The sequence below is a fragment of the Actinoplanes oryzae genome (assembly GCF_030757795.1).
Classification (GTDB): domain Bacteria; phylum Actinomycetota; class Actinomycetes; order Mycobacteriales; family Micromonosporaceae; genus Actinoplanes.
Genome location: NZ_JAUQWH010000047.1, coordinates 1 through 52522, shown reverse-complemented (window position 1 = coordinate 52522; position 52522 = coordinate 1). Strand labels below are relative to the sequence as shown.

General features: G+C 71.8%; 53 protein-coding genes. 39 read left to right on the top strand and 14 right to left on the bottom strand.

The window, feature by feature from the left end:
* Positions 1 to 172: 172 nt before the first annotated feature.
* The 6 genes from RBH18_RS17675 to RBH18_RS17650 all read left to right on the top strand — a co-directional run bounded on the left by RBH18_RS17675 (position 173) and on the right by RBH18_RS17650 (position 7079).
* Complete coding sequence (locus tag RBH18_RS17675) at positions 173 to 856, top strand: SDR family NAD(P)-dependent oxidoreductase (RefSeq protein WP_306209072.1); 684 nt, start codon at positions 173 to 175, stop codon at positions 854 to 856.
* Positions 857 to 954: 98 nt separating this feature from the next.
* Positions 955 to 1188 (top strand): hypothetical protein, encoded by a 234-nt coding sequence (locus RBH18_RS17670; RefSeq protein WP_306209069.1) that lies wholly within the window; start codon positions 955 to 957, stop codon positions 1186 to 1188.
* Positions 1189 to 1544: 356 nt separating this feature from the next.
* Positions 1545 to 3785, top strand: coding sequence for an exo-beta-d-1,3/1,6-glucosidase (locus RBH18_RS17665; RefSeq protein ID WP_306209067.1), 2241 nt, complete (start codon positions 1545 to 1547; stop codon positions 3783 to 3785).
* 9 nt (positions 3786 to 3794) lie between these two features.
* Positions 3795 to 4685: a phosphotransferase gene (locus tag RBH18_RS17660; RefSeq protein WP_306209065.1), complete on the top strand. Its 891-nt coding sequence runs from the start codon at positions 3795 to 3797 to the stop codon at positions 4683 to 4685.
* Complete coding sequence (locus RBH18_RS17655; RefSeq protein WP_306209063.1) at positions 4678 to 5979, top strand: ATP-dependent 6-phosphofructokinase; 1302 nt, start codon at positions 4678 to 4680, stop codon at positions 5977 to 5979. Before RBH18_RS17660 ends, RBH18_RS17655 begins: the two co-directional genes overlap by 8 nt.
* Before the next feature lie 278 nt (positions 5980 to 6257).
* Positions 6258 to 7079 carry an NHL repeat-containing protein gene (locus RBH18_RS17650; protein WP_306209061.1) on the top strand — a complete coding sequence of 274 codons (822 nt, stop codon included), beginning with the start codon at positions 6258 to 6260 and terminating at the stop codon, positions 7077 to 7079.
* 37 nt (positions 7080 to 7116) lie between these two features.
* Here the strand turns inward: RBH18_RS17650 and RBH18_RS17645 are convergent, their stop codons facing one another.
* Positions 7117 to 7839, bottom strand: a complete 723-nt coding sequence (locus RBH18_RS17645; RefSeq protein WP_306209059.1) for an SDR family oxidoreductase — start codon at positions 7837 to 7839, stop codon at positions 7117 to 7119.
* A gap of 72 nt (positions 7840 to 7911) precedes the next feature.
* Here RBH18_RS17645 and RBH18_RS17640 point away from each other — a divergent pair, with 72 nt between their 5' ends.
* The 9 genes from RBH18_RS17640 to argG are packed head-to-tail and all read left to right on the top strand — an operon-like array spanning position 7912 to position 16563.
* The gene (locus RBH18_RS17640) at positions 7912 to 8793 is read left to right on the top strand and encodes a LysR family transcriptional regulator (RefSeq protein ID WP_306209057.1); all 882 of its coding nucleotides are present in this window, start codon (positions 7912 to 7914) and stop codon (positions 8791 to 8793) included.
* A gap of 16 nt (positions 8794 to 8809) precedes the next feature.
* Complete coding sequence (argC, locus tag RBH18_RS17635) at positions 8810 to 9811, top strand: N-acetyl-gamma-glutamyl-phosphate reductase (RefSeq protein ID WP_306209055.1); 1002 nt, start codon at positions 8810 to 8812, stop codon at positions 9809 to 9811.
* Positions 9808 to 10980, top strand: coding sequence for a bifunctional glutamate N-acetyltransferase/amino-acid acetyltransferase ArgJ (gene argJ, locus RBH18_RS17630; protein ID WP_306209053.1), 1173 nt, complete (start codon positions 9808 to 9810; stop codon positions 10978 to 10980). The genes argC and argJ overlap by 4 nt, the downstream gene beginning before the upstream one ends.
* Positions 10977 to 11843, top strand: a complete 867-nt coding sequence (gene argB, locus RBH18_RS17625) for an acetylglutamate kinase (RefSeq protein ID WP_306209051.1) — start codon at positions 10977 to 10979, stop codon at positions 11841 to 11843. The genes argJ and argB overlap by 4 nt, the downstream gene beginning before the upstream one ends.
* Positions 11840 to 13000, top strand: coding sequence for an acetylornithine transaminase (locus RBH18_RS17620; protein ID WP_306209049.1), 1161 nt, complete (start codon positions 11840 to 11842; stop codon positions 12998 to 13000). Before argB ends, RBH18_RS17620 begins: the two co-directional genes overlap by 4 nt.
* A complete protein-coding gene (argF, locus tag RBH18_RS17615) occupies positions 12997 to 13926 on the top strand; it encodes an ornithine carbamoyltransferase (protein WP_306209047.1) in 930 nt (309 codons plus the stop codon). The genes RBH18_RS17620 and argF overlap by 4 nt, the downstream gene beginning before the upstream one ends.
* Positions 13923 to 14426: an arginine repressor gene (locus tag RBH18_RS17610; protein WP_306209045.1), complete on the top strand. Its 504-nt coding sequence runs from the start codon at positions 13923 to 13925 to the stop codon at positions 14424 to 14426. The genes argF and RBH18_RS17610 overlap by 4 nt, the downstream gene beginning before the upstream one ends.
* Complete coding sequence (locus RBH18_RS17605) at positions 14423 to 15319, top strand: hypothetical protein (protein WP_306209043.1); 897 nt, start codon at positions 14423 to 14425, stop codon at positions 15317 to 15319. The genes RBH18_RS17610 and RBH18_RS17605 overlap by 4 nt, the downstream gene beginning before the upstream one ends.
* The gene (gene argG / locus RBH18_RS17600; RefSeq protein WP_306209042.1) at positions 15319 to 16563 is read left to right on the top strand and encodes an argininosuccinate synthase; all 1245 of its coding nucleotides are present in this window, start codon (positions 15319 to 15321) and stop codon (positions 16561 to 16563) included. Before RBH18_RS17605 ends, argG begins: the two co-directional genes overlap by 1 nt.
* 2 nt (positions 16564 to 16565) lie before the next feature.
* Here the strand turns inward: argG and dapE are convergent, their stop codons facing one another.
* A complete protein-coding gene (dapE, locus tag RBH18_RS17595) occupies positions 16566 to 17633 on the bottom strand; it encodes a succinyl-diaminopimelate desuccinylase (protein WP_306209040.1) in 1068 nt (355 codons plus the stop codon).
* Here dapE and argH point away from each other — a divergent pair.
* Both argH and RBH18_RS17585 read left to right on the top strand, forming a co-directional pair.
* Entirely contained in the window at positions 17616 to 19097 is a 1482-nt protein-coding gene (gene argH / locus RBH18_RS17590; RefSeq protein WP_306209038.1) for an argininosuccinate lyase, read from the top strand. The genes dapE and argH overlap by 18 nt on opposite strands.
* A 59-nt stretch (positions 19098 to 19156) precedes the next feature.
* Positions 19157 to 19594: a hypothetical protein gene (locus tag RBH18_RS17585; protein ID WP_306209036.1), complete on the top strand. Its 438-nt coding sequence runs from the start codon at positions 19157 to 19159 to the stop codon at positions 19592 to 19594.
* Positions 19595 to 19602: 8 nt separating this feature from the next.
* Here RBH18_RS17585 and RBH18_RS17580 read toward each other — a convergent pair whose 3' ends face one another.
* Positions 19603 to 23280, bottom strand: coding sequence for a tetratricopeptide repeat protein (locus RBH18_RS17580; protein ID WP_306209034.1), 3678 nt, complete (start codon positions 23278 to 23280; stop codon positions 19603 to 19605).
* A gap of 349 nt (positions 23281 to 23629) precedes the next feature.
* On the opposite strand from RBH18_RS17580, the gene RBH18_RS17575 reads away from it, so the two are divergent.
* The 10 genes from RBH18_RS17575 to RBH18_RS17530 are packed head-to-tail and all read left to right on the top strand — an operon-like array spanning position 23630 to position 33746.
* Positions 23630 to 24760: a LuxR C-terminal-related transcriptional regulator gene (locus tag RBH18_RS17575; RefSeq protein ID WP_306209032.1), complete on the top strand. Its 1131-nt coding sequence runs from the start codon at positions 23630 to 23632 to the stop codon at positions 24758 to 24760.
* Positions 24761 to 24795: 35 nt separating this feature from the next.
* Complete coding sequence (locus tag RBH18_RS17570) at positions 24796 to 25833, top strand: hypothetical protein (RefSeq protein WP_306209030.1); 1038 nt, start codon at positions 24796 to 24798, stop codon at positions 25831 to 25833.
* A 29-nt stretch (positions 25834 to 25862) separates the two neighbouring features.
* Positions 25863 to 26462 carry a hypothetical protein gene (locus tag RBH18_RS17565; RefSeq protein ID WP_306209028.1) on the top strand — a complete coding sequence of 200 codons (600 nt, stop codon included), beginning with the start codon at positions 25863 to 25865 and terminating at the stop codon, positions 26460 to 26462.
* The gene (locus RBH18_RS17560; protein ID WP_306209026.1) at positions 26459 to 27751 is read left to right on the top strand and encodes a hypothetical protein; all 1293 of its coding nucleotides are present in this window, start codon (positions 26459 to 26461) and stop codon (positions 27749 to 27751) included. The genes RBH18_RS17565 and RBH18_RS17560 overlap by 4 nt, the downstream gene beginning before the upstream one ends.
* A 16-nt stretch (positions 27752 to 27767) precedes the next feature.
* A complete protein-coding gene (locus tag RBH18_RS17555; protein ID WP_306209024.1) occupies positions 27768 to 29195 on the top strand; it encodes a hypothetical protein in 1428 nt (475 codons plus the stop codon).
* 15 nt (positions 29196 to 29210) lie between these two features.
* Entirely contained in the window at positions 29211 to 30332 is a 1122-nt protein-coding gene (locus tag RBH18_RS17550; protein ID WP_306209022.1) for a hypothetical protein, read from the top strand.
* On the top strand, positions 30332 to 31033 hold the full coding sequence (locus RBH18_RS17545) for a trypsin-like serine peptidase (RefSeq protein WP_306209020.1): 702 nt from the start codon (positions 30332 to 30334) through the stop codon (positions 31031 to 31033). The genes RBH18_RS17550 and RBH18_RS17545 overlap by 1 nt, the downstream gene beginning before the upstream one ends.
* The gene (locus RBH18_RS17540; RefSeq protein ID WP_306209018.1) at positions 31018 to 32250 is read left to right on the top strand and encodes a M20/M25/M40 family metallo-hydrolase; all 1233 of its coding nucleotides are present in this window, start codon (positions 31018 to 31020) and stop codon (positions 32248 to 32250) included. The genes RBH18_RS17545 and RBH18_RS17540 overlap by 16 nt, the downstream gene beginning before the upstream one ends.
* A 60-nt stretch (positions 32251 to 32310) precedes the next feature.
* On the top strand, positions 32311 to 33240 hold the full coding sequence (locus RBH18_RS17535; RefSeq protein WP_306209017.1) for a ParA family protein: 930 nt from the start codon (positions 32311 to 32313) through the stop codon (positions 33238 to 33240).
* Positions 33237 to 33746 carry a hypothetical protein gene (locus RBH18_RS17530; RefSeq protein ID WP_306209015.1) on the top strand — a complete coding sequence of 170 codons (510 nt, stop codon included), beginning with the start codon at positions 33237 to 33239 and terminating at the stop codon, positions 33744 to 33746. Before RBH18_RS17535 ends, RBH18_RS17530 begins: the two co-directional genes overlap by 4 nt.
* 9 nt (positions 33747 to 33755) lie before the next feature.
* Here the strand turns inward: RBH18_RS17530 and RBH18_RS17525 are convergent, their stop codons facing one another.
* Positions 33756 to 33887 carry a hypothetical protein gene (locus RBH18_RS17525; RefSeq protein ID WP_306209014.1) on the bottom strand — a complete coding sequence of 44 codons (132 nt, stop codon included), beginning with the start codon at positions 33885 to 33887 and terminating at the stop codon, positions 33756 to 33758.
* A 67-nt stretch (positions 33888 to 33954) separates the two neighbouring features.
* The gene (locus RBH18_RS17520; RefSeq protein ID WP_306209012.1) at positions 33955 to 34845 is read right to left on the bottom strand and encodes a sulfite exporter TauE/SafE family protein; all 891 of its coding nucleotides are present in this window, start codon (positions 34843 to 34845) and stop codon (positions 33955 to 33957) included.
* Positions 34846 to 35146: 301 nt separating this feature from the next.
* Here RBH18_RS17520 and RBH18_RS17515 point away from each other — a divergent pair, with 301 nt between their 5' ends.
* Positions 35147 to 36097 (top strand): LysR family transcriptional regulator, encoded by a 951-nt coding sequence (locus RBH18_RS17515; RefSeq protein WP_306209010.1) that lies wholly within the window; start codon positions 35147 to 35149, stop codon positions 36095 to 36097.
* On the opposite strand, the gene arfA is transcribed toward RBH18_RS17515, so the two are convergent.
* Genes arfA through RBH18_RS17495 form a run of 4 tightly spaced genes read right to left on the bottom strand, consistent with a single transcriptional unit; the run spans position 36090 to position 40696 of the window.
* Complete coding sequence (gene arfA / locus RBH18_RS17510) at positions 36090 to 37571, bottom strand: arabinosylfuranosidase ArfA (RefSeq protein ID WP_306209008.1); 1482 nt, start codon at positions 37569 to 37571, stop codon at positions 36090 to 36092. The two genes, RBH18_RS17515 and arfA, sit on opposite strands and share 8 nt — an antisense overlap.
* Positions 37572 to 37573: 2 nt before the next feature.
* A complete protein-coding gene (locus RBH18_RS17505) occupies positions 37574 to 38434 on the bottom strand; it encodes a carbohydrate ABC transporter permease (protein ID WP_306209006.1) in 861 nt (286 codons plus the stop codon).
* A 2-nt stretch (positions 38435 to 38436) separates the two neighbouring features.
* Entirely contained in the window at positions 38437 to 39369 is a 933-nt protein-coding gene (locus RBH18_RS17500) for a carbohydrate ABC transporter permease (RefSeq protein WP_306209003.1), read from the bottom strand.
* 22 nt (positions 39370 to 39391) lie between these two features.
* Entirely contained in the window at positions 39392 to 40696 is a 1305-nt protein-coding gene (locus RBH18_RS17495) for an extracellular solute-binding protein (RefSeq protein WP_306209001.1), read from the bottom strand.
* A 97-nt stretch (positions 40697 to 40793) separates the two neighbouring features.
* Between RBH18_RS17495 and RBH18_RS17490 the strand changes: the two genes are divergently transcribed.
* Genes RBH18_RS17490 through RBH18_RS17480 form a run of 3 tightly spaced genes read left to right on the top strand, consistent with a single transcriptional unit; the run spans position 40794 to position 42867 of the window.
* Positions 40794 to 41558 (top strand): histidine phosphatase family protein, encoded by a 765-nt coding sequence (locus RBH18_RS17490; protein WP_306208999.1) that lies wholly within the window; start codon positions 40794 to 40796, stop codon positions 41556 to 41558.
* Entirely contained in the window at positions 41542 to 42408 is an 867-nt protein-coding gene (locus RBH18_RS17485) for an NAD(P)H-hydrate dehydratase (protein WP_306208997.1), read from the top strand. The genes RBH18_RS17490 and RBH18_RS17485 overlap by 17 nt, the downstream gene beginning before the upstream one ends.
* 45 nt (positions 42409 to 42453) lie before the next feature.
* Positions 42454 to 42867: a CBS domain-containing protein gene (locus RBH18_RS17480; RefSeq protein WP_306208995.1), complete on the top strand. Its 414-nt coding sequence runs from the start codon at positions 42454 to 42456 to the stop codon at positions 42865 to 42867.
* Positions 42868 to 43109: 242 nt separating this feature from the next.
* Here RBH18_RS17480 and RBH18_RS17475 read toward each other — a convergent pair whose 3' ends face one another.
* The gene (locus RBH18_RS17475; protein WP_306208993.1) at positions 43110 to 43595 is read right to left on the bottom strand and encodes a hypothetical protein; all 486 of its coding nucleotides are present in this window, start codon (positions 43593 to 43595) and stop codon (positions 43110 to 43112) included.
* 111 nt (positions 43596 to 43706) lie between these two features.
* On the opposite strand from RBH18_RS17475, the gene RBH18_RS17470 reads away from it, so the two are divergent.
* Entirely contained in the window at positions 43707 to 44306 is a 600-nt protein-coding gene (locus tag RBH18_RS17470) for a dihydrofolate reductase family protein (RefSeq protein WP_306208991.1), read from the top strand.
* Here the strand turns inward: RBH18_RS17470 and RBH18_RS17465 are convergent.
* The 3 genes from RBH18_RS17465 to RBH18_RS17455 form a co-directional block, all read right to left on the bottom strand.
* The gene (locus tag RBH18_RS17465) at positions 44254 to 44859 is read right to left on the bottom strand and encodes a DNA-3-methyladenine glycosylase (RefSeq protein WP_372338931.1); all 606 of its coding nucleotides are present in this window, start codon (positions 44857 to 44859) and stop codon (positions 44254 to 44256) included. The genes RBH18_RS17470 and RBH18_RS17465 overlap by 53 nt on opposite strands.
* A 162-nt stretch (positions 44860 to 45021) precedes the next feature.
* On the bottom strand, positions 45022 to 45837 hold the full coding sequence (locus RBH18_RS17460) for a CAP domain-containing protein (RefSeq protein ID WP_306208989.1): 816 nt from the start codon (positions 45835 to 45837) through the stop codon (positions 45022 to 45024).
* Between the two features lie 104 nt (positions 45838 to 45941).
* Complete coding sequence (locus tag RBH18_RS17455) at positions 45942 to 46184, bottom strand: hypothetical protein (RefSeq protein ID WP_306208987.1); 243 nt, start codon at positions 46182 to 46184, stop codon at positions 45942 to 45944.
* 160 nt (positions 46185 to 46344) lie between these two features.
* Here RBH18_RS17455 and RBH18_RS17450 point away from each other — a divergent pair, with 160 nt between their 5' ends.
* Genes RBH18_RS17450 through RBH18_RS17425 form a run of 6 tightly spaced genes read left to right on the top strand, consistent with a single transcriptional unit; the run spans position 46345 to position 50409 of the window.
* Positions 46345 to 47223, top strand: coding sequence for a helix-turn-helix domain-containing protein (locus RBH18_RS17450; protein WP_306208985.1), 879 nt, complete (start codon positions 46345 to 46347; stop codon positions 47221 to 47223).
* On the top strand, positions 47216 to 47407 hold the full coding sequence (locus RBH18_RS17445; protein WP_306208983.1) for a DUF397 domain-containing protein: 192 nt from the start codon (positions 47216 to 47218) through the stop codon (positions 47405 to 47407). Before RBH18_RS17450 ends, RBH18_RS17445 begins: the two co-directional genes overlap by 8 nt.
* Before the next feature lie 9 nt (positions 47408 to 47416).
* Positions 47417 to 48613, top strand: coding sequence for a hypothetical protein (locus RBH18_RS17440; protein WP_306208982.1), 1197 nt, complete (start codon positions 47417 to 47419; stop codon positions 48611 to 48613).
* Positions 48614 to 48630: 17 nt separating this feature from the next.
* Entirely contained in the window at positions 48631 to 49119 is a 489-nt protein-coding gene (locus RBH18_RS17435) for a type II toxin-antitoxin system PemK/MazF family toxin (protein WP_306208980.1), read from the top strand.
* 38 nt (positions 49120 to 49157) lie between these two features.
* Positions 49158 to 49748, top strand: a complete 591-nt coding sequence (locus tag RBH18_RS17430; protein WP_306208978.1) for a hypothetical protein — start codon at positions 49158 to 49160, stop codon at positions 49746 to 49748.
* 13 nt (positions 49749 to 49761) lie between these two features.
* On the top strand, positions 49762 to 50409 hold the full coding sequence (locus tag RBH18_RS17425; RefSeq protein WP_306208976.1) for an adenylate kinase family protein: 648 nt from the start codon (positions 49762 to 49764) through the stop codon (positions 50407 to 50409).
* On the opposite strand, the gene RBH18_RS17420 is transcribed toward RBH18_RS17425, so the two are convergent.
* Positions 50397 to 51095 carry a polyphosphate kinase 2 family protein gene (locus tag RBH18_RS17420; RefSeq protein WP_306208974.1) on the bottom strand — a complete coding sequence of 233 codons (699 nt, stop codon included), beginning with the start codon at positions 51093 to 51095 and terminating at the stop codon, positions 50397 to 50399. The genes RBH18_RS17425 and RBH18_RS17420 overlap by 13 nt on opposite strands.
* A gap of 62 nt (positions 51096 to 51157) precedes the next feature.
* Between RBH18_RS17420 and tyrS the strand changes: the two genes are divergently transcribed.
* Positions 51158 to 52396, top strand: coding sequence for a tyrosine--tRNA ligase (gene tyrS, locus RBH18_RS17415; protein ID WP_306209073.1), 1239 nt, complete (start codon positions 51158 to 51160; stop codon positions 52394 to 52396).
* Positions 52397 to 52522: the final 126 nt, after the last annotated feature.

Below are 52522 nucleotides of genomic sequence, written 5' to 3'. Positions count from 1 at the left end.
CAGCACGGGCTCCGTGCTCGTGACGCTGTCGACGGTCCAGAGCGGGGGCGCGCTGGCGATCAACATCCATGCCCCCATCATGGCCCGCCCCGCGACCGGTGTGCCTGGTACGGAGAGTCCCAGGAAGTTCCGACGGCTGCCTGGCCGGCCCGGGAAGGCGCAGCGTGGAGCCATGACAACGACATTGATCACCGGGGCGAACAAGAGCCTCGGCTTCGAGACCGCCCGCCGGCTTGTCGCCGCCGGCCACACCGTGTACGTCGGATCGCGCGACGAGGCTCGCGGGCGCGCCGCCGCGACGGAGATCGGGGCGCGGCTGCTGGTCATCGACGTGTCCAGCGACGAGTCCGTGGCCCGGGCGGCGGCGCAGCTGACCGAGCTGGACGTGCTCGTCAACAACGCGGGGATCCGGGGCGCGCTCAAGTCGCCGGGGGAGCTGACGGCCGGCGACATGCGGAACGTGTTCGAGACGAACGTGTTCGGCGTGGTCCGGACCCTGCACGCGTTCCTGCCGCTGCTGGAGAAGTCGGCCGCGCCGGTGGTCGTGAACGTGAGCAGCGGCCTTGGATCGCACACGCTGGCGACGGATCCGGACAGCATCGCGTCGAAGTTCACGCCGGTCCTCTACGGGTCGTCGAAGGCGGCGCTGAACATGCTGACCGTGCAGTTCGCCAAGGCGTACCCGGGCATGCGGATCAACGCGGTGGACCCGGGCTACACGGCGACGGACTTCAACGACCACACCGGTACGCAGACGGTCGCCGAGGGCGCCGAGATCATCGTGCGGATGGCGCAGGTCGCCGCCGACGGCCCGACGGGCAGCTTCACCGACCGCCACGGCACCGTGCCCTGGTGACCGAGCCGGTCCTCGCGGCGCCGGGTGGTGGTGACCGAGCCGACCCCGCGGTGCCGAGCGCTGGTGACGGGACGGCCGGTCGGGGTATGACTGCGGCCATGGCTGACAAGGACCTGACTTCGATCCGCGAGACCGCCCTGGCGTACGCCGAGGCCGTCCGCACCACGCAGCGCTTCTTCGACCGGGTCGAGGACCTGGAGGACCCGGCCGTGCAGGCCGAGTACGTGACGCTGCTCCAGCGCGAGAAGGAGGCCCGCGACGCCCGCCTCGACGCCATCGACGCGGCCGGCATCGAAGCCCCCAGCGTCGACGGCAGCGACGCCGTCGGCTGAGACCGCCCCCAGCGTCGACGGCAGCGACGCCGTCGGCTGAGACCGCCCCCAGCGTCGACGGCAGCGACGCCGTCGGCTGAGACCGCCCCCGCGCCGGCAGAAGCGACGCCGTCGGCCGGGTAAGCGCAAGGCGCCGGCGAAGCGCGCGGCCGGACGGGCGGACGGCCGCCGCCGGCGGCGGCGGAGCGGCGGCCGAAACGCCGACGACAGGAAAATATCGGCGCGGATCGGCGGGAAACCCCCGATCCGCGCCGGTTCCGGTACCAACTGACCGAAGATCCGACCCCGGCGAGGGCCGTAACCGGTTCCGGGCTGTGCAAGACTTCCGGACGTTCCCCCAGAACGCGAGGAGTGCCGTGACACCGATCGATGCTTACCGTGACCCTTCGCTCAGCGTCGATCAGCGGGTCGAGGATCTTCTGGGCCGGATGACGCTGGCCGAGAAGGCCGGCCAGATGCTGCAGCTCGACGCGCGCCGCGACCTCAAGGACGCCGTCACGGGCAAGCTCGCCGGCTCGATCCTGCACGCGTCGCCGGAGCGGATGCTGGAGGCGATCGACCTGGCCGCCCGCACCCGGCTGGGCATCCCGCTGATCACCGCCGAGGACTGCATCCACGGGCACGGCTTCTGGCCCGGGGCGACGGTCTTCCCGACGCAGCTCGCGCTGGCCGCCTCCTGGGATCCGGCGCTGGCCGAGCGGGTGGCGCGGGTCACGGCCGTGGAGGTGTCGGCGACCGGGATCCACTGGACGTTCTCCCCGGTGCTGTGCATCACGCGCGACCTGCGGTGGGGCCGGGTGGACGAGACGTTCGGCGAGGACCCGTACCTGATCGGGGAGTTCGGCGCCGCGATGATCCGCGGCTATCAGGGCGCGGGGCTGACCGACCCGACCGCGATCCTGGCGACCGCCAAGCATTTCGCCGGCTATTCGGAGACGCAGGGCGGGCGGGACGCCAGCGAGGCCGATCTGAGCCCGCGCAAGCTGCGCTCGTGGTTCCTGCCGCCGTTCGAGCGGGCCGCCAAGGAGGGCTGCCGGGTGTTCATGCTCGGCTACCAGTCGATCGACGGCGTGCCCATCACGGCGAACAAGTGGCTGCTCAACGACGTGCTCAAGGACGAGTGGGGCTTCACCGGCACGCTGGTCACCGACTGGGACAACGTCGGGCGCATGGTGTGGGAGCAGAAGGTCTGCGCCGACGACGTGGAGGCCGCCACGGTTTCCGTACGCTCCGGGAACGACCTGATCATGACCACCCCCGGCTTCTTCGAGGGGGTGCAGGCCGCGGTCGCGCGCGGCCTGCTGAGCGAGGCCGAGGTCGACGCCGCCGTACGCCGGATCCTGCGCGTCAAGTTCGAGCTCGGCCTGTTCGAGGACCCGCGGGCCCCGGACGCCGCCCGGCAGGCGGCCGTCATCGGGCATCCCGACCACGCCGCCCTCAACCTCGAGGTCGCGCGGCGCTCGCTGGTGCTGCTGCGCAACGACGGCACGCTGCCGCTGGGCGCCGAGCCGACGACCGTCGCGATCATCGGGCCGAACGCCGACGACCCGCAGTCGCAGCTCGGCGACTGGGCGGGCGCGTCCGGGCAGGTCGACTGGATGCCGGACGGCCAGCCGCGCGAGCTGATCGAGACGGTGCTGGACGGCTTCCGCGCGGTCGCCCCGGAGGGCTGGACGATCACCACCGCGCGCGGCGCCGACATCGAGCGGCTCGTGCCCGACCCGGCCGGCGAGTTCTATCCCGACGGGCAGCCGCGCCCGCCGATCTCGCGGCCGGCGCAGGCCGATCCCGCGCTGATCGCCGAGGCGGTCGAGACGGCCCGGGCCGCCGACTACGCGGTGGTCGTGCTCGGCGACACGGTCGCGCTGACCGGCGAGAGCAGATCGACCGCGACCCTGGAGCTGCAGGGCGGTCAGGTCGCGCTCCTCGAGGCGCTCGCCGCGACGGGTACGCCCACCGTGGTCGTCCTGATCAACTCCAAGCCCCTGGTCCTGCCGCCCGCCGCCCTGAACGCCGCCGCGATCGTGCAGGCCTTCAACCCCGGCATGCGGGGCGGCCGGGCGATCGCCGAGTTGCTGCTCGGCCTGATCGAGCCCAGCGGGCGCATGCCCCTGTCGGCCGCGCGGCACGCCGGTCAGCAGCCGATCTACTACAACCAGATCCGGGGCCAGCACGGCAACCGCTACGCCGACCTGACACAGGATCCGCTTTTCGCGTTCGGCGAGGGGCTGAGCTACACCACGATCGAGTATTCGGACCTGACCGTGCACACCCCGTCGGTCACCCCGGACGGCGTCGTCCGGGCGTCGGTCACCCTGGCCAACACGGGTACGCGTCCCGCGCTCGAGACCGTCCAGGCGTACGTCAGCGATCTGGTGACGAGCGTCACGTGGGCCTCGCGTGAGCTGAAGGCGTACAGGCAGGTCCAGGTTCCGCCGGGGGAGCGGGTGACCGTGGAGATCGAGGTGGCCGCGGCCGACTGCACGCTCGTGACGGCCGACGGGCGGCGGGTCGTCGAGGCGGGTGACTTCGACCTGCTCGTGGGCCCGGACTCGCGGCGCAAAAACCTCCTGCGCGCGGGCTTCCACATCTCGTAGGGTCGCGGCGTGCTGACGCCACCGGACTCCCTGCCCCCGGCCCTGCTGGCCGAGCGGTTCGGGCTGCACTCGCTGGAGTACGTGCCGGTCGGCTGGGGCAGTCACCATTGGACCGGCGTGGACGCGGCCGGGGCGACCTGGTTCGTGACGGCCGACGCCTTGTCGCCCCGTTTGTCGGCGGCGTTGGAGGCCGCGGCGGCCGTGGGCCTCGACTTCGTGGTGGCCCCCGTGGCCGGTCCGGTCCGCATCAACGACCGCTGGTGTGCAGCCCTTTATCCGTATTTATCCGGGCAGAGCTTCGCCTTCGGCGACTGGCCGTCGAGCGAGCACCGCGACGCCGTGCGCGACATGCTGATCCGGCTGCACACCGCGCCCGTGCCCGCGGTCGCCGGCGTGGACGACCTCGCGATCACCCACCGGGACGCCCTCGCCGGGGGATTCGTCACAGCCGGGCCGTACACTGATCGGGCCGCGGCGCTCATCACGGACCACGCGGCAGTGATTCGTGCTTTGCTCGCGCGCTACGACGACCTCGTGGCCGGGGCGGACCGCAGCCGCGACGTGCTCACCCACGGTGAGCCGCACCCGGGCAACACCATGCGCACGGCCACCGGGTGGAAGCTGATCGACTGGGAGACCGCGCTGGTCGCCCCGCCCGAGCGCGACCTCTGGTTGCTGGGCGGTGAACACTCGGCGTGGAGTGCCGCCACCGGGATGACGGTGGTGCCGGCGATGTTGATTCTCTACCGGCTGCGATGGATCATCAACGACCTGTGCGTGGATCTGCACCGCTTCCGCCGGCCGCACGCCGGGACCGTCGAGGACGCCGAGTCATGGAAGCTGCTGCACCGGAACGTGGTCGCCGGCGTGCCGGCGGCCTTGGAGTTCACCGATGGCTGAGCTGGAAGTCAAGACACTCGGGGCCGGGCGCATCGACTCGCCGCTGGGGGCGCTGCTGCGCGACCGCTCCAGCAGTGCGCACTACGTCGACGAGAACGACCGCGTCCTGCTCGACGACACCCTCTCGCTGCTGCGGGCGCACGGCGAGGGCGAGCCGCCGTCGTTCGAGCCGGGCGGGCCCCGCCGCAAGATCTTCTTCGACCCGTCGAAGATCCGGGTGGGCATCGTCACGTGCGGCGGCCTCTGCCCCGGCCTCAACGACGTGATCCGCGGCCTGGTGCTCAGCCTGACCAACCAGTACGGCGTGACGCGCATCATCGGCTTCCGCAACGGCTACCAGGGCCTGGTGCCCCGGCACGGGCGCAGCATCGTCGAGCTGACCCCGGAGTCCGTGGAGTACATCAACGAGCACGGCGGCACGATCCTGGGCACCTCCCGCGGCAACCAGGACCCCGACGAGATCGTCGACTGCCTCGAGCAGCTCGGCGTCAACGTGCTCTTCGTCATCGGCGGCGACGGCTCGATGCGCGGCGCGCTGAAGATCGCGGAGGTCATCGAGGCCCGGGAGCGGCGCATCGCGGTGGTCGGCGTGCCGAAGACGATCGACAACGACATCCCGTACATCGGGCAGTCCTTCGGTTTTCAGACAGCCTTCGGCAAGGCCGCCGAGTCGCTGCGCGCGGCCCACGTCGAGGCCGCCGGGCAGCCGGGCGGCATCGGGCTCGTGCAGCTGATGGGCCGGCACAGCGGCTTCATCGCCAGCTATGCCGCGCTGGCCAACAACGACGCCGACTTCGTCCTCATCCCCGAGGTGCCCGTCACCCTCGAGGGCTTCCTGCCCGCCCTGCGGCACCGGGTCAAGACCCGCGGCCACGCGCTGGTGGTGGTCGCCGAGGGCGCGGGCCAGGACCTCATGTCCGACGCCCAGGACCGCACCGACGCCTCGGGCAACCGCAAGCTCGCCGACTTCGGCCGCTTCCTGCGCGACCGCATCCAGGCCGACTTCGAGACCGCCGGCGACGAGGTCAACCTGAAGTACATCGACCCCAGCTACGCGATCCGCAGCGTGCCGGCCAACCCGTACGACAGCGTCTACTGCCTGCGCCTCGCCCAGGCCGCCGTGCACGCCGCCCTGGCCGGCCGCACCGAGATGGTGGTCGGCCAGTGGCGCGGCCGCTTCGTCCACGTCCCGATGCGCCTCGCCGTCTCCCGCCGCAACCAGGTCGACCCGGACGGCGACCTGTGGCTCTCGGTCCTCGAGGCCACCGGCCAGCCCCCGCTCTTCGGCGGCTGACCTGCCCGTCGAGCGGCCGCGCTCGATGGCCGGGAGAGCCTGGCCGCCTGCCCCGATCCTCCGCCGGGCGGCCAGGTAAATCGACTTTGCTGTATCTTTTCGTGGTGCCGCCACCGCCGCCCGGGGCAATTCTCTTTTACTCGCACTTTGTGGCAAACAAGGTGTATCGACAGTAGATGCTTTCGTGCCCATCGCGCCCCGGCGCTTGACGGGGTGCCGGGGCGCGAGAAACGTCGGAGGGCGCAGAATCATTTCGTCGGCGGGGGTGGGGAGGGAAAATGGCACAAGGTGTGTGGGAAATGCTGGACAACAATCCCGCGACACGGCAGACGGTGGCGGACGAGAAGGATCTGTATCAGCGGCACAACAGCGGTCGCGTCTTCCGGTTCACCGGCGTCCCGATCTCGGGTTGGGAGGAGCTGGACAACAATCCCGCCACCATCGACATCGTGGCCGACGGCGGTAATCTCTATCAGCGGCACAACAGCGGTCGTGTCTTCCGGTTCACCGGCGTCCCGATCACCGGCTGGGAGCTGCTGGACAACAATCCCGCCACCGTCGACATCGTGGCCGGGGGCGGGAACCTCTATCAGCGGCACAACAATGGCCGCATCTTCCGATTCACCGGCCCTGCGGTCGCGGGCTGGCAGGAGCTCGACCGCAACCCGGCCACCGTCGATATCGCGGCGTCCGGCGGGCTGCTGTATCAGCGGCACAACAATGGTCGTGTCTTCCGGTTCACCGGCACTCCGCTCACCGGCTGGGAGGAGTTGGACCGCAATCCGGCCACCGTCGACATCGTGGCCGACGGCGGGCTGCTGTATCAGCGGCACAACAATGGTCGTGTCTTCCGGTTCACCGGCGTCCCGATCTCCGGCTGGGAGGAGCTGGACCGCAATCCCGCCACCGTGCAGATCGCCGCGGGCGGCGGGAACCTCTTCCAGCGGCACAACAGCGGCCGTGTCTTCCGGTTCACCGGCGTCCCGATCACCGGCTGGGAGGAGCTGGACCACAATGCCGCCACCGTCGACATCGTCGCGGCCGGTGGGCAGCTCTATCAGCGGCACAACACGGGCGCCGTCTTCCGGTTCGTCGGCTGACCCCAGTGCCGTGCGCGGTCCCGCCGCCGGCGCAGTCTCAGACGAGACCGCCGGCGGCGGCGATCGTGTCGCCGGTGACCCAGCGGGCGTCGTCGCTTGCGAGGAAGGCGACGACGTCCGCGATGTCCTCGGGCCGGCCGAGCCGCCCCAGGGGCGTGCGCCCGAGCAGCGCGTCGTTCGCCCGGAAGTCCGGCGACAGGCCGTCGGTGTCGGTCAGCCCGGGCAGCACGGAATTGACGGTGATCCCACGGCCGCCCAGTTCCTTGGCGAGCACGCGCCCGAAATACTCCGTCGCCGTCTTCCCGCCGCCGTAGGCGGCGACATGCGGATTCGCCTCGCGGGTGTGGCCGGTGGAGATGTTGATGATCCGGCCCCCGTCGCGGAGCATTCGCGCGGCCTGCTGCATGGCCAGGAATGTGCCGCGGACATTGACGGCCAGGATGGCGTCCAAGGTGTCCAGCGGCAGGTCGGCCACCGCGCCGAAGGCGCGCACCCCGGCGTTGTTCACCACGATGTCGAGCCCGCCGAAGGCGCGGACCGCCTCGTCGAACAGGCGGGTGATGTCCTGCGGCACGGCGATGTCCGCCCGCACGGCCACGGCCCTGCCGCCGGTCCGCTCGATCGTGGCGACGACCTCCTTCGCGGCGTCCTCATTGCGCTGGTAATTGACGACCACGGCCGCGCCGTCGCGGCTGAGGCGCAGGGCGATCGCCCGGCCGATCCCCCGGGAGGACGCGGTGATCAAGGCTGCTTTCTCCATGCCTGAAACGATAGGAACGGCCGGGCGCAACTGTCCAATATGACCCTATTATGGCGGTGATAACGTTTCGTTATGGACATCTCCCTCAAGGGGCTGCGGTGCTTTGTGGCGGTCGCCGAGGAGCGCCATTTCGGGCGTGCCGCCGATCGGCTCGGGCTCGCGCAGCCCGCGGTCTCCCAGCAGCTGCAGCGGCTCGAGGCGGCGCTGGACATGACGCTGGTGCGGCGCGACGGCCGGGGCGTCGCGCTCACCGAGGCCGGGGCCGCCTTCCTGCCGCACGCGCGCGACACCCTGGAGTCCAGCCGGCTGGCGATCCGGGCCGGCGAGGCGGCGATCCGCGGGGAGGTGGGCCCGGTCACGATCGGCGTGACCCCGGGCGTCCCGTCCCATCGCCTCGCGGTGCTGATGCGGCGCGTCGCCGCCGCGCGGCCCGGCGTCCGGCTGCGGGTGCGCGAGACCCGGATCGAGGACGCCTGCGCGCAGCTGGCCGAGGGGACGATGCAGGTCGCGGTGACCAGCGGGTTCACCCCACCGGCGGTGCGCGCGCCGATCGAGGTGGCCGAGCTCGCCGCCGAGCCGCTCGCCGTGGCTCTGCACCGCGATCATCCGCTGGCGGCGCGCGAGAGCGTGCGGCTGACCGAGCTCGCCGGGGAGAGCTTCACCACCATCGCCCGGGACGCGGTGCGCGAGCAGCCCTTCGGCATCCACGGCATGTGTGAGCGCACGGGCTTCCGGGCACGCAAGTTCGCGGAGGTCGACGACGTGACCACGCTGCTGGCAATGGTCGCCACCGGGCTGAGCGCGGGAGCGCTGCCCCTGAGCATGGCGCGTTACGCGCCCCCGGACGTGGCCTTCGTGCCGCTGGCGGACCAGGAGCCGCTGCGCACGATGGTGCTCCACGACCGGCGGGCGCTTGCCCCGGCGTGGCATGACGTTATACGGTTCTCTGCATAGTCATGCGGAGGTAAGTATGGGAATCCGGGTCGCGGTCGCCGGGGCGAGTGGATATGCGGGGGGCGAGCTGCTCAGGCTCGTCGCCGGGCATCCCGAGCTCGATCTCGTCGCCGCCACGGCGCACTCACAGGCGGGCACGCCCGTCGCCGCCGTCCATCCTCAGCTCGCCGGGCTCGACCTGACGCTCGGGGCGACCGACGCGGCGACGCTGGGCGACGCCGATCTGGTGTTCCTGGCGCTGCCGCACGGGCAGTCGGCGGCGCTGGCCGCGCAGCTGCCCGGCGGGGTGAAGATCGTCGACCTGGGCGCCGACTTCCGCCTGCGCGACGCCGCGCTGTGGGAGCGCTACTACGGGGGAGCGCACGCCGGCACCTGGACCTACGGCCTGCCCGAGCTGCCGGGGCAGCGGGAGCTGATCGCCGCGAGCGACCGGGTGGCCAACACCGGGTGCTACGCCGCGACCATCAGCCTCGCGCTGGCGCCGCTCATCGCCGCCGGCGTGGCCGACCCGGCCGACGTCGTGGTGGTCGCCTCGTCGGGCACCTCGGGCGCCGGGCGCAGCGCGAAGGTCAGCCTGCTCGGCAGCGAGGTCATGGGCGACCTGAGCCCCTACAAGGTCGGCGCCCACCAGCACGTGCCGGAGATCAAGCAGGCGACCGGCGCCGACTCGCTGTCGATGACGCCCGTGCTGGCGCCGATGCCCCGCGGCATCCTGGCCACGGTGACGGCGAAGCCGGTCGGCCGGACGCACCCGCGGGAGGTGCTCGAAGCGGCTTACCAGAATGAGCCCTTCGTCCACGTGCTGGCGGAGAACCAGTGGCCGCACACGGCGGCGACGCTCGGGTCCAACTCGTGTCACCTGCAGGCGACCGTGGACGTCGACTCCGGCCGGATCGTCGTGGTCAGCGCCCTCGACAACCTGGGCAAGGGCGCCGCGAGCCAGGCCGTGCAGAACGCCAACCTCATGCTCGGGCTGCCCGAGACCCTGGGCCTGAGCGTCTTCGGGGTGGCGCCGTGACCGTCACCTCCCCGAAGGGTTTCCGGGCCGCCGGCGTCGCGGCCGGGCTCAAGGCCAGCGGCAACGCCGACGTGGCCGTGGTCGTCAACGACGGCCCCGACTCCACCGTGGCCGGCGTCTTCACCGGCAACCGGGTGAAGGCGGCGCCGGTGCTGTGGAGCCAGCAGGTGCTCAAGGGCGGCGTGGTCCGCGCGGTCGTCCTCAACTCCGGCGGCGCCAACGCGTGCACGGGCACACAGGGCTTCCGGGACACGCATGCCACCGCCGAGCATGTGGCCGCGACCTTCCGGGGCCTGGCCAAGCCGGTGCTGATGGGCGCCGGCGACGTGGCGGTCTGCTCGACCGGGCTGATCGGCGAGCGGCTGCCGATGGACAAGCTCCTGCCCGGCGTCACCGCGGCGATCAAGGGCCTCGACGGCCAGGGCGGCAGCCGGGCCGCCGAGGCGATCATGACCACGGACACCGTCGCCAAGAACGTGCATGTCGCCGGGGACGGCTGGTCCGTCGGCGGCATGGCCAAGGGCGCCGGCATGCTCGCCCCCGCCCTCGCCACCATGCTGGTCGTCCTCACCACCGACGCCGTGGCCGGATCCGAGGCGCTGAACGAGGCGCTGCGCGAGGCGACGCGGGTCACCTTCGACCGGATCGACGCCGACGGCTGCATGTCCACGAACGACACCGTGCTGCTGCTGGCCAGCGGCGCCTCGGACGTGCAGCCGACGCAGGAGGAGCTGACGGCCGCGGTCACCGCCGCGTGTCACGACCTGGCGCAGCAGCTCATCGCGGACGCCGAGGGCGCCACCAAGCACATCGCGATCGAGGTGCTCGGCGCGGCCAGCGAGGCGGACGCGGTGGAGGTCGGCCGCACGGTCGCCGGCAACAACCTGGTCAAGACGGCCTTCTTCGGCAACGACCCGAACTGGGGCCGGATCCTCGCCGCGGTCGGCACCACGAAGGCCGCCTTCGAGCCCGACCGCATCGACGTCGCGATCAACGGCGTGTGGATCTGCCGGAACGGCGCCGCCGCCGAGGACCGGTCCAAGGTCAACTTGTCCGAACGGGACGTGCGGGTCCAGATCCATCTCCACGAGGGCGAGATGGACGCCACCATCTGGACCACCGACCTGAGCCACGCCTACGTCCACGAGAACTCGGCCTACAGCACATGAGCCCGGAAGACAAAGCAGAGGTCCTGATCGAGGCCCTGCCGTGGCTGGAGCGGTACCACGGCAGCACGATCGTGATCAAGTACGGCGGCAACGCCATGATCAATCCCGAGCTGCAGCGGAAGTTCGCCGCCGACATGGTGTTCCTGCGCTACGCCGGCATCCGCCCGGTCGTGGTGCACGGCGGCGGCCCGCAGATCTCGGCGATGCTCACCAAGCTGGGCATCGAGAGCGAGTTCCGCGGCGGCCTGCGCGTCACCACCCCCGAGGCCATGGACGTGGTCCGCATGGTGCTGGTCGGCCAGGTCGGCCGCGAGCTGGTCGGGCTGATCAACCAGCACGGCCCGTTCGCCGTCGGACTGTCCGGCGAGGACGCGGGCCTGTTCACCGCCGTCCGCCGGCACGCGGTCGTCGACGGCGAGCCGGTCGACATCGGTCAGGTCGGTGACGTGGCCGAGGTGCGCACGGCGGCGGTCGACGACCTGATCGCCGCGGGCCGCATCCCGGTGGTGGCGACGGTCGCCCCGGACCGGGACGGCGTAGTGCACAACGTCAACGCCGACACCGCCGCCGCCGCGCTGGCCGTCGCGCTGCGAGCGAGGAAACTCGTCGTCCTCACCGATGTCCCCGGTCTCTACACCGACTGGCCGGACACGAGCTCGCTGACCAAGCGCATCGACGCCGGCGCCCTGGAAAAGCTGCTCCCCGGCCTCGAGGCCGGCATGGTGCCCAAGATGGAGGCGTGCCTGCGCGCCGTGCAGGGCGGCATCCCCGCCGCGCACGTGGTCGACGGCCGCGTTCCCCACTCGACCCTGCTCGAAGTCTTCACCCCGGAAGGAATCGGAACGATGGTGGTGCCGTCATGACCGGCAGTCTCGTCGAGCGCTGGTCGCAGTCGATGATGAACAACTACGGCGGCCCGGCGATCGGCCTGGTGAGCGGCGCGGGCGCGGTGCTGACCGCCGAGGACGGCAAGCAGTACGTCGACCTGCTCGGCGGCATCGCCGTCAACGCCCTGGGCCACGCCCACCCGGCGGTCGTGCAGGCGGTGACGCAGCAGGTGAGCACGCTCGGGCACATCTCCAACCTGTACGTCGCCGAGCCCACCGTCGCCCTCGCCGAGCTGCTGCTGGCCCTCGCCGGCCGCCCCGGCAAGGTGATCTTCAGCAACTCGGGCGCCGAGGCGAACGAGGCCGCGTTCAAGCTGTCCCGGCTCACCGGCCGCACGCACATCGTCGCCACCCAGGGCGGCTTCCACGGCCGCACGATGGGCGCGCTCGCGCTGACCGGCCAGCCCTCGAAGCAGGACCCGTTCCGGCCGCTGCCCGGTGACGTGACGCATGTCCCCTATGGCAGCACCAGCGCCTTGGACGCGGCCGTCACCCCGGAGACGGCCATGGTCATCCTGGAGCCGATCCAGGGGGAGATGGGCGTGGTCGTCCCGCCGCCGGGCTATCTGGCCGCGGCTCGCGAGATCTGCACCAGGAACGGCGCGCTGCTCGTGCTCGACGAGATCCAGACCGGCATCGGCCGTACGGGACACTGGTTCCACCACCAGAGCGAGGGCATCGAGCCGGACGTCGTCACCCTGGCCAAGGGGCTCGGCGGCGGCCTGCCGCTGGGGGCGACCCTCGCGTTCGGCAAGGCGGCCGGCCTGTTCACGCCGGGGTCGCACGGCAGCACCTTCGCCGGCAACCCGATCAGCTGCGCCGCCGGTCTGGCCGTCATCCGTACGATCGCGGGGGAGGGGCTGCTCGACCACGTCAAGCGGGTCGGCGAGCTGATCCGCCGCGGCGTCGAGGGCCTCAACCACCCGGTCGTCACCGGGGTCCGCGGCGCGGGCCTGCTGCTCGGCATCACGCTCGGCGAGCCGATCGCCAAGGACCTCGCCGCGAAGCTGGCCGACGCCGGCTTCCTCGTCAACCCGATCCAGCCCGACGTGATCCGGCTGGCGCCGCCCCTCATCATCAGCACCGAGCAGGCCGAGGCGTTCCTGGCCGCGTTCCAGGAGGTTCTCCCGTGACCAGGCACTTTCTCCGCGACGACGACCTCAGCCCGGCCGAGCAGCACGAGGTGCTCGAGCTGGCCGCCGCGATGAAGGCGGACCGGTTCGCGCGCCGGCCGCTCGCGGGCCCGAAGTCGGTCGCGGTGTTCTTCGACAAGGCCAGCCTGCGCACCCGGTTGTCGTTCGAGGCCGGCATCGCCGAGCTGGGCGGCAACCCGATCATCGTGGACACCCAGGCGACCCACTTCGGGCGCGGCGAGTCGCTGCAGGACGCGGGCCGGGTCGTGTCCCGCTACGCGGCGGCCATGGTCTTCCGCACCCACGGCGACGACCGGCTCGCCGACCTGTCGCGGGACGTGCACGTGCCGGTGATCAACGCGCTCACCGACGGCTTCCACCCGTGCCAGCTGCTCGCCGACCTGCAGACGATCCGCGAGCGGCTGGGTGCCACGCAGGGCCGCACCCTCACGTACGTGGGGGATGCCGCGAACAACATGGCCCACTCCTCCCTGCTGGCGGGCGCCACGGCGGGCATGCACGTGCGCGTCGCCGCTCCGGAGGGCTTCGACCCCGACCCGGCCGTCGTCGCGCGCGCCACCGAGATCGCCGCGAGCACCGGCGGCTCGGTCGCCGTGCTGCGCGACCCGGTCGAGGCCGCCTCGAAGACCGACGTGCTCGCCACGGACGCCTGGACGTCGATGGGCCAGGAGAACGACGGCAAGGACCGGCGTACGCCCTTCTGGCCGTACCAGATCAACCAGGAGCTGCTCGCCCACGCGGCGCCGGGCGCTATCGTGCTGCACTGCCTGCCCGCGCACCGCGGCGAGGAGATCACCGACGAGGTGCTCGACGGCCCGCAGAGCGCGGTGTTCGATCAGGCCGAGAACCGCCTGCACGCGCAGAAGGCGCTGCTGGCCTGGCTCCTGGAGGTCAACCAGGCATGACTGGACCCGGGACGCGTGCAGCGCGGCACGCGCGGATCGTCGACCTGGTACGGGACAAGGCCGTCCGCTCGCAGACGGAGCTCGCCGAGCTCCTCGCGCTGGACGGCGTCCAGGTGACCCAGGCGACGCTGTCGCGCGACCTCGAGGAGCTGCGCGCCGTCAAGACCGGCGGCGTGTACGTGATCCCCGAGGACGGCCTGCGCCCGCTGCGTCCCGTGGAACAGGCCCCGGCCCGCCTCGTCCGCCTGCTGCGCGAGCTGCTCAACTCGGTGGACGTCAGCGGCAACCTCGTGGTGCTGCGCGTCCCGCCGGGCGCCGCGCAGTTCCTGGCCAGCGCGCTCGACCGCTCCGGGCTGCCGGACGTGGTCGGCACCATCGCCGGCGACGACACCATCCTGGTCGTGGCCCGCGAGCCCGCCACCGACACCGGGTCCGGCGCCCGCCTCGCCGACAAGCTCACGGCGTGGAGCCGTACGGACAACGAAGGGACCCTGCCGTGATCGCGCAGCAGCCCGCCGTCGAGGCCTTCTTCCCCGGCTTCACGGACAACATGAAGAAGCTCCAGGCGCACGGCGTCGAGTTCTACCTCGCCTCCAACGACACCCTGCGCCCGCACCTCAACGAGGCGCCGTACGGGCACAAGCTGAACTGGCTCGACTTCACCGAGACGACCGGCTCCAAGGGCTGGGACACCAACGAGTTCCTCAACCTGTTCAACGTGATCAACGGCATCGCGTTCGGCGACCGGGGCATCCCGATGCCGCAGTGGGTGATGATCGACCTCATTCTCATGCCGTCGGCGGCCGTCATCGCCGCGCTGCCCCAGTCGTTGTTCACCGCGACGCTGGAGACCAGCGCGTTCGACGAGGAGACGAAGAAGCACCTGCGTGCCGTGTTCGAGAAGGCTCAGGCCAGCGGCTACAGCGGGCCGATCCCGATCGGTGGCTACTGCGCGAACCCCAGCGCGGCCACCGGCACCTGGGTCGGCTGGTCGCTGTGGTCCGTCATGACCAACGTCGGCCTCGGCCGCGCGCTCAAGGCCCTGGCGCTCAGCGTCTACCAGGCGAAGAAGCTCGACGGCGTGACCCAGTACGACAACACGGCCCTGCGCGTGCACACCCGCTTCGGCCGGCTGCAGATCATGGTCGCGACCGTGCCGTTCCACACCTCGCCCGGCTCGTTTGTCTACGAGAACGACTTCACCGCCGACCCCGTCCAGAGCCAGCCGGAGCCGACGTTCCTGCTGGACCCGTTCGACTACGAGCGCCAGCGCGCCATGCAGAAGAGCATCGAGGCGCGGGAGTCGCGCTTCTACGTGCTGCCCCCCGGCCACCTCGTGCAGGACGGGACCTCGTACGTCCCGATCCTCGAAGTCCCGATCGAAGGAATCTGATGTCCAAGCGCAAGATCGTCCTCGCGTTCTCCGGCGGCCTCGACACGTCGTACGCCCTCGTCTCCCTGCGCGAGCAGGGCTGGGAGGTGCTGACCGCCAACATCGACACCGGCGGCCTGCACAGCGGCGAGGCCGACGTGGTGCGCAAGCGCGCGGAGGAGCTGGGCGCGGCCGAGCACTTCGTCATCGACGCGCGCGAGGAGCTCTACTCGCGCGTGATCACGTACGCGGTCAAGGCCAACTATCTGCGCAACGGCGCGTACCCCTCGTGTGTCGGCGCCGAGCGGCTCGTGCAGGCGGAGAAGGTCGTGCAGGCGGCCCTCGACCACGGCGCGGACGCGGTGGCGCACGGCTCGACCGGAGCCGGGGCGGACCACGTGCGCTACGACTCGGTGATCCGCGCGCTGGCGCCGCAGATGGAGATCATCACGCCGATCCGCGACGAGCGGCTGACCCGCGAGTTCGAGCGGGACTTCCTGCTGCAGCACGGCTTCCACACGCCGGACAAGGTCACCACGTACTCGATCAACGAGGGCCTGATCGGCACGTCGATCGGCGGCAAGGAGACGTACGGGTCCTGGGACTACCTGCCCGAGGACGCCTGGACCTACACGAAGTCGATCGACGACGCCCCGGCGTCGGGCATCGAGTTGATCCTGGAGTTCGTGAAGGGCGAGGTCGTCTCGGCGACCACCCCGGACGGCGTGCCGATCGAGGGCACGGGCGGCGACGCCCCGAACTACGCGATCCTGCGCTCGCTCAACACCCTCGCGGCGGAACACGGCGTCGGCCGCGGCATCCACATGGGCTCGACGATGGTCGGCAACCTGGCCCGGGTCGGCTTCGAGGCGCCCGGCATGCTGACGCTGATCGCCGCGCACCGCGAGCTGGAGAAGCTGGTGCTCAGCAACCGCCAGCAGGCGACGAAGCTGCAGCTCGGCAACACCTACGGCGACCTGCTGCACGAGGCCGTCTACTACGACCCGATCCTCGACGACTTCCGCGCGTTCCTCGACTCGAGCCAGCAGCGCGTCACCGGCCACGTCCGGGTCAAGCTGGTCAAGGGCAACATCATCCCGCTGGGCAGCCGCAGCCCGTACAGCCTCTTGGACGCGGCCACCCGCCAGGGCGTCGTCTACGGCTACGGCTCGTCGCTGTGGACCGGCGAGCAGGCCCGCGCCTTCGCCCACATGTACGCCATCCCCGGCGCGATTGCGAAAAACGCGGGCCCCCAGGACAAGTGAGCTCAGGACAGCCAGGCGGTCAGGACGCGCTCGCATTCGCGGATCTCGGCGACCGGCACGTACTCCTCGTCGGTGTGAGCGAGGAGCGGGTCGCCGGGCGCGTAGTTGACGGCCGGGATGCCGAGCTCCGCGAACCGGGCGACGTCGGTCCACCCGTACTTGGCGGCGGGTTCCTTGCCCACGACGGCCAGGAACTCCGCCGCGGCCGGCTGGTCCAGACCGGGGCGGGCGCCCGGGGCCTGGTCGCGGATCTCCAGCTCGTAACCCGCGAAGACCTCCTGCAGGTACGCGTAGGCCTCGTCGATGCTGCGGTCGGGGGCGAACCGGTGGTTGATGTCGATCACGCACTCGTCGGGCACCACGTTGCCGGCCACGCCGCCCTGGATGTTCACGGCGTTGAGGCCCTCGTGGTACTGCAGCCCGTCGACGACCGGCTTGCGCGGCTCGTACGCGTCAAGAATGGCCAGGATCTTCCCGGCCGCGTGGATCGCGTTGCTGCCGCGCCACGAGCGGGCCGTGTGGGCGCGCTTGCCCGTCAGGGTGATCCGCACGCGCATCGTGCCCTGGCAGCCGCCCTCGATGCTGGCGTTGGACGGCTCGCCCAGGATGGCGAAGTCACCGGCCAGCCACTCGGGGTGGTTGCGGACGAGCCGGCCGAGCCCGTTCTTGACCGAGGCGACCTCCTCGTTGTCGTAGAAGACGAACGTGAGATCGTGCTTCGGTTCGGGCACGGTGGCCGCGACGCGCAGCTGGGTGGCGAGGCCCGCCTTCATGTCGCAGGTGCCGCGCCCGTGCAGCAGCTGGGCGTCGCCCTCCCCGGTGAAGCGGGTGGGCAGGTTGTCCTTGATCGGCACGGTGTCCAGGTGCCCGGCGAGGACGATGCGCTTCTGCCGCCCGAGGCTCGTGCGGGCGACCACCGCGTCGCCGTCGCGCAGCACCTCGAGGTGACCCAGCTTGCGCAGCGCGGCCTCGACGGCGTCGGCCAGGGCGGCCTCCTCGCCGGAGACGGAGGGTGTGTCGCAGAGGGCACGGGTCAATGAGACAACATCATCATGCAGGTCGAGCGTCATGAGAGTGACCCTATCTATCTAAGGAGCAAGGCAGTGCCGGAGACCGAAGGTCCGACCAGGCTGTGGGGTGGCCGGTTCGCCGGTGGACCGGCCGACGCCCTCGCGCGGCTCAGCGTCAGTGTGCACTTCGACTGGCGGCTGGCCCCGTACGACATCGCCGCCTCCCGCGCCCACGCCCGCGTCCTCGCCGGGGCGGGTCTGCTCGACGCGGACGAGCTGGGCCAGATGCTGGCCGCCCTCGACGACCTCGAGTCGGCGTGCGCGGCGGGCGAGTTCCGCCCCACGATCGAGGACGAGGACGTGCACACCGCCCTCGAGCGCGGCCTGCTGGAGCGCCTCGGCACCCTGGGCGGCAAGCTGCGCGCCGGCCGCTCCCGCAACGACCAGGTCGCCACCGACCTGCGCCTCTACCTGCGCGACCACGCCCGCGGCGTCGCGGCCGCCGTGGTCGAGCTGGCCGACGCCCTCATGGACCAGGCCGGCCGCCACGTCGACACCCCGGCGCCGGGCCTGACCCACGTGCAGCACGCCCAGCCGGTCAGCTTCGGCCACTGGCTGCTCGCCCACGTCCAGCCCCTGCTCCGCGACCTGGAACGGCTGCGCGACTGGGACGAGCGCGCCGCCATCTCCCCGCTCGGCTCGGGCGCCCTGGCCGGCTCGTCGCTGCCGCTGGACCCGATGGCGGTCGCCAAGGAGCTCGGCTTCCACGCCCCGGTGCAGAACTCCATGGACGGCGTCGCCGACCGCGACTTCGCCGCCGAGTTCCTCTTCATCACGAGCCTGCTCGGCGTCCACCTGTCGCGCCTCGGCGAGGAGATCGTCCTCTGGACCTCCACCGAGTTCGGCTGGGTCATCCTCGACGACGCCTTCGCCACCGGCTCGTCGATCATGCCGCAGAAGAAGAACGCCGACATCGCCGAGCTGGCCCGCGGCAAGGCCGGCCGGCTCATCGGCGGCCTGGTCGCGGTGCTGACCATGCTCAAGGGCCTGCCGCTGACCTACGACCGCGACATGCAGGAGGACAAGGAGCCGGTCTTCGACGCGGTCGACACGCTGGAGATCCTCCTGCCCGCCCTGGCCGGCATGATCTCCACCATGACCGTCCGCGTGGACCGCCTCGCCGCCGCGGCCCCGGTCGGCTTCTCCCTGGCCACCGAGGTCGCCGACTGGCTGGTCCGCAAGGGCATCCCCTTCCGCGACGCCCACGAGATCACCGGCGCCCTGGTCGCCCTGTGCGCGGCCCGCGAGTGCGAGCTCGAGGACGTCACCGACGACGACCTCAAGGCCGTCAGCGAGCACCTCGACCCGTCGGTCCGCGAGGTCCTGTCGGTCCGCAGCGCCCTGGCCGCCCGCACGACCCCGGGCTCCACCGGCCCGGGCCCGGTCGCCGACCAGCTCCAGATCGCCTCCGACAAGCTCGACACCTGGCGCACCTGGGCCCAGGACCAGGTCGTCCCCCGCTGACCACATCTGCGCGAAAGGCGTCGCCCGCACGGGCGGCGCCCTTCACCCATCATGGGGAGGTGACTACCAAGCGCAAGATCGGGATCGCCGTCGCGTTGCTCGGCGGCGTGCTGTTCGTGTTCGCCGTCGTCCTGGTCGCGGCGCACTGGCTCGACAAGGCCGACCAATGGGCCAGTGTCACGGGTGCCCTGGTGGCGGTGACCACTCTGCCGCTCACGCTGTACGGATTCATTCTCGCGCGTCGTCAGGAGCGCCCTTCTGCCGCGACTCAGCAGGTCCGGGGCTCGACGGTGGGTGGCGATGTGACCCAGATCCAGGGCGTGCGCGGCAGCGTACGCATCTCCGGACGGAGCATGGGGTCGCCACCGCGAGCCGATGCCGTCGCCCCCGTGACCGAGCGCCCGGCCGGCGGTGGACAGCATGTCGAGGGAACCCGGGCAGGAGGCTCAGCGCAGCAGATCGGCGATGTCGAGGGCAGCGTGGAGCTCGACCGCTGACACCGCGCTCAGGCCGTGACCCGCACCCATCCCGCCACGGTGCGGTGGTCCGTCAACCGCCCCATCACTTCCAGGACTTCACTCCTCTCCTTCAGCGCCCCGGGATCCAAGGCGTAGGTGACGAAGAGCAGGAACCACTCGACCGGCGGATCGCTGTCGAAGGGCTCGGCCGCGAACGGTCGCGGCCAGCTCCCGGCGTCGACGACGAGGGAGCCGTCGATCACCCGCGCGCGAACGCCGGGAGCGGCCGGGATGCTGTGCAGGTCACCGGCTCGGGAGAGGCCGGCCTCGGCATATCCGATGTTCGGCCGCACCTGCCAGGTCCCGATCGGCGACCGGCAGAGCTCGACCTGCTCCAGACCGGGATTGACAATGACCGCCGGGACCCTGCCCGTCCGGCCGTGGGAAGCAGCGACGGGAACGACCATCGAGCGCGCGGTCCACGTGGTCACCGCCGCCGCACGGGACAGGCGGGTGACGTCCTGGTCGCCGGCGTCGCGCCACTCGGAGGCCCGGCATTGCGGGTGGTGCAGCGAGGCGGCCGCGCTGATCCCGAAGTCGTCCACGCACAGGGTCGACCGGCCGTCCTCCAACGGCCGGCCACAGGTCTGGCAATCAACGGGCTGCAAGCTGGCGGCAGCTTCCTGCAAGGTCTCGTTCCCCAACCGGTCGCGGACAGCTGTCGCGACGAGCAGCGATGGTCCGGAGCGCCGGCGTTCCACCTCGGCGAGCAGGGCAAAGCGTTCCCGCATCTCGGCGACGCCCGCCGCGAAGAGTCGCGGCTGTTCGGCAGCCAGCTCCTCGTAGATGCGGAGCGCCTCCGCCCGGCTTGCCTTGCTCTCCGAGGTCCGGTCAGCCATCAGAAGCGGTGCGCTGATCGCGGCGAGTGCATCGGCCAGTTGGCTCCGTTCAGCTCCAGGATTGTCCGCGGCCAGCTCCCGTCGGAGGATGACGGCTTCCTCGCCCAGGGGGATCGCCTCACCCATGCGGCCGGCTTGGGAAAAATTCATGCACTGGTTGGTCAACGCCTGGGCGAGAAAGGAGCGTTGCCCGGGAAGCTCTCGGTAGAGCGCGATCGCCTCAGCCGTAAGCCGAGTGGCATCCTCGATGCGGTCCCGGTCGCTCGCCAGCTTGCCACGATTCATCAGTGCCAAGGCCAACCACGGCTGTTGTCCCTCAGAAGATCCTGCGGGGAGGGCGCGCAGCAGACTGACGGCTTCACCGGAGGTCTCGAACGCTTCCTCGGTGCGGCCCAAAGCGCTCTGGATGGACGCGAGACTGATGCAGACCTTCGCCCGATCGGCTCGCAGCGCGGGGTTGTGCTCCACGGCCGGACGGCTCAGTACGTCAGCGGCTTCCTGACCGGCGGCTAACGCTTCGGAGAACCGCTTGAGCTGATAGAGCGCGCTGGCATAGTTGGTCAATGCTTGGCCCAGCAGTGCCGGCGCGTGTGGTGGATTGTGCTCCCGCAAGACCGCGACGGCTTCGCCGGCGAGCGCGACGCCCTCGGCAAAGCGGCCTCGTCGAAGGTGGGTGCTTGCCACGTTGTTCAACGAGCCGCCGAGGGCCACGGCGTAATTCACCGGGTCCACGGCTGCGAGCCGGCGTCGGATCTCGAGCAACTCGTCGTTGGTCCGGTCCGTCTCGTGATGACGACCGAGACTGAGGTAAACGGCCGCCACGTTGTTGAGGGCGATGGCGATTTCGGCGTCGTAGTCCGCTCGCGAATCATCGGCGGCGAGCCGGCGTAACAGACGAAGTGCGTCCTCCGTCACCGCCAGGCTTTCTTCGGACCTTCCCACATCCAGCAGCCGGCTACCCAGCGTCATCTCGTGAACGGCCAGATTGAGGGAGTCCTCGCCGAGCCCCCTGACCAGAGCGGCACCCTCCTCGACAATGGCGAGCGCCCGGTCCAGACGCCCGCTGTCCTCCAGCCGTGCCCCCAGCAGATTGAGGCATTTGGCGAGCAGCGACGTGTGCCCGTCGTCGTCAGCCGCGGCGCGCCGGGCGTGGGCGACGGCCTCCTCGGCCAGGCCGAGCGCTTCGGCATGCCGGCCGGCCCGGGCCAGAATCTCACTCTCGCTGATCAGCGTCTCGGCGAGGAAGGGACGCAGGTCCGGCCGCCCCTCGAAGTACCGCGCCGCGGCCCGGTACAACGGCAGGGCGTCGTCGTAGCGTCCGGCCCGGGACAACGCCTCGGCGTGACTGAACCTCAGCTCTGCCCGCTCCCAGTCATCCTTGGCCCGATCGAGCAGCGAAGGCGCGAGCACCGTGGCGATGGCGGCCAGCCCAGCCTCGAACCCCCGGAGCTTGGACTCGGCGATCAGCGCGCCCACCGTCCCCAGCACCTCATGATCGGGCTCGGGCACGGTGGCGAGCCGGACGAGCGCGGCCCCGCCGGCCGCCGCGGCGAGTTGCGGCTCCGCACGCAGCATCGGGAAGAGATGGTCGCGGGCGACGTGCGGCCAGCGGTGAGCGGTCTCGATCAGGACGGTCACCGCATTCGGGTTGAGAACCGATCGGGGTACCTCGGCCGACCATGCGTCGGTGAACGCCGTCGGCCGCCGGGCCCCCGGCAGGGTCAGCGCCAGGAAGTCCTCGCCGAGCCGGTCCGGGTGCAACGGCTCGAGGACGGTCCGGTCGAGTTCGGGCGGGTAGCAGGTGGTGTGATCGTCGAGGATCCGGCGCGCGTGCTCGTGGTCGCGGGCCAGGTCGGCGGCTATGAGGGCCTCGACGGCCTGTCGTGGCGGCAGGGCGCCGACGAAGGTCGCGGCGAACACGGTACGGCCCAGTGTGGCGGGATCGGTTCGCAGCCCGAGACCACTCCAGTAAGCCCTTTCCCGGTGCAGTAGGTACTCCGAGATGCCCGGGGCCGAGGTGGGGACACCGGTACGGGTGATCGTGGCGTCCACCGCCACCAAGGCGGCCATGTGCACGGCCAGGACGTGCGTGAAGTCGTTCCCAGCGAGTTCCGCCGGGGGCTCGATCAGGTCGGCGTCCCGGCCCAGCGCCCGGGCGAACGCGTCGCGGGCCTGGCGGAACTGGTCGTCGCGACCGGCCGGGCCGGACAGCGCGTCGAGCCGGATGTCCTCGGTTCCGGCATCGAAGCCGGTGCCGGCCACCGACCACCAGAAGCCCGCCGCGCGCGCCAGCAACAGGACACGCACGATCGCTCCGGTTCGCGCTGCGACGGATTGTAGGTGACGGACCAGCATTTCCAGGTCGCCGGCCGGCCAGCGGTCGGCGTAGTCGACGACGACCAGCAGCCCACGGCCCGCGGCGGGCAGCGGGACGGTGCTCGACCCCGGCTCCGCGCCGTGATCGGCCCGCCAGACCTGCCAGCCGGACTGCCGGGAGCGCCGGGCGAACTCGGCTGCGAGCCGGCTCTTGCCCTGACCGCCAGGTCCGTGCAGCAGGTGGATTGCCACCGGGTCCGGCCCGGCCAGCCATCCGGTCAGATGCCGCAGCACGTCGTCACGGCCCTGGAAGGGCACGACGGCGTAGCGCGCGTGCAGCAGGCGGCTCGGCTGGCGAACGGCCTGCTCCAGACTCAGCGTCGCGGAAGGGCCCGGAAACTCGGTGACCCGGTACGGCGCGCGGGACCGCTCGATGACGACGTCACCATCGGCCTGCACCTGGATGACGTCGCCGAACACGATGCTGTTCCTGACGCTCTGGCCCTTCATAGTCACCCATTGTGGACCAGGCGCGCGGGCGGCCCTCTGCGCCACCTCGGCCCCAGCACTTGCGGCCTCTGCACCTCTGCGTCGGCCGCCGCACCACCGTCCTTGCCGCTCAAACGGAGGGCAACGCTCGCTTCCTTTTCGGTGACCCCGTAGGGCCACGGCGGAAGGTGCTGTCCCTGGTGAATAGCCGGATCAGTGGCTCGGTGTCGGATCGCTGACATGGCCCCGGCGGGCCGTGGCCGCGACCGCGACCGCGTGTTGATGGTCGACCCGGACCCGCAGACCAACCTCACCTTCTCGTTCTTCACCGTCGAGGAGTGGAGAACCGAGCTGCGCGAGCGGCCTGCAGGTGCACGGTTACCTCGCCGAGGCGCTGCGGGCCGCCCCGGCCTTCCAGGGTTACGACTTGGTCCTGCTCGACTGCGCGCCGAACTTCGGCCTGGTCACCAAGACCGGGATCGTGGCGAGCGACTTCATCCTCGTGCCGGCGAAACCCGACTACCTGTCGACCATCGGCATCGGCTACCTCAAGGTGAGCGCCAGGCGGCTCGCTCAGCGATACAACGAGGCCGGGGCGGAACGGAACGGCGAGCGCATCGATCCGCGCTTCGCCGGCGTCTCCTTCGCGATGACCCAGGTCCGCTCGGAGCTGCCGGTGATCGCCCAGCGGAGCCCGATCGAGAACTTGCGGGCGGCCTGCTGCATGCGGGTGCTCGAGTCCTCCGTCCGCAGCAATCCGAGCTACTTCGCCGAGGCCGGCGAGAGTGGCGATCCTGCAGTCGCGCCGACCGCTGCCGCCACGCCGTCCGAAGGCGACCAAGGCCGACCTGATCGCGATCGCCGCCGCGGCCGGTCTCACTCTGCCCGCGAGCACGACCCAGGCCGCCACCGTCCGCAAGCTGGCCGACCACGTCATCGGCGCGCAGCGTCGAGATGCCGGCCTGGAGACCTGGTGATCCGCCCCTGCGACGGGATGCCGTCAGTCACCTTCCGTGCCTGGTCGGCCCGGTCTAGGTTGGATGCCCTACTGCACGCACCGGCGCGGACAGGAGGCATCATGACGCATGACGACCCCGAGGTCCGCGAGCTGGTACGCCGGCTCGTCGCCGCCCTGGCCCGCAATCCGCCGCCGGTGGCGACCGTGGCGCCGGGGGAGGCGTGGCTGCTCGATGTGACTGTGGACGGTGTGCGGTGCCGGTGCTCGCGGGCGGCCCTGCCCGCCTCGCTGAGCCCGCGCGAGCTCGAGATCACCCGGATGGTCGCGGCCGGGCAGACCAATCAGGCCATCGCCGACCACCTGGGCATCAGCGCGTGGACGGTGGCCACGCATCTGCGGCGGATCTTCTCGAAGCTGGGCGTCAACTCGCGGGCCGCGATGGTGGCCCGGCTGCTGGGCAGCGAGTCGCACGTTCGAGCGACGCACAGAGATGTCTCCCCCGAAGACGCGACTGTCCCCGAACGGGCGGACACGGTTTCCTGACCGGCGTAGGAATCCGCGCGAGGGAGGGTCCGGAGATGGCTACTGGCCAGCGCACGCTCTACGAGACCGAGGATGAGTTCGAGTACGAGGCGGAGTTCGAGGAGGAGGGCGAGGAGTTCCTCGGAACCATCGCGCGGGGCATCGGCGGGCTGCTCGGCGGCCAGGGCGAGGAGGAGGACGAGTTCGAGGACTACGCCGGGCCGGGCCAGGGCGAGTTCGAGGACGAGTTCGAGTTCGAGGACGAGGGGGAGTACGAGGGCGAGGACGAGGCGGAGGAGTTCTTCCGCCGGGCCCTGCGTTCCGCCGGCCGGTTCGTGCGCCGGGCCGCGCCGGTGCTGCGGCAGGTCGCCCGGGTCGCCGCCCCGATCGTCGGCGGTGCCGTCGGCGGGCCGCTGGGCGCCACCCTCGGGCGCGGCGTGGCCCAGCTGCTGCGCGAGGGCGAGTTCGAGGAGGAGTACGAGGACGAGTTCGAGGACGAGGGCGAGTCCGAGGACGAGTACGAGGAGATGGCCGCCACCCCGGCCCAGGCGCTTGCCGAGATGATGGCCGCCGTGGCCTCCCGCGCCGCCACCGAGGCCGAGGCGGAGGCGATGATCGGGGCCGCCACCGTGAACGCGCTGAGCCCCCGGGAGCGCGCCGAGCTGGAGCAGGTCATCGCGCCGCTGGTGCGCGGCTCCGCGGCCCTGACCCGGCTGCTGTGGCGGCGCCGCAACCTGCGCCCGGCGATCCGGATGGTGCCGTCGATCGTCCGGGGCACCGCCCGCGCCCTGTGCCGCCAGAGTGCCGCCGGCCGCCGGCCTACCCCGCGCCGGGCCGCGCAGGTCATGGCCGGTCAGACGCGTCGCGTGCTGGGCCGCCCCGCCGCCGCCCGCCGCGCCCTCGCCACCAACGCCCGGGGCACCGTGACCGCGGTGCGGCGGACCACTCCCGCCGTGGGCCGTCCGGCACCTGGTCAGCGCGGCTCGAACGGGCACAGCCCCGCCCGCCGCCAGCCGGGCCGCCGCGGTGGCCTGCCGCCGGCCGGTCGCCGCGGGGCGCCCGGACGGAGCCAGCAGCCCGCCCGCCGCTTCTGAGACGGCGGCCAACGGTGACCCTCCACTCCTTGAACGGCACGGCCGGCGCCGCGGACGGGACCGCCCCCGGCGAGACGGAGCAGTTCTTCCGCCGTCTCGCCGGGGCCGCGCGCCGGGATCCCGCCCCGCGCCCGCTGCGGGATCTGGCCGAGGCGGCGCACCGGCTGGTGCTGCGCCACGTGGTGCCGGGCCCGCCCGCCGCGCCGGAGCCGGCGGGGATGCGGTCGCGGTTGCCCAACGGCCGGTACGCGCCCACCGGCCCGGCCCCCGGCGACCTGCTGGAACACCTGGGGCACCTGGCCGCGGACGCCGCGTCGGAGGGCGAGGCCACCGCCGCGGGCGGGGCCATGGTGGGCGTGGCGGGCGCGCCGGGGAGCGTACCCGTGCTGGTGCCGGCGGTGACCGCCCTGGTCCGCGGCCTGCACTCCGACCCCGCGATCCGCCCCCTGCTCCGCCTGGTGCCCGCCCTGGTCGGCGAGGCGGCGTCCGACCGCAGCGACCCGGTCGTCGCCCTGGCCGCCGCGGCCCGCCGGCTGCTGGCCGATCCCGTCGCGTGCGTCGCCGCGTGGACCTCCTCGGCCACGGCCGACGCCCGCTTCCACGCCACGATCCGTCAGGAGCCGTCGTGAGCACTGCGGTCGCGGCAAGACCCGCACCGGCCGCCGCGGCGCTGCTGCCCGGCTGGCTCGCCACCCAGGCGGTCAACGTCGAACGGCACCTGACCGCGCTGCGCCCGTTCGGCGAGGAGGAGTTCGGCAGCGCCCCGGGCGCGCCCAGTGCCGGGCATGTCCGCGAGGTCAACCGGCTCATGGCCGAGCTGCGCGCGACCCTGACCACCGAGACGCGCGCCGCGGTCGAGGCGGTGCGGGCGGCGACCGGCGATCCGGCGACCCCGGCGCTGCACCGGGTGCTGCGGCACAAGGAACGCGCGCACGTGTGGGTCCGGGCCGTCGAGCGGGTGTGGGACTTCTACTTCGAGCTGTTCGGCCAGCGCCAGTCGCGGGTCGCGGACCGGCTGCACGCCTGTGACCGGATCGCGCTGGACTGCTACCAGACCGCGTACGTCAATCTGGGCACCGCGCGCTCGATCCCGGCGCCGGCGCCGTTCTCGTACATGCGGACCGGGTTCTCGCCGGCGACGTTCCGGCGCAACATCCCGCTGCGGCGCCTGGGCAGCCGGCTCAACCCGTTCCCGCTGATCCAGCTCCCGTACCACCGGCTGGTCAACCCGTGGACGCTCGGCGCCGTGCTGCACGAGGTCAGCCACAACCTGCAGAACGATCTCGGGCTCGCGCGGGCGATCCCGCAGCGGCTGGCGCGGGTGCTCGCGGAGGCCGGCGTGCCCGATCCCGTACGCGCGGTGTGGCTCCGCTGGCACCGGGAGACCTTCGCCGATCTGTGCGCGCTGCTGCTCGGCGGCCCGGCCGTGGTGGCCTCCCTGCTGGACGTGGTCGGCCGGGCGCCCGCCACGGTGGTCGCGTACAGCCGGACCGGGCCGCACCCGACCCCGTACCTGCGCCCGGGTCTGAGCATCGACCTGTTGCGCCGGATGGGTTTCGGGGCCCAGGCCGACCAGTACGCCCGGCTGTGGGCCCGGCTCTACCCCGGCGACCCGGGCGGCTCGATCCCGCCGGTCGTCCTGCGCGGCGCGCCGCGGGTCGTGCCGCTGGTCGTGGAGGCGATGTGCCTGACGCCGTACCCGTCGCTCGGTGGTCGTCGGCTGACGGAGGTGCTCCGCTTCGCGCCGAAGGAGCAGGCCATGGTCGACGAGGCGGCGCAACGCCTCGCGCGGGGCACCGATCCGGGCGTGATCCCGGAGCGCTTCCTGATCGGCGCCGCCCGCTCCGCGCTCGACCGGGGACTCGCCCCACCGGGGCGCATCACCACCGCGTTCTACCGCCAACTGGCCCGCCGCTGACCGCGAGGAGTACGTCATGACGACCGTCGAGCAGACCATCATCGAGGCCGCTTCCTTCCTGTCGCGCAACCAGAACGGCGGGAACGGCAAGAACGGGCAGGCCACCGGCGGGGCCGGCATCGTGGACGCGGCGATCGAGTCGGTGCTGGGCGCCAAGCCGGAGAACGGCCAGGACTTCCAGGCGCTGCTGGTCCGCGCGTTCGAGACGAAGGAGTACAACGGCCGCACCGAGTTCTCCTACCGCCGCCCGTCCACCGGCGGCCTGATCACGGCGAACGGGGGCGGGGCGTTGACCGGCGCGCAGGCCACGATCGTGGCGCGGGCCACGGCGTCGCGCGACGCGATCTACCGCAACCTCGATCCGCTGCAGCCGCTCGAGCTGGTGCCCGACGAGGACCAGATCCGCGACGTACGCGCCCTCGTGCACACCACCTTGGACCAGGTCCTCGCGGAGCTCGCCTACCCCGGCGGGCCCAACATCGACCGGGTCGACCAGCTGCTGTCGGAGTTCGCCGGGGAGGCCGCGGTGCTCGGCACGCCGCCCGTGGCCGTCACCGCCGACACCGCGGAGGGGCTGCTGGGCCGGCTGCGCGACGTCTTCGGGATGATCCGCGAGAACATCTCCAGCGTCCGCGACGAGCAGATCTTCACCACGTTATGCACGATCGTCAGCGACGGCGCCGCGCTGGTCTCCGGGTGGATCGCCGACCGCGTGTTCCTCGACCCGCTCGCCGGCGGCCGCCCGTTCCTGGGTACCCAGATCGTGCAGATCGAGCGCGGCCTGAGCGTCGTGGTCCGTGCCGTCGAGGAAACCCGGGACACCCTGGTACGCGCGGAAGTCGAGCGCGCCGAGACCGAACTGCCCGTCCTGTCCAACGGGCGCTCGGTCAGCCTCGGGTCGGTGCTCGACTGGGTGGAGGCGTTCGGGCGTACGGGCGCCGACCGGTTGCGCCTCGGCGGGCAGGACGGCATCGCCTCCTTCGCCGAGGAGGCCGACACGCTCGACGACGCCCTGGGCGACGTGATCGCCTCGCTGCCCGTGCCCCCGGCCGGCACCTTCACCCTCTCCGGGGTGGGCAGCACACCGGTTCGCTCCTCGCTGATCACGCTGCAGGACCGCGTGCGCGAGGTACGCATCCTCGCCCTGCGCCTGCTGCCGGACGTGGAGGTGCTCGACGTCCAGGTCGCGCTGCGCCGCTCGCCGCTGCAGGCCAATGGCACCCGGCTGTGGCCCGGGTTGCAGGACGCGCTGGTCATCACGGGTTCCGGCTTCAGCCCCGCGGCCGACGTCGTGCTCGTCGGCAAGAGCTCGCAGACCTTCTCGTCGGTCGTGCCGGCCGGCGACGAGGAGCTGCTCGTGCCGATCACGTCCGCGGGCGCCAAGGATCTCAAGGAGCTGACTGTGTCCCGTCCGGGCGGCACGCCCGTCAAGTTCGTACTCTGATCAGGAAGGTGTGACATGGCGACCGTTCGTGACACGGAACAGCTCCGGAGCCGGGCCGCGGCGCTGCGGGCACAGCTCACCGACCTGCTCGGCAGCCGGCTGAGCGCGGATCCGCGCCTCGCCGAGGACATCGACCGGCGGGTCAGCGCGCTGCTCGCCGGGGCCGGCAACGGCACGGCGCCACCGGCGGACAACGGGCTCGCCGCGCTCGTCGGCATCGGCGACGAGGCCGTGCCCGATCTGGCCTCCACGCGGCTCGCGGCGGGCGTCGACGAGTACGACGAGACGGTCGAGTCCGAGCGCCTGCTCGCGACCGCCGACCTGTACTACATCTACCAGCACGAGCGGCTCGGCGTGTTCCGCGTCGTGGCCATGCTGCAGAACCTGTTCGAGGCGGGGACGCTGCGGCTGTCGGGCGGCCCCGGGGCGTACGGGCTCTACCGCTTCGACCGGCGCGAGGTGCTGCGTTACACGCTGCGCGACCGGCACGCGGCCTACCAGCGGGCGTTCGGTTTTGGGAACGTGCCGCCCCCGGCCGGCGGGCGGCCCAACCGGCCCTTCCAGAGTCTGTTCGCGGGCTTCAACTACGAGGTGGCGGACTTCTTCCGGGACAAGCGGATCTCCGACGTGATCCGCGAGCGGGCCTTCGACCCGAGCTTCGGCAGCATCGCGGCCGTCCGCCGTTCCGGCCTGGACCTGCGCAACAACCTCAAGTACGCCTCGTACGGCCACATCAGCGTTCTGCGCGTCGAGGTGATGGCGCTGCTCGAGGAGGCCATGAACCTGCTGGCCGCCCCGGACATCCGCGAGCAGTTCGGCGCCCGTACCAACTGGGACGTCATCGAGGAGGTCCTCACCCGCTACATGCGCGAGCCGCTCACCACCTCGCTGCGTCAGCGCATGGCCGTCTCCGGGCGTGCGGTGCTGCGCTGGCTGGCCGAGTCGCACGTGCTGCAGACCGACCGCACCCGCTTCGAGGCGCTGCTGCTGGAGATCGCCGAGTTCGCGGAGGAGTGGGTGACCAGCTTTGAGGCCCTTTCCGGGGACCGCTACCGCCGGCGCCGGCCGCCCGCGCTGCCCTGGGACGCGCGGCGGCAACAGGCCCATGCCCTGCCGCAGCGGCAACCGGCCGGCTGATGCATCCCGCCCTGGAAGCGCTGGTCGAGTACGCCGTCTTCCCGCCGGACGCGCGCCGCCGGGTCACGCCGGCGACGAGTGAGCCCTTCCGGTACGTCTGCCACCTCATGACGATCTCGGCCGGGCCCGGTGGTGCGCAGCAGCGGCGGGTGGGCACGGGCACCTTGATCGCCCCGAACAAAGTGCTCACCGCGGCCCACCACGTCCGCAACGCGCAGTTCGTGAGCGTGGCTCCCGGCAAGGACGGCGCGAGCGAGCCGTTCGGGCATGCCATGGCGAGCCGGATCGACGTCCCGCGGGAGTTCGCCAGCGGCTCGGCCGTGGCGGCGTACGACTTCGCGGTCCTGACCCTGACGCGCGACCTGGGCGCGCAGCCGGGGCTGGGCCACTGGCGGCACGTCAGCACGCTGCCCGACCGCGTGCTGAGCGCCGGCCTGGTCAGCGTGGCCGGCTATCCCCGCGACCAGGGCAGCAGCCACCTCTACGTCGCCGAGGGCCTGCTCACCGGCGTGCGGCCCGAGCAGCTCGAATACCGCATCGCCACGGACACCGGGCAGAGCGGCGGCCCGATCTGGTTGACCCACGACGGCCGGCCCACGCTGGTCGGCCTGCACCGGGCGAGCGTCGCCGGCCGGTTCAACGCGGGCGTCCGCCTGACTCCCCGCAAACTGCTGATGATCCGTACGTGGGTCCGTTCCTGAGGGCGCTGGCCCGGTTCACCGCGCTGCCCAGCGTGAGCGCCGACCCCCGCCACTCCGCCGACGTCCGCGCCGCCGCGCACTGGCTGGCGGCCCACATGCGTACGGCCGGCCTGCACACCTCCGTCCGGCCCACCGGCGGCCACCCGGTCGTTTTGGGCCGCCGTCCCGGCCCCGGCCCGGCCGTCCTGCTCTACGGCCACTACGACGTCCAGCCGCCCGGCCCCGGGTGGCGGTCCCCGCCCTTCGCGCCGCACCTGCGCGGCAACCGCGTGTACGCCCGCGGTGCCTCCGACGACAAGGGACCGATCCTCTGCCAGCTCGCCGCCCTGCGCGCCTGCGCCGGGTTGCCACTCGACGTGACGTGCCTCTACGAGGGCGAGGAGGAGATCGGCAGCCCGCACCTCGCGGCCTTCCTGGCCCGCCACCCGCTGACCGCCGACGTCCTGCTGGTCTCCGACACGATGATGCCCTCTTCTCGTCAACCGGCGATCGTCCGCTCCCTGCGCGGCTCGGCCACCCTCGACCTGCGGGTCGACGGCCCGCCACGGGACCTGCACTCCGGCCGGTACGGCGGCCTGGTCCCCAACCCCGCCACCATTCTGTGCGCCCTGGTCACAAGCCTCGACGAGCGCTTCCCCGCCGTCGTCTCCGAGCCGGAGCGCGCCGCCCGGCGGTCCGCCCTGTCGGTGCACGGGTTGCGTGCCGGCTACACCGGACCCGGCACGAGCAGCATCATCCCGGCCACCGCGCTCGCCCGGCTCGGCATCCGCGTGGCCCCCGGGCAGGACACCGCCGCGCTGGCCGGCTGGGTCGCCGCCGTTCTGCGCCGGGACCCCGCGGCCACCGTCCGCATCACGTCCACCGCCGACCCGATCTCCGTGCCACCGGCCACTGCCGGCCTCACCGAGGCCGCCGAGGCCTGCACGGCCGTCTTCGGCGTCCCCCCGATCTTCCCCCGCTCGGGCGGCACGATCCCGGCCCTCGGCATCCTGCGCCGCGCGCTGGGCGTGGACCCGGTGCTGCTCGGCTTCGCCCTGCCCGAGGACAACGCCCACGGCCCCGACGAAAGCTTCCACCTCCCCACCGCGCGCCGAGCCACCGCCACGATCGCGCACTTCCTGACCGCCCTGGCCCGGCCCGGCCCCCCGCCACCCCGGCATCCGCGCCGGTCAGCGCCCCGCGCCCGAGGTTACGGCCGGACGCTGTCGTCTTTCTGATGTGGCACCCCGGGGACACCAGGTGCCTACGATTCCCGTCCGAACTCATGGGGGTCGCGCGTGCCAGTCGTCTCGGTGATGAACTACAAGGGTGGGGTCGGCAAGACGACGCTCACGGCCAACGTCGCCGCGGAGATAGCCGACAACGGCTATCGGGTCCTGATGATCGACCTCGACCCGCAGACGAACCTGACCTTCTCCTTCTTCACGGTGGAGGAGTGGAACACCGAGCTGCGCGAGCGGCGCACGATCAAGCGGTGGTACGACAGCGGGCCGTCGAGTGCCGAGATGCGCCTCGAGGACCTGGTGCTCAGCCCGCCGCGGGTGAACGAACGGGTCGCCCGCAGCGGCGGCCGGCTCGATTTGATCAGCTCGCACCTCGGGCTGATCGACATCGACCTCGAGCTGGCGCTGCTGCTCGGCGGGATGACGCCCGCCCAGTCGCGGCGCAAGTTCCTGGAGGTGCACGGCTGCCTCGCCGAGGCGCTGCGCGCGCCGGCCTTCCGGGCGTACGACATCGTCCTGATCGACTGCGCCCCGAACTTCGGCCTGGTGACCAAGACCGCCATCGTCGCGAGCGACTTCGTCCTGGTGCCCGCGAAGCCGGACTACCTGTCCACCATCGGCATCGGCTACCTCAAGGCGAGCGTCGAGAAGCTGGTCACGCGGTACAACGAGTTCGCCGACGAGGACGCCCTCGCCCGGCGCATCGACCCGAGGTTCGCCGGGGTCGCCTTCACCATGACCCAGGTCCGTTCCGAGCAGCCGATCATCGCGCAGCGCACCCCGATGGAGAATCTGCGCGAGGCCGGCATCATGCCGATCTTCGGCTCGTCGGTGCGCAACAGTCCCCAGTACTTCGCGGAGTCGGGGGAGCGGGGCGTGCCCGCGATCCTGCGCGGCCCGCTGGACCATCCCGTCAGCCAGGAGATGCGCGCCCTGATCGGCGAATTCGTCGAGGCGGTCGCCGGAGAGAGGGCCCGAGCGTGACCATCGATCTGACCAGCACCGTCAAGCTTCTCCACCGGGTCTTCGAGTTCCTCGCGACCCAGTCCGCGACCCAGCTGTCGGACCTGGCAGCGGGCCGATCGACCCTCACCGCCGTGGCCGCCGCCGCGCCCGTCGCTGAACCCGCCGCGCCCGTCGCTGAACCCGCGCCTGCCGGTGGATCCGTCGTGCGTGCCGGTGGACCCGTCGGCGGGCCGGCGCGGCACCCGGTTCCCGGGCCGGTTCCCGGAGCGGTTCCCGAGGCGGGCGCCGACTTCTCAGCGATCATCGCGGAGCTGCGCGGGCAGCCCTCCGCGGCCGACGGCACCGCGTACCTGAACAAGCTCCAGCTGAACGGCAAGAAGGCCACCAAGGCCGACCTCATCGCCGTCGCCGCCGCCGCGGGTCTCACGCTGCAGCCGGCGACCCTCAAGTCCGACGCGGTGCGCAAGCTGGTCGAGCACGCCATCGGCACCCACCGCAAGTACGCCGGCCTGAGCGCCTGGTGACCGCCCGCCCTACCGCGCCCAGGCGGCAAGCAGATCGTCCGGCCCGAAGGCCGCGTCGAGACCCCGGGCGGTCACGCCGCTGCGGCTGATCGCCAGCAGCGGCACCGGATCGTCGGTCAGCGCGGCCCGTTGCCGTTGCACCGCGAGCAGATCGTGGTCGTCGAACGATCTCCGGGAGGTGCGGTCCCACGAAAGTCAGCCAGAACTATCAAGCCTGTGCCCGTTCCGGGGCGCGCTGCTCGCGCGGTTCGGGAGCCCGGCGGGTGCGCTGCCGGACGGCAATGCCCACTGCCACCAGGATCGCCGCGCCGGTGATGATGCCGACGGCTGTCGTCGGGACGTCGAGGAGCTTCAGGGAGCTGGCCAGCAGCACGATCACCAATGCCGCCCGGACGATGCCGCCCGGCGCCCGCGAGGAGATGCGCGAGCCGAGCAGCACGCCCGGGATCGAGCCGAGCAGCACGGCCGCGGCCAGGTCGAGCTGCAGGTCGCCGAAGAGGGCGTGGCCGACGGCGGCCGACAGCACCAGCGGGATCGCCTGGACGAGGTCGGTGCCGACGAGATCGTTGGCGCGCAGCGTCGGGTAGAGGGCCAGCAGGGCGACGATGATCAGCGAGCCGGAGCCGACGCTGGTCATGCCCACGATGACGCCGCCCGCGACGCCGATCAGCAGCGTGGGGACCGGGCGCACGACGATCGGCTCGGCGGATGCCGGCCGGCCGCGGCCCACCCAGGCCTTGAGCAGGAGGCCGCCGGCGGCGAGCAGGAGGGCGACGCCGAGGGAGATCTTGATGATGTGCTGGACGGTCTCGTCGTCGCCGAGGGCGCGCAGGATCAGGACGCCGAGGAAGGCGCTGGGGACGCTGCCCGCGCAGAGCCACGCGACCAGGCGCCAGTTGACCGTGCCGCGCCGGGCGTGGACCCAGCCGCCGAAGGGTTTCATCACGGCGCTGGCCGCGAGGTCGCTGGAGACGGCGGCGACCGGGGGGATGCCGAAGATCAGCACCAGGACGGGGGTCATGAGGGCGCCGCCGCCCATGCCGGTGAGGCCGACCACGATGCCGACACCGAGGCCGGCGAGCGCCAGGGTGAGATCCATCCCGGAAGTCTCCGGGACGGACTCCCTCCTTGTCTACCAACTGGGTCGATTTTGTGGACTTTAACTCGGCCAGGTGAGCGTTCACTACGGGCGGAAACCAGGGGCCTGCGGCAAAGGCGTAAATATCCGGAAAAGCGGGCTCGCCGGGAACCTTCCCGAGACGGCCCGGATGGGTTGTGATCGCTAACAGCGGACCCACAGGGAGATCATTGCTTCCGGGTTACGTATTGACTACGGCAGTGTTAGCGATAACACTCCGGAGGACGCATCGATCGAAGGTGATCCTCGGGAGGGTGTCATGGTGGTCAGCTCGTTACCCTCCGCGGCGCACGGTGGCCGGATCGAGTTGCGGCAGCTGCGATACTTCGTGACCCTGGCCGAAGAGCTGCATTTCGGGCGCGCCGCCGCCCGGGAGCACATCGTCCCCTCCGCGCTCACCGCCCAGGTGCAGCGGCTCGAGCGGGCCGTCGGGGTCCAGCTCGTCGACCGCACCACCCGGCACGTGCGGCTGACCGAGGCCGGCGACCGGTTCCTCGTCGAGGCGCGGCAGATCCTCGACCACGTGGAGCGCGCGGCGGAGCAGGCCCGCGGCACGGCGGCGCCGACGCTGCGGCTGGGCGTGCTCGACGAGGGCTACGACGCGATCCGCCCGGTCCTGCGCGCCCTGCAGCGGCAGCAGCCCGAGCTGGAGATCCACCAGGTGCAGGCGGGCGTGCCCGAGCAGTGCCGGATGCTCGCCGACGGCCGGCTCGACGTCGGAGTGGGGCGGCTGCCCGGCCCGGCGACGGGTGTCGCGGCCGAGGTGTTCCGGCACGATCCGCTGGGCGTGCTGATGGCCGCCGATCACCCGTACGCGGACCTGCCGCACGTCCCGGTCGGCGCCCTGCGCGAGGAGACCCTGCTGCTCTCCGACGGCGACGTGGCCCCCGAGTTCAACGCGTTCGTGTCGGAGATGTGCAAGCTGGCGGGCTTCTTCCCGGCGAGCTTCCCCGGCACCGTGCAGACCTTGCGGGCCGCCGTCGATCTCGTGGCGGAGAAGCGGTGCGTGCTGTGCGCCCCCGCCTCGACCTCCGGCTGGCCGGACGATGTCCGCTGGCGCCCGCTCGGCCCCGTGGCGCCGCGTTATCCCTGGTCCCTGCTGTGGCGCGCGCACGAGCCGTCCGCGCAGGTCCTCGACCTGATCGCGGCGGCGCGCCGCCTGGCCACCGAACGGGGCTGGACAGGCGGCGCGCCGGAGGAGCTCGTCAGCTGACCCGGATCATGTTCCAGGACAGCGGCGGGAGGACGGCCTGCAGCCGCCCGCCGTCGATCTTCGGGTCGTCCACCGTCTTCGGCGCCACACGATCGGGAGAAGCGGCGGTGTTGACCGCGTCCGGGTCATCGTCGAAGAGCGCCGTGTGCGAGGCCGCCGACAGCGAAGGCAGCGACCGCAGATCGACATCCAGGGCAACCGAGTCGTCCAGTGACCGGTTCACCGCGAAGATCACGACACCGTCCGGGGAGGACACTGCCACGGAGTCGATCACGGGCACGTCGCCGTACAGCGAAGTCGGCACGGAAGGGGCCGACGCCACGGTCTGCAGCGCCGTGCCCTGCCCGTACCGGGCGGTCAGGGCGAACGGGTGGAAGGACGCCTGCTTCCACACCGCCCCGCCCGGCTCGGTCATGATCGGCGCGATGACGTTGACCAGCTGCGCCAGGCAGCCGATCTTGACCCGGTCGGCGTGGCGCAGCAGCGAGATCAGCAGGTTGCCGACCACGACCGCGTCGGTCACCGAGTAGACGTCCTCGATCAGCCGCGGCGTCTGCTCCACCTCGAGGTTGGTCTCGCCGACGAACCGGCTCTGGTACCACACGTTCCACTCGTCGAAGGAGATGTGGATCCGCTTCGACTGCCGCTTCACCGCCCGTACGTGATCGGCGGTCGCCACCACCTCCTCGATGAACGCGTCCATGTCGGTGGCCACCGCGAGGAAGCTGGCCCGGTCGTCGCCGTGCTGCTGGTAGTAGGCGTGCGCGGAGATGTAGTCGACCGCCTCGTACGCCTCCTTGAGCACCGTCGCCTCCCACGAGCCGAAGGTCGGCATCGCGCGGTTGGAGCTGCCGCACGCGACCAGCTCGATCGACGGGTCGACCTGGCGCATCGCCTTGGCGGTCTCGACGGCGATCCGGGCGTACTCCTCGGCGGTCTTGTGCCCGGTCTGCCAGGGCCCGTCCATCTCGTTGCCGAGACACCACACCTTGATCCCGTACGGATCCCCGCCGCGCAGGTCGGACCAGTACGTCCCGCCCGGCAGGTTGCAGTACTCCACCAGGTCGCGGGCGGCCTCGAGCCCCCGCGTGCCCAGGTTGACGGCCATCATCGGGTCGACGCCGGCCGCGCGGGCCCACGTCATGAACTCGCCGACGCCGACCTCGTTGGTCTCCAGGGACCGCCAGGCCAGGTCGAGGCGCCGGGGCCGGTCGGCGACTGGCCCGATGCCGTCCTCCCACCGGTAGTTGGAGACGAAGTTGCCGCCGGGGTACCGGACGATCGGCACCCCCAGCTCGCGCACGAGCTCCGCCACGTCCTGCCGGAACCCGTCGCCGTTCGCGGACGGGTGACCCGGCTCGTAGATCCCGGTGTAGACGCAGCGTCCCATGTGCTCGACGAACGAGCCGTAGAGGCGCGGGTCCACCGTCCCGATCGTGTACGCGGGGTCGACGGTCAGGGAAGCGTTGAGCATTCTCATCCTTTCAGGCCGCTGCCGGCGATGCCTTCGACGATATTGCGCTGGAAGAGCAGGAACACGGCGACGAGGGGAATCGCGCCGAGGATCGCGGACGCCATGGTGTCGGCGTACCGGATGCCGAACGTGCCCTGCACCGTGGCGAGCCCGACCGGGATCGTCATGGTGTCGGGGTTGCTCAGCACGAGCAGGGGCCACAGCAGGTCGTTCCACGAGGTGACGAACGCGAAGATGGCGACCGCGGAGACCGCCGGGCGGGCCAGCGGCATGATGATCCGCCGGTAGATGCGCAGCCAGCCGGCGCCGTCCATGCGGGCGACCTCCTCCAGCTCGCGCGGCAGGCCGTCGAAGAACTGCTTGAAGATGAAGACGGCCACGGCGGTCGGGATCTGCGGCAGGCTGACCGCCCAGAACGTGTTGAGCAGGCCGAACGAGTCCATCTCCCGGAACTGCGGGACGATCAGCACCTGGCTCGGGATCATGATGCCCGCGAGCACGAACCAGAAGACCACGTTGCTGTAGCGGAACCGCATGCGGGACAGGGCGAACGCCGCGAGGCTCGCCAGCAGCACCGTGCCGGCCGCGGTCAGCGTGGAGATGAAGATGCTCGCGCCGAACCACTGCACGATGTCGGTGTCGCGCAGGATCCGGCCGAAGGCCGACACCGTCGGGTCGTTGATCGCCCAGGTGGTGTTGACCGTCTCGGCGTTCGGCTTGAGCGCGGTGTCCAGGGCCCACAGCAGCGGGACGAGCCACAGCAGGGCGAAGGCGATGAGCACGCCGGCGCAGATGCGGTTGAACAGCTTCGTGCGCGTGGCCACGCTCGCGGCGGTGGCGGGAGGACGCGTCGCGATGCTCATGGTCACACCCCCTTTTCCTGGCGGCGGACGATGGTGAACCAGACCGCGGAGACGGCCAGGACGACGAGGAAGAACAGCATCGAGACGGCGGACGCGTAGCCGATGCGGAAGTTGGTGAAGCCCTCGTCGTAGACGTACTGCAGGATCGAGCGGGTCGCGAAGTCCGGCCCGCCGGAGGTCATGATGTACATCTGGTCGAAGACCTTGAGCGACGCGATGACCTGCAGCACGCAGACGAGCGTGGTGGTGCGCCCGAGCAGCGGCAGCGTGATCGACTTGATCTGCTGCCACGGCGACGCCCCGTCGATCGACGACGCCTCGTAGAGGTCGCGCGGGATCTCCTGCAGGCCGGCGAGGTAGAGCACGAAGTTGAAGCCGAGCGTCCACCACAGCGTGGTGATCGCCAGCGACGGCATGGCCCACGACGGATCGCCCAGCCAGTTCGGCGCGGTGATGCCGATCTTGCCGAGGCTGACCTCGATGAGGCCCAGCCCGGGCGTGTAGAGGAACATCCAGATCAGCGCCACCACGGCCGACGGCAGGATGTACGGCGCGAAGAACGCGAGCCGGAAGAACCAGCGCCCGTGCTTGACCCGGTCGGCCAGCAGCGCGAGCGCCAGCGCCAGCACAATGAGCGGCGGCGTGGTCAGGATGGTGAACCACAGCGTGTGCCACAGCGACGACCAGAAGTCCCCGCTCTGCAACGCCTCGGTGTAGTTGCCCAGCCCGGCGAAGCTCGACAAGCCCGGCTTGACGAGACTGGTGTCGAAGAAGCTCATCAGCAGCCCGTAGAGCCCGGGCCCGATGATGAACAGCAGGTACACCAGCAGGAACGGCGCCAGGAAGCCCGCGGCGGGCAGACCGTACCCGCGCTTCTTCTCGGCCAGGGGCTCCTCGGCGGACGGCGTGCGTACGGCGGTCTCGGTGGTGGTCATGGAGGCACCTCCTTTCGACGAGTCAGACGGGCGGGGCGGTCTTGGCGAGCCGGTCGAGGTTGCCGCGCATCTGCGAGACGGCGGCGGCCGGCGTCTCCCGCCCGGCGAGCACGTTGCCGATGGCCGCGCTGCAGACGATCTCGAAGTTGGAGCCGGAGCCGGAGTACCAGCCCTCGGGGTCGTAGGTGGCGCCGTCGACGGCGGCCGCGTAGTTGGACTGCGGCGTCATCGCCTTGTACTCGGCGCTGTCGAGGAACGGCTTCCACGCGGGCACGTGGCCGCCCTCGGCCCAGGTCTTGCTCTGTTCCAGCATCGTCTTGATGAAGTCGAGCGAGCGGTCCAGCGCGGCCTGGTCGCGGGTCGGCTGCTTCGGGATGACCAGCGTGTGCGAGTCGGCCTGCACCGCGTACGTCCCCCCGCCGAACACGTTCGGGAACAGCGTCATCGAGAAGGGCATCTTCGCCGTCTGGAACGTCGAGATCTCCCACTCGCCCTGGAAGTAGAAGCCCGCCTGGCCGTTGGCGAACATCGCGATCGCGCCCTGGTAGTCCACGCTGCCCGGCATCAGCCCGCTGCTCGTGAGCTTCTGCATGAACGTGAAGACCTCGGTCGCCTTGTCGTCGTCGATGACCACCTTGGTGCCCTCGTCGGCGAGCACCTGGCCGCCCAGTTGCGCGTAGAGGGACTGGAAGATGCGCCACGGGCTGGCGACGTCGCCGTCGATCGCGACCACCCCGCCGTACCCCTTGGTCACGGCCTTGACCTTGGTGAGGGCGTCGATGAACTTCTCCTGCGTGTCCAGCGGCGCCAGGGTCCCGTCGGAACCGAGCAGGCCGGCCTTGGCACAGATGTCGGTGTTGTAGAACATGACGAACGGGTGCGTGTCGATCGGGATGGCGTAGGCCTTGCCCTCCACCAGCCCGGCCTCCCAGGGCCGCTGCGAGAACATGTCCGGCGTCATGCCGTGCCGGGCCAGGTCCTCCGGGCGCAGCTCCTCGAGCAGCCCGGCCGTGACCAACGTTTTCGCGCGGGTCAAATGAGAGACGGCGACGTCCGGCGGCTTCTGGCCGAGCGTCGCCAGCGACAGTTTCGTGTAGTAAGGGTTGCCCCAGGCGAGCGTCACGGCGCTCAGGTCCGTCCCGGGGTGGGAACTGCGGTAGGCGTCGAGCATCTGCGTCATGCGCAGGCCGTCGCCACCGCCGAAGAGATTCCAGAAGTCCACGGAGCCGCCCGTGTCGCGTCCGGGGGTGAAGCCGGCGCACCCGGTCAGCCCGAGGGCCGCAGCAGCGGCGGAACCGCCCAGCAGGGCGCGTCGGGTGAGGGCCATGCCGTGAGCCTGCCGTCCGGCCGCCGGACGGGTCCAGAGCCCGACGTTCGCCAGTCAAGAAGGACCGCCACCGAACCAAGAATGATCGACTTCTCCGGTGATCGAGGCTGGCGTAGCGGCCGCCCGGCGGGGTAATGGCGTGGTCATGGAGGAGTTGCGGTGGCTGGCTGTCGTCCGGCACGGGCAGAGCACGGGCAATGTGATCGCGCAGGACGCCGAGACGAGCGGCCTGGAGGCGATCGACATCCCGGAGCGCGACGCCGACGTCCCGCTGTCGGAGGCCGGGCGCGACCAGGCGGCGGCGGTCGGCTCATGGCTGGCGGAGGAGCGTCCCGGCTTCGTGGTGGTGTCCCCGTATCTGCGCACCCGGCAGACGGCGGAGATCGCCCTCGGAGACACCGGGATCCCGTTCGTGGTCGACGAGCGGCTGCGCGACCGTGAGCTGGGCGTCCTCGACCTGCTGACCGGCCGGGGCGTGCAGTCCCGGCTACCGGACGAGTACGCCCGGCGGGCCCGGCTCGGCAAGTTCTACTACCGTCCCCCGGGCGGCGAGTCCTGGGCCGACGTGCTGCTGCGCCTGCGCGCCCTGCTGCGCGAGCTGCGCGAGGACCACCCCGGCGGCCGGATCGTCCTCTTCGGCCACGAGGCGATCGTGCTGCTGGTCCGCTATCTCGCCGAGCAGCTCAGCGAGGAGGAGCTCATGAAGGTGGCGCACGAGACCACGATCGCGAACTGCTCGATCAGTACGTGGGAGCGCCGCGACGGGCGCCTGCAGCCGGTGTTGTTCAACGACGTGGCGCACATCAAGGACGAGGGCGCCCCGCACACGAAGCAGGAGGACGTCGATGCCAGCCCGCAATGAGGAGCAGGTCATCACCCCGGCGGTGCTGCGCGGGTGGCCGCTGCCGGACCCGGCGGGCGACAAGACCAGCCGGGGCACCGTGCTGGTCGTCGGCGGCTCCCGGTTCACCCCGGGCGCGGTGCTGCTCGCCGGCGAGTCCGCGATGCGCGCCGGGGCGGGCCGCCTGCAGCTGGCCGTGGTCGAGTCCACCGCCGCCGCGCTGAGCATCCGGGTGCCCGAGGCCAAGGTCGTCGGGCTGCCCGAGACCGGGCGCGGGTCCGTCTCCGGGGAGGTGCCGGAGCACCTGCTCGAGCTGGCCGGCAAGGCGGACGTCCTCGCCGTCGGCCCCGGCCTGGACGACGTCGACGAGACGCTGCGGCTCATGCACCAGCTGCTCGACGCGGCCGGGTCGTCGTCGGTGGTGCTCGACGCGTACGCCCTCGGCGCGCTGAGCAAGGAGCCCAAGCTGCTCGCGGGCCGCGACCTCAGGGTCGTCCTGACGCCGAACGTCACGGAGGCCGAGATCCTCCTGGGCCGCGAGCCGGGCGACGACCTGGCCGCCGTCGCCGCCGAGCTGGCTTCCTCCTACGGCGCCACCGTCTCCCTCTACGGCCACATCGCCGCCCCGGACGGCAAGGCGTGGCGCGAGGAGAGCGGCGACACCGGGCTGGGCACCTCGGGCAGCGGCGACGTGCGCGCGGGGATCGTCGCCGGCCTGCTGGCCCGCGGCGCCGAACCGGCCCAGGCGGCGTGCTGGGCGGCGTGGGTCCACGCCGTCAGCGGCCAGCGCCTGGCCCCGCGCTACGGCCGCGTCGGCTTCCTGGCCCGCGAGCTGGTCGACGAGGTGGCATTCACGATTGCCACTGTGTAAAGCGGGTACGCCTTCTGTTCACGCCCAGTGAAGGGGAGGTCACCGATGACCACCGCCCGAGAGATCATGACAGCCGATGTCACCTGTGTCGCCGAGGCGGAGACGCTCGCCGACGCCGCCCGCAAGATGGCCGAGCTCGACGTCGGCTCGCTGCCCATCTGCGGTGCCGACAACCGCCTCAAGGGCATGCTGACCGACCGTGACATCGTGGTGAAGGCCCTCGCCAAGGGGCACGACCCGGCCGGCGTCAAGGCGGGCGAGCTGGCGCAGGGCAAGCCGGTCACGATCGGCGCCGACGACGACGCGGCCGAGATCCTGCGCACGATGGCCCAGCACAAGGTCCGCCGCCTGCCGGTCATCGACGGCCACGACCTGGTCGGCATCGTCGCGCTCGCCGACGTGGCCCGCGCCCTGCCGGACCGCCCGGTCGGCGACCTGATCGACGCCATCACCACCTGACCGGCCCGGTCACGCACCACCTGACCGGCCCGATCAGGCGGCCGCCGGGCGCGCCGGCACCCGGATAACGGCTGCCGTCTATGTCCGATATGGTCGTGGTCCCCGGGGTGGGGGCCGGGTCCCGCGGTCCTCACCCCGGGCCGGGCCGTGCCCTGCCCCGGGCCGCCCGGGGCTTGCCGCGCCGCGGGCCTCGCCGGGCCGCCGGGCCTGCGGCGGGGCCGGCGGCGGGGCAGGCGGCGGCGTCAGGCCGTGCGGCGCTGGCCCGTGCGGCGCTCGCGCAGGATCGTCGAGGCGGCCAGCGCGGTGCCGCCCACCCCGACGCCGCCGAGCACGCCGAGGGCGAAGCGCTGCTCGGCACGGACCTCGTGGGCGGCCGGCTCACCAGGCCGGGAGTCGGTGCTCATCCCGGCGAAGGCCGACAGCCCCGCCACCCAGAAGGCCGCCAGCACCGCCCCGGCGGCCAGCAGCCCCCAGCGCGGCAGCTCCACGGGCGGCGCCCACACGGCCGGGATGAACCAGCTCTGCGGCCGCCGCCCGCGCAGCGCCCGCCTGTTCGTGAGGATGCCCGCGACGAAGCCGGGCAGCACCAGCGCCGCGGCCGTCAGCACCACCGGCGTCGTCGGCAGCGTGGCGGCCCCGCCCAGCAGCCCGCCGATGAGCACGCCGCACCACAGCACGCCGGTCAGGCACAGCACGTCCAGCAGCACCAGCACCCGTCGAGACATCACGGCACGGACGTTAACCGCCGCCCTGCCGCGCGGTGGCGCTTTCGCCGATTTCGCAGCGCCCGCGGCCTCCCGGTCCCTCCGGCATCTCCGCCACCGTGGGATCATCCGGCGATGAGCCGACGCCTCGTCTACTACGTCGCGGTGACCATTGACGGCCGGATCGCCGGACCGGGTGGGGAGTCCGCGTTCTTCCCGATGGACGCCGAGCTGATGACCGCCATGAACGAGGTGCAGCCGGAGACCGTCCCGACCGCCTTCCGCCCGGCGCTGGGCATCGAGGGCACGCCGAACAAGCGCTTCGACACGGTGCTGATGGGCCGGGCGACGTACCAGGTGGGCCTGGACGAGGGCGTCACCAGCCCGTACGCCCACCTGCGGCAGATCGTGTTCTCGCGGACGCCCCGGTCCGGCGGGCCGGTGGAGTGGGTCACGGGCGACCCGGCCGCGTACGTGCGGGAGCTGAAGGCGGCCGACGGCCTCGACCTGTGGCTCTGCGGCGGCGGAAAGCTCGCCGCGGCCCTGCTGCCGGAGATCGACGAGCTCGTCGTCAAGCGCTACCCGGTGCTGGCCGGCGCGGGGCTGCCGCTGGTCGACGGCGGCTTCGACCCGGCGGCGTTCACCGTCACCGGCAGCCGGAGCTTCGCCGGCGGCGCGGACGTCACGTCGTACCGGCGGGCCGGCGGCGGGGGACGTGCCGGCGGTACGAGCTGACCGTCGGGTCGCCGTCGATCCAGAAGCGCCACGGGACGTCGTGGGCGGCGGTGACGCCGACGCGCGGGCCGGCGACGATCGGGCCGGCCGGGCCGTCCGCCGGGGCGAGCGTGGCCGGGCCCGTACCGTCGATCACGGAGGTGCCGTTGGCGGCGCGGTCGAGGCCGAGGACCTGCATCAGCTTGGCCGGGCCGGCGGCGAGGTCGGTGTCCCTGCGGGTGCTGCGGCGCTCGCGGGCGAGGGCGAGGCCGTCGACCACCTCGCCGGCGCGGAGCAGGACAGCGGCCGCCACGCCCGCCTCGCCGCAGACAATGTTGGCGCAGAAGTGCATGCCGTAGATCTGGTAGACGTACAGCCGGCCGGCCGGGCCGAACATGACCTCGTTGCGGCTCGTCATGCCACGGTGGGCATGGCTCGCCGGGTCCTGGCCCAGGCCGCTGTAGGCCTCGACCTCGGTGAGCCGGACGGTCACGCCGTTGGCGACCAGCCGCCGGCCGAGCAGATCACGGGCGGCTTCGTCGACACGGGCGGCGGGAAGTTCGAGCCAAGTCACGCCGACCAGTCTGCCCGGCCCCTCAGTTGGCGGGGCGGCGCGGTCCGCCCGGGCGGCGGCGCTTGCCCGGCACGATCGTCGCGGCGGGGCGCTGTGGTCCGAACGGCCGCGTCGGCCCGAACTCGAGCGGGCGGCGGCGCCGGCGGAAGTGGTCGGGCCGCATCATCCGACGAAGTCCTGGGTCATCCACACCATGCCCTTGCTGTCGCGGACCACGCTGAGGCCGATGCGCTCGAAGTCCTTGCTGAGCAGGTTCTTGCGGTGGCCGTCGTTGGGCGGTGTCTCGGCGAGCATGCTGTCGGTCAGGCCGTTGGCCGCGCCCACCTTGGCGGAGTCGCTGGAGCCGGCGCTGCCGTAGCCGATGTTCTCGCCGGCCGAGCTCCACTTGACGCCCTGGGCGCTGAAGCGGTCGCCGATGCCGCCCTCGCCGGAGCACTGGTGGCTCAGCCCGCAGCCGTCGATCATCAGCTGGTTGTGGATCGCCGCGGCCTTCGACAGGTCGCTGTCCAGGGTCAGGGCGTCGAGGCCCTCGTCCTCGCGGGCGGCGTTGATGTGGGCGAGCACCTGGTCGAGGACCGAGCCGCTCGTGGACGGCGCCGAGGTCGAGGCCGCCTTCGTCTTCTTCGCCTTGGCGGTCTCGGCCGGCTTCGACGAAGCCTTGGGGCTGGCCTTGCGCGTCGACGGGCTCGCCTTGGGGCTGGCCGTCTTGGACGGACTGGGGGAGGCCGACGGCGGCACCGAGGGCGGCAGGGAGGCGGCCTCCTCGTCGAGCAGCAGATCCGCGTCCGGGGTGCCGCCCAGGTCGACGGGGGCCTGGGTGGTCAGGGGCGCGTTCGCGGCGGCGTTGTCCGGAACGGTGTCGCCGGAGCGGGCCACGCCGATGACCGTGAAGCCGGCCCCGATCACCACGGCGGTGGCTCCCGCCGCCAGCGTGTACCGGAAACGTCGGGCAGCGGACATCGACACGGAACTGGTCACCTCGGCACTCACAGACTCGGACAGCGTTGCGACATGCACTATGACCGGCCGGGGCGGCGGGGCGGACGTTCCTAAGGAGGGCTAAAGGATCGACACACGAAGAACTAAGAGACCCAGGAGAGGAAGCGGTCGTAGAGGTCGGCGGGGGTGGGTTCGCCGCGCGCGGTGAGGTCGGCGACGGCGTCGTACATCACCGAGGCCATGTAGATGGCGAGCCCGGCGGGGAAGTGGTCGTACTGGGCCGCGAGGTCGGCTTTCGCGTTGGCGCACGGCCAGGGGCGCTCGCAGACCAGGCAGTCCCAGGACGGCCGGGCCGGCAGGTGCTCGGTGGAGGAACTGCCCGGCATGGTTCTCCTCTGAAGATCACTTACGGCGACTTGGGGGCTACACAGAGGAGCGTGCGTCACATACTCTCCACCATCAATGCACCAGTACGAGATTTCCTGGATCGGGATTCTCGCCGTCTCGTTCGGGACAACTGCAAACTTTCTGACACTGGAGGTCGGAGTGGGCGTCGAAACGGGCTCCACGGTCCCGAGGCGGCAGGCCGGGCGGCTCATGAAGCAGCTGCGTGAGCGGGCCGGCATCTCCCTCATGGCCGCGGCGGAGGAGCTCGAGTTCTCCCGCGCCCGGATGTACCGGATCGAGAACGGCGAGGTGGCGCTGCGCAAGCACGACGTGCTCGCCATGTGCTCCTTCTACGGCGCCGGCGCCCAGATCACCGAGGTGCTCGTCGGCCTCGCCCGCGAGTCCAAGGCCAAGGGCTGGTGGCACGCCTACGGCGACGTCGTCCCCGGCTGGTTCGAGCTCTACGTCGGCATGGAGACCGCCGCCGAGCGGCTGCGCCACTACGCCCCGAGCGTCATCCCGGGCCTGCTGCAGAACCCCGAGTACGCCGAATGGGTCTTCCGCCAGCGCGCCGACCTCGACGACGCCGGGGTGCGCAACGCCGTCGCCGTCCGCCTGGAACGGCAGGAGCTGCTGCGCCGGGCCAGCCCGCCGCCCCCGCGCCTGGACGTGCTCGTCGACGAGGGCGTGCTGCGCCGCACGATCGCCGACACGCTGGGCATGCAGAAGCAGCTCGCCCATCTCGTCAACATCTGCCAGCGCCCGGGCGTGAGCGTGAGGGTCATCCCCTTCGAGGCCGGACCGCACACCGCGTCAAGCGCCGGTTCGTTCACCATTCTCGATTTCCCGACCGTCGGCGCCGCCGCCCCGGAACCGACGACCATCTATTGCGAGAATCTGACCGGCGCCCTCTACCTGGACAAGCCCCGCGAAGTGGAGACTTACAGCGGCGTGTGGGCTGAGCTGGAACAAGTCGCGCTCGGCCGGCGCGCCTCCGAGGATCTCATCGGCACGATCATCAAGGAGAGCGATGCCTGACCTCAGCGGTGCGCGCTGGCACAAGAGCACGCGCAGCGGCAGCAACGGGGGCGACTGCGTGGAGGTCGCCGACAATCTGGTGGACGTCGTGGCCGTACGCGACAGCAAGGACCCCGACGGCCCGGCGCTCGTCTTCCCGAAAACGGCGTGGCGTGCCTTCGTCGCGGGCCTCAAGGCCCAATAGCCTGGCGGGGTGAGCGATCCCGCCGACCTCGGCACCCCCGCCGACCTGTGGCGACGGTGGGCCACCCTGGCCGCCGCCCTGAGCGCCCTCGGCCACGAGGACACCTGGTCGATCACCGTCGCCGGCGCCCACCACGACGACGGCGGCGGCAACTGGGCGCACCTCACGCTGGTCGAGGGCGGCCGGGCGGTGCTCTACGGCTACGACCACGAGTACAGCGCGACCGTCGACGCCGAGCCGCCCCTCGACCTGCTCGCGGGCGCCCCGGAGTGGCTGCCGTGGGACGAGCTCACCGGTCCCGCCGGGCGCGACGAGCTGGGCTACGCCTACTGGTACGACGCCGGGGGCTGGCGCCGCGTCCCGTACGAGCTGCGCGACGGCCTGGGCACGACGGCCGGCCCGGTCCTCGGCGAGGACGACGCGTGCCGGGAGCTCGCCGAGTTCGTCTTCGAGTGGGGCGAGCACGACGTCGACACCCCGGCCGAGCGCGCCGACGTCGCCGCGGCCGCCGCCCGGCTGCTGGCCGGGTTCGGCTCGCCGGCCCTGCACGCGCTGCTCGGCAGGCTCACCACCCAGGTGCCCGACATCCGCGTCGGCCTCGCCGTGGCCACCCGCGCCGGGCTGCTCGGCGACGTCGAGCCGCCGGCCCGCCCGCCCGGCCGGCCCCCGGAGCGCCGCCGGGTCCGCAAGCTCAGCGACGCCGACCACGACCGGCTCATCTGGGCGGCCATGCACCGCGAGCCCGAGCGCGACCGGCCCGTTCCGGTCGGCACCGGCGAGCTCGGTGCCCTGGCCACCTGGCTGCGCGGCCGCGCCCCCGCCGGCGACGGCCGGTGCCAGGTCAGCGTCTACGCCGACGACAGCAGCCTGGAGGCCCAGGTCGGGGACCCGCCGCCCGCCGAGCGCCCCGCGGAGGGCCGCTTCGGCATGTTCCACGAGCTCAGCGATCTCGTCCGGCGGCTGCGCGCGGCCGAGGCCGACGACGCGTACGGCCGATGGCTCTTCCTCCGCGTCACCACCACCGCCACGGAGGTGACCGTCGAGCGCCGCTACGACTCCTGGCCGCCGTGGTGGCCGGACGACGACACCTTCGGCCCGTGGCGCGCCAACCTGCGCAAGGAAGTCGAGGCGCGGGCGGCGCCGTGGCAGCCGGAGTGGGCGGCGCTGCTCGACCCGGAGATCGCCTACCGGCCCGCCGACGGCTGATCGCTACAGTGCGCGATGTGAACAGACTTCTGCGAACCATCACCGGCGTCGCGCAGCGGGTGGCACCCCGGCGCGCTCCCGAGCCTCCGGCCGGCACGGCGGCGCGGCGCCCGGCGCGGCACGTGCCCACCGGGCAGCGCGGCCGCCAGGTCGAGTACGCCCCGCACCTCGACGGCGACGCCGACCCGGGCGAGGTCGTGTGGACCTGGGTCAAGTACGAGGACGACCCGCACCAGGGCAAGGACCGTCCCGTCCTCGTGGTGGGGCGCGACGCGCGTACCCTCCTGGGCCTGATGCTGTCCTCCCAGAGCGACCGGGACGGCCAGCGCAACTGGCTCGCGCTCGGCCCCGGGGCCTGGGACCGCGAGGAGCGGCCCAGCTGGGTGCGGCTCGACCGGGTGCTCGAGGTCGACGAGGACGGCATCCGCCGCGAGGGCGCCGTGCTGGACCGGGCCCGCTTCGACCGGGTGGCGGCGATCCTGCGGCGCAACTACAACTGGGCATAACGCGGCCCGCGGGCGAGTTGACGTCTACCGTGACGGCAATGGTGGGTTTCGGTGCAAAACAGGCATGGCTGGCGGTCCGGGGCGTCGATCAGCAGGCGCTGGTGGACGCCCTCGGGCTGCGGGACCTCGGCGAGGTGCCGTGGCGCGACGGGCTCGACGTGGCCCACCTGACCGACGACCGGATCGCGGTCACGCCCGCCCTCGACGGCTGGACCCTCGCGGTCGGGCGGCGGCTGCTCAACCACCCGGCCGACGTGGTCGATCTCTCCGGGCGGCTGGGGACCGAGGTGCAGCAGTTCGCCACCCACCGGGTCACCGAGATCCACCGCTGGCAGCGCGCGGAGAAGGGGGAGCTGATCCGCGCTTTCGGGTATGTGGGCCAGACAGGCGACGTCACCACGTGGTTCGGCGACCCGACTCCGGTCGAGCTCGAGTTGGGCCTGCCTCCCGTTTACCTGGCGGCCGAGCCGGTCACTTTGGAGGAGGAGCTCGCCGCCCTGGTGGCGGAGGAGACCACGATCCTGGTGTCCGAGCAGGACGTGCTCCGCGTGGCCGGCGCGTGGAGCATCGACCCGTCGCGGCTCGGCGCGCCCGCGCCCGGCCGGCTGCGGGTCGGGGCAGTGCTCTAGGAGGGCGGAGATCATGCGCAAATACGTCATCATGGGCGTGCAGGGCAGCGGCAAGGGCACCCAGAGCGAGCTGCTCGCCAAGGACCTCGACCTCGTGCACATCAGCGTCGGCGACATCTTCCGCTGGCACGTGCAGCAGCACACCAAGCTCGGCGCCCAGGTCCGCCGCACGATGAACGCCGGCGAGCTGGTCGGCGACGACCTCGTCGAGTCCGTCGTGCGCGACCGCCTCGACCAGCACGACTGGAACTTCGGCTTCATCATCGACGGCTTCCCGCGCAACGGGCGGCAGGCCGAGTTCTTCATGGAGAGCTACGACATCGACGCCGTGATCCACCTTGAGCTGCCCGACGCCGAGGTGCGCCGCCGCGTCCTGAGCCGCCGGCTGTGCCCCGGCTGCGGCATGGACTACAACCTCATCGCCGACCGGCCCGAGCAGGAGGGCCGCTGCGACATCTGCGGCACCGAGCTGATCGTCCGGGACGACGACACCCCCGAGGCGCTGGCCGCGCGGCTCCGGGACTACCACGAGAAGACCAAGCCGGTCCTGGACATCTTCCGCCGCAAGGAGGTCGTCCACGACATCGACGCCCGGCCGGCGCAGGACGACGTGCAGCAGGCCATCCGCAAGACGCTGGACCTGCCCGCCTACACCCCCTGACGCTGCTCGATCGCCTCGCACACCGTCTCGACGACGGCGAGCCGCGCATGGTGTTTGTCGTCGCCGGGGATCACGTGCCACGGCGCGTTCTTGTGATCCGTGCGCTCGAGCATTTCCTTGACCGCCTTCTCGTACGCCGGGCGCTTGTCGCGGTTGCGCCAGTCCTCGTCCGTGAGCTTCCACGCGCGCAGCGGATCGTTCGCCCGGTCCTCGAACCGGCGCAGCTGCTCCTCCGGCGACACGTCGAGCCAGAACTTGACCATGATCATGCCCTCGGCGGTGAGCGTGCGCTCGAACTCGACGATCTCGTCGTACGCCCGCCTCCACTGCTCCTTGGTGGCGAAGCCCTCGACCCGCTCGACCAGCACCCGGCCGTACCAGGAGCGGTCGAACACCGCCATGCCACCCCAGCCGGGCAGCTTGGGCCAGAAGCGCCAGAGGAAATGGTGGCGCTTCTCGTCGTACGTGGGGGCGGCGAACTGTGACACCCGGACGTGCCGGGGGTCGATCGGGGCCGTCAGCCGCTTGATCGCGCCGCCCTTGCCGGACGCGTCCCAGCCCTCGAAGACGACGCACAGCGGCGGCCCGATCTTCTTGGCGCCGATCTGACCGCCGAGCTCCAGCCGCAGCCTGAGCAGCCGTTGCTGGGCCTCTTCGAGCTGCTGTTGCGCCTTCTTCTTCGCCATGGGGCCACGTTAATTCGCTTCCGGCGCTGCGGGACAATCGGTGGGTGACTCTTGTTGACGACATGCTGTGGCGCGGGCTGATCCAGGACTCGACCGACCCCTCTGAGCTGCGAGCCCTGCTCGACGGCGACCCGGTCACGTACTACGTGGGCTTCGACCCCACCGCCGCCTCCCTGCACGTCGGCAACCTCATGCAGGTGGTGACCGCGCGCCGGCTCCAGCTCGCCGGGCACAGGCCGCTGCTGCTCGTCGGCGGTGCGACCGGGCAGATCGGCGACCCGGGCGGGCGCTCGACCGAGCGGGTGCTCAACGCGCCGGAGGTCACCGCCGGCTGGGTGACGCGCATCCGCTCGCAACTTTCTCCGTTCGTCTCCTTCGACGGTGACAACGCCGCGACCATGGTCAACAACCTGGACTGGACCGCGTCGCTGTCGGTGATCGACTTCCTGCGGGATGTCGGCAAGCACTTCCCCGTCAACAAGATGATCGCCCGCGACGTGGTGAAGAACCGGCTCGAGACCGGCATCAGCTTCACCGAGTTCAGCTACCAGCTGCTGCAGGCCAACGACTTCTACGAGCTGCACCAGCGGCACGGCTGCCTGCTGCAGTTCGGCGGGTCCGACCAATGGGGCAACATCACCGCGGGCGTCGACTTCGTCCGCCGCCGCGGCGCCGGCCCCGTGCAGGCGTTCACCACCCCGCTGGTCCTCAAGGCCGACGGCACCAAGTTCGGCAAGACCGCGGGCGGGGCGACCTGGCTCGACCCGGAGATGACCTCGCCGTACGCCTTCTACCAGTTCTGGATCAACGCCGACGACGCGGACGTGGCCAAGTACCTGCGCTACTTCAGCTTCAAGTCGCGCGAGGAGATCCTGGCGCTGGAGAAGGAGACCGCGGAGCGGCCGCAGGCGAGGCTCGCGCAGAAGGAGCTGGCGTACGAGATCACCGCGCTCGTGCACGGCTCCGCCGAGGCCGATCAGGCGGTGGCGGCGAGCCAGGCGCTGTTCGGGCGGGGAGAGCTCGCGTCCCTCTCCGCGGCGACGCTGCGGGCAGCGTTGTCCGAGACCGGTCTGACTCCCGTACGCGGGGAGCTGCCCACGGTCGCGGCCCTGCTCGTGGAGACGGGGCTCGCGAAGAGCAACGGGGACGCGCGGCGGACGATCTCGGAGGGCGGGGCGTACGTGAACAACGAGCGCGTAACCGATGCCGAGGCCGTGGTGCCCTCGTCCGCCCTGCTCCACGGGCAGTTCCTCGTGCTGCGCAAGGGGAAGCGGACCTTCGCCGGCGTCGAGCGGGTTTAGCTTCCGGACGTGTGGCGGGGGTCTCGTACCCCCCGATTTGGCGCTGGCGGCTCGGGGGAGTAATGTTTTCCGAGCCGCCAGGGAGACGGACGCGGGTGACGCGGACGGCCTGGGGCCAAACCAACC

Coding starts and splice junctions, on each gene's coding strand:
- RBH18_RS17675 (WP_306209072.1), top strand. CDS start 173: ATGACAACGACATTGATCACCGGGGCGAACAAGAGCCTCGGCTTCGAG.
- RBH18_RS17670 (WP_306209069.1), top strand. CDS start 955: ATGGCTGACAAGGACCTGACTTCGATCCGCGAGACCGCCCTGGCGTAC.
- RBH18_RS17655 (WP_306209063.1), top strand. CDS start 4,678: ATGGCTGAGCTGGAAGTCAAGACACTCGGGGCCGGGCGCATCGACTCG.
- RBH18_RS17650 (WP_306209061.1), top strand. CDS start 6,258: ATGGCACAAGGTGTGTGGGAAATGCTGGACAACAATCCCGCGACACGG.
- RBH18_RS17645 (WP_306209059.1), bottom strand. CDS start 7,839: ATGGAGAAAGCAGCCTTGATCACCGCGTCCTCCCGGGGGATCGGCCGG.
- RBH18_RS17640 (WP_306209057.1), top strand. CDS start 7,912: ATGGACATCTCCCTCAAGGGGCTGCGGTGCTTTGTGGCGGTCGCCGAG.
- argC (WP_306209055.1), top strand. CDS start 8,810: ATGGGAATCCGGGTCGCGGTCGCCGGGGCGAGTGGATATGCGGGGGGC.
- argB (WP_306209051.1), top strand. CDS start 10,977: ATGAGCCCGGAAGACAAAGCAGAGGTCCTGATCGAGGCCCTGCCGTGG.
- RBH18_RS17620 (WP_306209049.1), top strand. CDS start 11,840: ATGACCGGCAGTCTCGTCGAGCGCTGGTCGCAGTCGATGATGAACAAC.
- RBH18_RS17610 (WP_306209045.1), top strand. CDS start 13,923: ATGACTGGACCCGGGACGCGTGCAGCGCGGCACGCGCGGATCGTCGAC.
- argG (WP_306209042.1), top strand. CDS start 15,319: ATGTCCAAGCGCAAGATCGTCCTCGCGTTCTCCGGCGGCCTCGACACG.
- argH (WP_306209038.1), top strand. CDS start 17,616: ATGCAGGTCGAGCGTCATGAGAGTGACCCTATCTATCTAAGGAGCAAG.
- dapE (WP_306209040.1), bottom strand. CDS start 17,633: ATGACGCTCGACCTGCATGATGATGTTGTCTCATTGACCCGTGCCCTC.
- RBH18_RS17580 (WP_306209034.1), bottom strand. CDS start 23,280: ATGAAGGGCCAGAGCGTCAGGAACAGCATCGTGTTCGGCGACGTCATC.
- RBH18_RS17570 (WP_306209030.1), top strand. CDS start 24,796: ATGGCTACTGGCCAGCGCACGCTCTACGAGACCGAGGATGAGTTCGAG.
- RBH18_RS17555 (WP_306209024.1), top strand. CDS start 27,768: ATGACGACCGTCGAGCAGACCATCATCGAGGCCGCTTCCTTCCTGTCG.
- RBH18_RS17550 (WP_306209022.1), top strand. CDS start 29,211: ATGGCGACCGTTCGTGACACGGAACAGCTCCGGAGCCGGGCCGCGGCG.
- RBH18_RS17545 (WP_306209020.1), top strand. CDS start 30,332: ATGCATCCCGCCCTGGAAGCGCTGGTCGAGTACGCCGTCTTCCCGCCG.
- RBH18_RS17520 (WP_306209012.1), bottom strand. CDS start 34,845: ATGGATCTCACCCTGGCGCTCGCCGGCCTCGGTGTCGGCATCGTGGTC.
- arfA (WP_306209008.1), bottom strand. CDS start 37,571: ATGCTCAACGCTTCCCTGACCGTCGACCCCGCGTACACGATCGGGACG.
- RBH18_RS17505 (WP_306209006.1), bottom strand. CDS start 38,434: ATGAGCATCGCGACGCGTCCTCCCGCCACCGCCGCGAGCGTGGCCACG.
- RBH18_RS17500 (WP_306209003.1), bottom strand. CDS start 39,369: ATGACCACCACCGAGACCGCCGTACGCACGCCGTCCGCCGAGGAGCCC.
- RBH18_RS17495 (WP_306209001.1), bottom strand. CDS start 40,696: ATGGCCCTCACCCGACGCGCCCTGCTGGGCGGTTCCGCCGCTGCTGCG.
- RBH18_RS17485 (WP_306208997.1), top strand. CDS start 41,542: ATGCCAGCCCGCAATGAGGAGCAGGTCATCACCCCGGCGGTGCTGCGC.
- RBH18_RS17480 (WP_306208995.1), top strand. CDS start 42,454: ATGACCACCGCCCGAGAGATCATGACAGCCGATGTCACCTGTGTCGCC.
- RBH18_RS17470 (WP_306208991.1), top strand. CDS start 43,707: ATGAGCCGACGCCTCGTCTACTACGTCGCGGTGACCATTGACGGCCGG.
- RBH18_RS17455 (WP_306208987.1), bottom strand. CDS start 46,184: ATGCCGGGCAGTTCCTCCACCGAGCACCTGCCGGCCCGGCCGTCCTGG.
- RBH18_RS17445 (WP_306208983.1), top strand. CDS start 47,216: ATGCCTGACCTCAGCGGTGCGCGCTGGCACAAGAGCACGCGCAGCGGC.
- RBH18_RS17430 (WP_306208978.1), top strand. CDS start 49,158: ATGGTGGGTTTCGGTGCAAAACAGGCATGGCTGGCGGTCCGGGGCGTC.
- RBH18_RS17425 (WP_306208976.1), top strand. CDS start 49,762: ATGCGCAAATACGTCATCATGGGCGTGCAGGGCAGCGGCAAGGGCACC.
- RBH18_RS17420 (WP_306208974.1), bottom strand. CDS start 51,095: ATGGCGAAGAAGAAGGCGCAACAGCAGCTCGAAGAGGCCCAGCAACGG.
- tyrS (WP_306209073.1), top strand. CDS start 51,158: ATGCTGTGGCGCGGGCTGATCCAGGACTCGACCGACCCCTCTGAGCTG.